The 56,614-nt window shown below is 43.6% G+C and carries 59 protein-coding genes (2 of these 59 running past the window's edge); 44 read left to right on the plus strand and 15 right to left on the minus strand.

Features of this window, described 5'->3' with window-relative positions; genetic code table 11:
• The 5 genes from AC0MXB_RS00690 to AC0MXB_RS00710 form a co-directional block, all read left to right on the plus strand.
• A protein-coding gene (locus AC0MXB_RS00690) for an ABC transporter ATP-binding protein (protein ID WP_474037502.1) crosses the window boundary here: on the plus strand, positions 1-135 show its 3' end. Its footprint begins 1,122 nt before the window's first position; only the last 135 of its 1,257 coding nucleotides appear in the window; its start codon lies beyond the left edge, outside the window; its stop codon occupies positions 133-135.
• Positions 136-196: 61 nt separating this feature from the next.
• Positions 197-532: a hypothetical protein gene (locus AC0MXB_RS00695; protein WP_474037503.1), complete on the plus strand. Its 336-nt coding sequence runs from the start codon at positions 197-199 to the stop codon at positions 530-532.
• A gap of 195 nt (positions 533-727) precedes the next feature.
• Positions 728-1,321, plus strand: a complete 594-nt coding sequence (gene rpsD, locus AC0MXB_RS00700) for a 30S ribosomal protein S4 (protein WP_474037504.1) — start codon at positions 728-730, stop codon at positions 1,319-1,321.
• 32 nt (positions 1,322-1,353) lie between these two features.
• Positions 1,354-2,004: a hypothetical protein gene (locus tag AC0MXB_RS00705; RefSeq protein WP_474037505.1), complete on the plus strand. Its 651-nt coding sequence runs from the start codon at positions 1,354-1,356 to the stop codon at positions 2,002-2,004.
• A 320-nt stretch (positions 2,005-2,324) separates the two neighbouring features.
• Complete coding sequence (locus tag AC0MXB_RS00710; RefSeq protein ID WP_474037506.1) at positions 2,325-3,044, plus strand: response regulator; 720 nt, start codon at positions 2,325-2,327, stop codon at positions 3,042-3,044.
• On the opposite strand, the gene AC0MXB_RS00715 is transcribed toward AC0MXB_RS00710, so the two are convergent.
• Positions 3,041-3,946 (minus strand): DMT family transporter, encoded by a 906-nt coding sequence (locus AC0MXB_RS00715; protein ID WP_474037507.1) that lies wholly within the window; start codon positions 3,944-3,946, stop codon positions 3,041-3,043. The two genes, AC0MXB_RS00710 and AC0MXB_RS00715, sit on opposite strands and share 4 nt — an antisense overlap.
• Positions 3,947-4,075: 129 nt before the next feature.
• On the opposite strand from AC0MXB_RS00715, the gene AC0MXB_RS00720 reads away from it, so the two are divergent.
• The 12 genes from AC0MXB_RS00720 to AC0MXB_RS00775 all read left to right on the plus strand — a co-directional run bounded on the left by AC0MXB_RS00720 (position 4,076) and on the right by AC0MXB_RS00775 (position 17,854).
• Entirely contained in the window at positions 4,076-4,969 is an 894-nt protein-coding gene (locus tag AC0MXB_RS00720) for a LysR family transcriptional regulator (RefSeq protein ID WP_474037508.1), read from the plus strand.
• A gap of 66 nt (positions 4,970-5,035) precedes the next feature.
• Positions 5,036-5,977 (plus strand): AEC family transporter, encoded by a 942-nt coding sequence (locus AC0MXB_RS00725; protein WP_474037509.1) that lies wholly within the window; start codon positions 5,036-5,038, stop codon positions 5,975-5,977.
• A gap of 57 nt (positions 5,978-6,034) precedes the next feature.
• Positions 6,035-6,736, plus strand: coding sequence for an MgtC/SapB family protein (locus AC0MXB_RS00730; RefSeq protein ID WP_474037511.1), 702 nt, complete (start codon positions 6,035-6,037; stop codon positions 6,734-6,736).
• 164 nt (positions 6,737-6,900) lie between these two features.
• Complete coding sequence (locus AC0MXB_RS00735; protein WP_474037512.1) at positions 6,901-8,124, plus strand: LCP family protein; 1,224 nt, start codon at positions 6,901-6,903, stop codon at positions 8,122-8,124.
• A 224-nt stretch (positions 8,125-8,348) separates the two neighbouring features.
• Positions 8,349-8,435 (plus strand): K(+)-transporting ATPase subunit F, encoded by an 87-nt coding sequence (gene kdpF, locus AC0MXB_RS00740; protein ID WP_474038719.1) that lies wholly within the window; start codon positions 8,349-8,351, stop codon positions 8,433-8,435.
• A gap of 1 nt (position 8,436) precedes the next feature.
• Positions 8,437-10,140, plus strand: coding sequence for a potassium-transporting ATPase subunit KdpA (gene kdpA / locus AC0MXB_RS00745; RefSeq protein ID WP_474037513.1), 1,704 nt, complete (start codon positions 8,437-8,439; stop codon positions 10,138-10,140).
• Positions 10,141-10,152: 12 nt separating this feature from the next.
• Entirely contained in the window at positions 10,153-12,183 is a 2,031-nt protein-coding gene (gene kdpB, locus AC0MXB_RS00750; RefSeq protein ID WP_474037515.1) for a potassium-transporting ATPase subunit KdpB, read from the plus strand.
• A 20-nt stretch (positions 12,184-12,203) separates the two neighbouring features.
• Entirely contained in the window at positions 12,204-12,791 is a 588-nt protein-coding gene (gene kdpC / locus AC0MXB_RS00755) for a potassium-transporting ATPase subunit KdpC (protein WP_474037516.1), read from the plus strand.
• Between the two features lie 90 nt (positions 12,792-12,881).
• Positions 12,882-15,545: an ATP-binding protein gene (locus AC0MXB_RS00760; protein ID WP_474037517.1), complete on the plus strand. Its 2,664-nt coding sequence runs from the start codon at positions 12,882-12,884 to the stop codon at positions 15,543-15,545.
• Position 15,546: 1 nt separating this feature from the next.
• Positions 15,547-16,230, plus strand: coding sequence for a response regulator (locus tag AC0MXB_RS00765; protein WP_474037518.1), 684 nt, complete (start codon positions 15,547-15,549; stop codon positions 16,228-16,230).
• 183 nt (positions 16,231-16,413) lie between these two features.
• Positions 16,414-16,635, plus strand: coding sequence for a hypothetical protein (locus tag AC0MXB_RS00770; RefSeq protein WP_474037519.1), 222 nt, complete (start codon positions 16,414-16,416; stop codon positions 16,633-16,635).
• 190 nt (positions 16,636-16,825) lie between these two features.
• Positions 16,826-17,854: a threonine aldolase family protein gene (locus AC0MXB_RS00775; protein ID WP_474037521.1), complete on the plus strand. Its 1,029-nt coding sequence runs from the start codon at positions 16,826-16,828 to the stop codon at positions 17,852-17,854.
• A 3-nt stretch (positions 17,855-17,857) separates the two neighbouring features.
• Here AC0MXB_RS00775 and AC0MXB_RS00780 read toward each other — a convergent pair whose 3' ends face one another.
• Positions 17,858-18,511: a TraR/DksA C4-type zinc finger protein gene (locus AC0MXB_RS00780; RefSeq protein ID WP_474037522.1), complete on the minus strand. Its 654-nt coding sequence runs from the start codon at positions 18,509-18,511 to the stop codon at positions 17,858-17,860.
• Positions 18,512-18,694: 183 nt separating this feature from the next.
• Here AC0MXB_RS00780 and AC0MXB_RS00785 point away from each other — a divergent pair, with 183 nt between their 5' ends.
• The 4 genes from AC0MXB_RS00785 (at position 18,695) to AC0MXB_RS00800 (ending at position 21,914) form a co-directional block, all read left to right on the plus strand.
• The gene (locus AC0MXB_RS00785; protein WP_474037523.1) at positions 18,695-19,048 is read left to right on the plus strand and encodes a CGGC domain-containing protein; all 354 of its coding nucleotides are present in this window, start codon (positions 18,695-18,697) and stop codon (positions 19,046-19,048) included.
• A gap of 131 nt (positions 19,049-19,179) precedes the next feature.
• The gene (locus AC0MXB_RS00790; protein ID WP_474037524.1) at positions 19,180-19,875 is read left to right on the plus strand and encodes a response regulator transcription factor; all 696 of its coding nucleotides are present in this window, start codon (positions 19,180-19,182) and stop codon (positions 19,873-19,875) included.
• Positions 19,835-21,019, plus strand: coding sequence for a sensor histidine kinase (locus tag AC0MXB_RS00795; protein ID WP_474037525.1), 1,185 nt, complete (start codon positions 19,835-19,837; stop codon positions 21,017-21,019). The genes AC0MXB_RS00790 and AC0MXB_RS00795 overlap by 41 nt, the downstream gene beginning before the upstream one ends.
• Before the next feature lie 94 nt (positions 21,020-21,113).
• On the plus strand, positions 21,114-21,914 hold the full coding sequence (locus AC0MXB_RS00800) for a C39 family peptidase (RefSeq protein WP_474037527.1): 801 nt from the start codon (positions 21,114-21,116) through the stop codon (positions 21,912-21,914).
• 38 nt (positions 21,915-21,952) lie between these two features.
• Here the strand turns inward: AC0MXB_RS00800 and AC0MXB_RS00805 are convergent, their stop codons facing one another.
• Positions 21,953-22,807, minus strand: coding sequence for a hypothetical protein (locus AC0MXB_RS00805; RefSeq protein ID WP_474037528.1), 855 nt, complete (start codon positions 22,805-22,807; stop codon positions 21,953-21,955).
• Positions 22,808-23,163: 356 nt separating this feature from the next.
• Here AC0MXB_RS00805 and AC0MXB_RS00810 point away from each other — a divergent pair, with 356 nt between their 5' ends.
• From AC0MXB_RS00810 to namA, 3 genes are all read left to right on the plus strand, one after another.
• Complete coding sequence (locus tag AC0MXB_RS00810) at positions 23,164-23,901, plus strand: thiamine diphosphokinase (protein ID WP_474037530.1); 738 nt, start codon at positions 23,164-23,166, stop codon at positions 23,899-23,901.
• 1 nt (position 23,902) lies between these two features.
• Positions 23,903-24,430, plus strand: a complete 528-nt coding sequence (thiT, locus tag AC0MXB_RS00815; RefSeq protein WP_474037532.1) for an energy-coupled thiamine transporter ThiT — start codon at positions 23,903-23,905, stop codon at positions 24,428-24,430.
• A 93-nt stretch (positions 24,431-24,523) separates the two neighbouring features.
• The gene (gene namA, locus AC0MXB_RS00820) at positions 24,524-25,540 is read left to right on the plus strand and encodes an NADPH dehydrogenase NamA (protein WP_474037534.1); all 1,017 of its coding nucleotides are present in this window, start codon (positions 24,524-24,526) and stop codon (positions 25,538-25,540) included.
• Between the two features lie 73 nt (positions 25,541-25,613).
• Here the strand turns inward: namA and AC0MXB_RS00825 are convergent, their stop codons facing one another.
• Positions 25,614-26,171, minus strand: a complete 558-nt coding sequence (locus tag AC0MXB_RS00825) for a spore coat protein (RefSeq protein WP_474037536.1) — start codon at positions 26,169-26,171, stop codon at positions 25,614-25,616.
• A 118-nt stretch (positions 26,172-26,289) separates the two neighbouring features.
• On the opposite strand from AC0MXB_RS00825, the gene AC0MXB_RS00830 reads away from it, so the two are divergent.
• The 4 genes from AC0MXB_RS00830 (at position 26,290) to AC0MXB_RS00845 (ending at position 28,667) form a co-directional block, all read left to right on the plus strand.
• Positions 26,290-26,763 (plus strand): YbaK/EbsC family protein, encoded by a 474-nt coding sequence (locus AC0MXB_RS00830; RefSeq protein ID WP_474037537.1) that lies wholly within the window; start codon positions 26,290-26,292, stop codon positions 26,761-26,763.
• Positions 26,764-26,787: 24 nt separating this feature from the next.
• Positions 26,788-27,621: a deoxyribonuclease IV gene (locus tag AC0MXB_RS00835; RefSeq protein WP_474037538.1), complete on the plus strand. Its 834-nt coding sequence runs from the start codon at positions 26,788-26,790 to the stop codon at positions 27,619-27,621.
• A 2-nt stretch (positions 27,622-27,623) separates the two neighbouring features.
• Positions 27,624-28,337 carry a DNA alkylation repair protein gene (locus AC0MXB_RS00840; RefSeq protein WP_474037539.1) on the plus strand — a complete coding sequence of 238 codons (714 nt, stop codon included), beginning with the start codon at positions 27,624-27,626 and terminating at the stop codon, positions 28,335-28,337.
• A gap of 81 nt (positions 28,338-28,418) precedes the next feature.
• Complete coding sequence (locus tag AC0MXB_RS00845) at positions 28,419-28,667, plus strand: hypothetical protein (RefSeq protein ID WP_474037541.1); 249 nt, start codon at positions 28,419-28,421, stop codon at positions 28,665-28,667.
• Positions 28,668-28,760: 93 nt separating this feature from the next.
• Here the strand turns inward: AC0MXB_RS00845 and AC0MXB_RS00850 are convergent, their stop codons facing one another.
• Complete coding sequence (locus tag AC0MXB_RS00850; RefSeq protein ID WP_474037542.1) at positions 28,761-30,188, minus strand: ATP-binding protein; 1,428 nt, start codon at positions 30,186-30,188, stop codon at positions 28,761-28,763.
• A gap of 227 nt (positions 30,189-30,415) precedes the next feature.
• On the opposite strand from AC0MXB_RS00850, the gene AC0MXB_RS00855 reads away from it, so the two are divergent.
• From AC0MXB_RS00855 to AC0MXB_RS00880, 6 genes are all read left to right on the plus strand, one after another.
• Positions 30,416-30,913 (plus strand): TRAP transporter small permease, encoded by a 498-nt coding sequence (locus tag AC0MXB_RS00855; protein WP_474037544.1) that lies wholly within the window; start codon positions 30,416-30,418, stop codon positions 30,911-30,913.
• 1 nt (position 30,914) lies between these two features.
• Entirely contained in the window at positions 30,915-32,204 is a 1,290-nt protein-coding gene (locus AC0MXB_RS00860; RefSeq protein ID WP_474037546.1) for a TRAP transporter large permease, read from the plus strand.
• Between the two features lie 91 nt (positions 32,205-32,295).
• Complete coding sequence (locus AC0MXB_RS00865; RefSeq protein ID WP_474037548.1) at positions 32,296-33,300, plus strand: TRAP transporter substrate-binding protein; 1,005 nt, start codon at positions 32,296-32,298, stop codon at positions 33,298-33,300.
• Positions 33,301-34,362: an aldose epimerase family protein gene (locus tag AC0MXB_RS00870; RefSeq protein WP_474037550.1), complete on the plus strand. Its 1,062-nt coding sequence runs from the start codon at positions 33,301-33,303 to the stop codon at positions 34,360-34,362.
• A 178-nt stretch (positions 34,363-34,540) separates the two neighbouring features.
• Positions 34,541-36,649: a methyl-accepting chemotaxis protein gene (locus tag AC0MXB_RS00875; protein ID WP_474037552.1), complete on the plus strand. Its 2,109-nt coding sequence runs from the start codon at positions 34,541-34,543 to the stop codon at positions 36,647-36,649.
• Between the two features lie 102 nt (positions 36,650-36,751).
• Entirely contained in the window at positions 36,752-37,381 is a 630-nt protein-coding gene (locus AC0MXB_RS00880) for a hypothetical protein (protein WP_474037554.1), read from the plus strand.
• 72 nt (positions 37,382-37,453) lie between these two features.
• Here the strand turns inward: AC0MXB_RS00880 and AC0MXB_RS00885 are convergent, their stop codons facing one another.
• From AC0MXB_RS00885 to AC0MXB_RS00900, 4 genes are all read right to left on the minus strand, one after another.
• Positions 37,454-37,990 carry an ECF transporter S component gene (locus AC0MXB_RS00885; RefSeq protein ID WP_474037556.1) on the minus strand — a complete coding sequence of 179 codons (537 nt, stop codon included), beginning with the start codon at positions 37,988-37,990 and terminating at the stop codon, positions 37,454-37,456.
• 129 nt (positions 37,991-38,119) lie between these two features.
• Positions 38,120-38,371 (minus strand): hypothetical protein, encoded by a 252-nt coding sequence (locus tag AC0MXB_RS00890; protein ID WP_474037558.1) that lies wholly within the window; start codon positions 38,369-38,371, stop codon positions 38,120-38,122.
• Positions 38,372-38,506: 135 nt separating this feature from the next.
• The gene (locus AC0MXB_RS00895; protein WP_474038720.1) at positions 38,507-38,965 is read right to left on the minus strand and encodes an acyl-CoA thioesterase; all 459 of its coding nucleotides are present in this window, start codon (positions 38,963-38,965) and stop codon (positions 38,507-38,509) included.
• A 194-nt stretch (positions 38,966-39,159) separates the two neighbouring features.
• Positions 39,160-41,487 carry an anaerobic ribonucleoside triphosphate reductase gene (locus tag AC0MXB_RS00900; protein WP_474038721.1) on the minus strand — a complete coding sequence of 776 codons (2,328 nt, stop codon included), beginning with the start codon at positions 41,485-41,487 and terminating at the stop codon, positions 39,160-39,162.
• Between the two features lie 431 nt (positions 41,488-41,918).
• Between AC0MXB_RS00900 and panD the strand changes: the two genes are divergently transcribed.
• The 3 genes from panD to AC0MXB_RS00915 all read left to right on the plus strand — a co-directional run bounded on the left by panD (position 41,919) and on the right by AC0MXB_RS00915 (position 44,036).
• A complete protein-coding gene (gene panD, locus AC0MXB_RS00905) occupies positions 41,919-42,302 on the plus strand; it encodes an aspartate 1-decarboxylase (protein WP_474037560.1) in 384 nt (127 codons plus the stop codon).
• A gap of 89 nt (positions 42,303-42,391) precedes the next feature.
• A complete protein-coding gene (locus AC0MXB_RS00910; protein WP_474037562.1) occupies positions 42,392-43,372 on the plus strand; it encodes an asparaginase in 981 nt (326 codons plus the stop codon).
• Between the two features lie 151 nt (positions 43,373-43,523).
• A complete protein-coding gene (locus AC0MXB_RS00915) occupies positions 43,524-44,036 on the plus strand; it encodes a hypothetical protein (RefSeq protein ID WP_474037564.1) in 513 nt (170 codons plus the stop codon).
• 25 nt (positions 44,037-44,061) lie between these two features.
• On the opposite strand, the gene nagA is transcribed toward AC0MXB_RS00915, so the two are convergent.
• Genes nagA through AC0MXB_RS00940 form a run of 5 tightly spaced genes read right to left on the minus strand, consistent with a single transcriptional unit; the run spans position 44,062 to position 49,251 of the window.
• Positions 44,062-45,249 (minus strand): N-acetylglucosamine-6-phosphate deacetylase, encoded by a 1,188-nt coding sequence (nagA, locus tag AC0MXB_RS00920; RefSeq protein WP_474037566.1) that lies wholly within the window; start codon positions 45,247-45,249, stop codon positions 44,062-44,064.
• The gene (locus AC0MXB_RS00925) at positions 45,246-45,797 is read right to left on the minus strand and encodes a PTS sugar transporter subunit IIA (protein ID WP_474037568.1); all 552 of its coding nucleotides are present in this window, start codon (positions 45,795-45,797) and stop codon (positions 45,246-45,248) included. Before AC0MXB_RS00925 ends, nagA begins: the two co-directional genes overlap by 4 nt.
• A 25-nt stretch (positions 45,798-45,822) precedes the next feature.
• Entirely contained in the window at positions 45,823-46,725 is a 903-nt protein-coding gene (murQ, locus tag AC0MXB_RS00930; protein WP_474037570.1) for an N-acetylmuramic acid 6-phosphate etherase, read from the minus strand.
• Positions 46,715-47,824, minus strand: a complete 1,110-nt coding sequence (locus AC0MXB_RS00935; protein ID WP_474037572.1) for a DUF871 domain-containing protein — start codon at positions 47,822-47,824, stop codon at positions 46,715-46,717. Before AC0MXB_RS00935 ends, murQ begins: the two co-directional genes overlap by 11 nt.
• Before the next feature lie 11 nt (positions 47,825-47,835).
• Entirely contained in the window at positions 47,836-49,251 is a 1,416-nt protein-coding gene (locus tag AC0MXB_RS00940) for a PTS transporter subunit EIIC (RefSeq protein ID WP_474037573.1), read from the minus strand.
• 111 nt (positions 49,252-49,362) lie between these two features.
• Between AC0MXB_RS00940 and AC0MXB_RS00945 the strand changes: the two genes are divergently transcribed.
• Entirely contained in the window at positions 49,363-50,364 is a 1,002-nt protein-coding gene (locus AC0MXB_RS00945) for a BadF/BadG/BcrA/BcrD ATPase family protein (RefSeq protein WP_474037575.1), read from the plus strand.
• A gap of 229 nt (positions 50,365-50,593) precedes the next feature.
• Positions 50,594-51,238 (plus strand): bifunctional 4-hydroxy-2-oxoglutarate aldolase/2-dehydro-3-deoxy-phosphogluconate aldolase, encoded by a 645-nt coding sequence (locus tag AC0MXB_RS00950; protein WP_474037576.1) that lies wholly within the window; start codon positions 50,594-50,596, stop codon positions 51,236-51,238.
• Between the two features lie 80 nt (positions 51,239-51,318).
• Here AC0MXB_RS00950 and AC0MXB_RS00955 read toward each other — a convergent pair whose 3' ends face one another.
• On the minus strand, positions 51,319-51,645 hold the full coding sequence (locus AC0MXB_RS00955; protein ID WP_474038722.1) for a winged helix-turn-helix transcriptional regulator: 327 nt from the start codon (positions 51,643-51,645) through the stop codon (positions 51,319-51,321).
• Positions 51,646-51,842: 197 nt separating this feature from the next.
• Between AC0MXB_RS00955 and AC0MXB_RS00960 the strand changes: the two genes are divergently transcribed.
• The 5 genes from AC0MXB_RS00960 to AC0MXB_RS00980 all read left to right on the plus strand — a co-directional run.
• Entirely contained in the window at positions 51,843-52,508 is a 666-nt protein-coding gene (locus tag AC0MXB_RS00960; RefSeq protein WP_474037578.1) for an NAD(P)H-dependent oxidoreductase, read from the plus strand.
• 13 nt (positions 52,509-52,521) lie between these two features.
• Complete coding sequence (locus AC0MXB_RS00965) at positions 52,522-53,157, plus strand: flavodoxin family protein (protein WP_474037580.1); 636 nt, start codon at positions 52,522-52,524, stop codon at positions 53,155-53,157.
• Positions 53,158-53,503: 346 nt separating this feature from the next.
• Positions 53,504-55,063, plus strand: coding sequence for an ABC transporter substrate-binding protein (locus AC0MXB_RS00970; RefSeq protein ID WP_474037581.1), 1,560 nt, complete (start codon positions 53,504-53,506; stop codon positions 55,061-55,063).
• 61 nt (positions 55,064-55,124) lie between these two features.
• Complete coding sequence (locus tag AC0MXB_RS00975) at positions 55,125-56,141, plus strand: ABC transporter permease (protein ID WP_474037582.1); 1,017 nt, start codon at positions 55,125-55,127, stop codon at positions 56,139-56,141.
• Between the two features lie 2 nt (positions 56,142-56,143).
• Positions 56,144-56,614, plus strand: partial view of an ABC transporter permease subunit gene (locus tag AC0MXB_RS00980; RefSeq protein WP_474037583.1) — the 5' portion only. It continues 369 nt past the right edge of the window; only the first 471 of its 840 coding nucleotides appear in the window; it begins with the start codon at positions 56,144-56,146; its stop codon lies beyond the right edge, outside the window.

The raw sequence follows: 56,614 nt of genomic DNA on the forward strand, positions 1-56,614 counted from the left end.
ATGGAAGAAAAGGATTATAGCGGCGGCGAAGGCAAGCTGTTGTTTGATAAGCTGTGTGCGCGGTCAACGACTTTGCTATATCATAAGGCGGAATTGATTGCTTCGATTCGTGGGAAAGAAATTAATCACTTTTAGTTGATGATCACAATAGTATGTAAAGGAGGTTCCTATTTAAAAAAGAAGGAGCAGTGTGATTATGAACTATAAACAAGAAAATATTATTGATTGTGTGGGAACGGTAAATATTGTGCTGACCGATCGAGTTGTATTACAGGGGCAGATTATAAAAGACCGTCATCACGATGAACCTGTGAGTATCGATGTAACGGTAGAAAATCAAAATGAATTTATTACAGTAGACTTAACTTGTGATGCCATGATTGTTCGCGATAATGCCGATTTGGAAATTATTACTCCGGCTTTGTATGCAGCGGGAGATCGGGTGCGAGTGAATATTTCTGAAATCGCTTCTATTGGCCCAAGCCACGGTTGTCCTGAGGACGTTGCCAGTGAGCCTGTTTGTGTGGGATAATTTATAAAAAACAGTTGTGAAACTCTCCTGATTCGGTCTAAAAGCTGGAACAGGAGAGTTTTTTTGTAAGTAAAATCAGTTTGTTTTATTGATATTGAAAATCATTATCAACTGTGTTATGCTTATTAAAGTGCATAAATTACTTTGGTTCACTACTTAAAAATAATGAACCTTTGCGAAAGGAATGATTTTATTTTGGCAACTTATAGAGAACCACGCTTTAAGCTTTGCCGTCGTTTTGGCGTAAATATTTTTGGACATCCTAAGGCGCTCAATCGTCTTGAAACAGCAGGCAAGCGAAATAATAAAAAGATTTCGAACTATGGAATGCAGTTATTAGAAAAACAAAAGTTGAAAGCTTATTACGGCGTATTGGAAAAACAGTTTGTTCGATATGTGAAAAAAGCTTTGAATGATCGGGATATTAGTGGACACGCTTTATTAAAAGCATTGGAATGCCGCCTTGATAATCTGGTTTATCGTATTGGCTTTGCCAATTCCATACGCCAAGCTCGCCAGATGGTGAATCATGGTCATATTCGCGTTAATGGTAAAAAAGTTGATATTCCTTCTTATGCGGTTGCAGTTGGTGACGTTATCAGCTTACAGGAAAGGTCTCGTACTAACGAAATGTTTGTCAGCAATTTTCACGATCTCCAATCCTTTAACTTGCCTTATATTGAGAAAAACATGAATGAATTTAGCGGAACATTACTTCGCTTGCCTCAACGGGAAGAATTACCAATTGAAGTGGAAGAAATTCATATTATTGAATTGTATTCGCGCTAAGTATGGATAATTAGCCCTTGCGAGGTGGGAAAATGTGCAAATACAATAGTCCCTATTATTGGGAGGGGACGTTAGCTAGAAAAAAAGATGTATGGCAAAGCCATTTTGATGACAGCGCAGATCCGCGGCAAATGTTATTTGTGAATACGACTTTGGTTGATTATCCGAGGAGTATCTTAGACAATAACTGGGCGTGCTATCCTGACAGCAAATCATTACTAGGTTTTCTGCTATATATGTATTTACCAATGGCTTTTTATTTTATGATACATGAAGAAAATGAAAAGTTATTGATTCCCGTTGCTTCTACTCAGGAATTGTTAGATTCTATTGAAAAACTCTCAAGAGAAGATGCTGCGGCTATGTTTTCTATGGTAGAAGAGTTAGTTAGCTTCTGGTCACTAGATGAGGTCGATTGTCGTAAAGCGCTGCAATGCTTTTGCCAGCGCTTTAATGAAAGTTGGTACGGAGATAAGACAATTTTACATATTGGATTGTTTATGAATACGCAAGAAATTGCGCAGTCTATTTTAGCAGAACAAGAGTTTCCGGAAGTACTGGAAGAAGATATCGGTCTAACCCCTAAACAGCTAACAGAGCTATGTGAAAATTTTTATTCTGATATTTTCCTTCGTAAAACCTTTGTTAAAATTTTAAATAATAAAATTGGCTGCATTATTTAATTTTAAACGAAATAAGAAGAGACTTTACTAGATAAAGCGTAAACAAGCAGAATTTCGGTCAGAAATTTATTCATTGACCGGAATTCTGCTTGTTATTTTTAGAAAAGAATTTTAGCGGCTTCTGAAATCGTGAGTTAAGTGCTAAGTGAATTTATCTTACATATTCTGCGGAGTTTTGTGATTTGAAATATTTATCACAAATTTTCATTGTATAATAATAATTAAGTAGAAGATTCGGTACATAGGATGATGGGAGTCAGATTCAGCCTAAAAGTGTTGTTAGCAGCTCAGATTCTGTGCAGTAAAATAGGGAAGGCTAGGTGATACCTTTGAACGCATTACTCGTCGATGACCATGCATTGATGATGGAGGGAATGAAGCATTTTTTAACCTCTAACGGAATCAAAGTCGTAGGAACAGCCTGTAGTGGTGCTGAGGCCTTATTGCAGTATGAAATGCATCAAATGGAGATCGATATCGTGTTGATGGATATTCAAATGAAAGACTGTGACGGAATAGAGGCTACGAGTATGATTAAGAAGGAGTATCCTCAGGCTAAGATTGTTATGCTAACTGCTTTTGAGGATGAGGATAACCTTTTAGCAGCAGTCCGGGCAGGAGCTGAGGGGTATTTACTAAAAGATATGGAGCCTGAAAGTTTTCTGCAACAATTGTCAAGGCTGGCTGCAGGGGAAATGCCGCTAGCACCGCGCTTAGCCGAGCGGCTGCTTTATAAATTTAGTCATTATCAGGAAGCGTTTCGTGAAGACAGTAATGTATATGAAAAAGAAAAGTCAGCTGATGAGCCGGTAACAGAAAAGCCAGCAAGAGAACTCTCAGAGCGGCAAAGAGAAGTATTGCAGTTGCTTACGCAAGGAATGACTTATCGGCAAATTGGCGATCAACTTGAGCTGAAGGAGGTTACGGTGAAATATCACGTTAGGGAAATTCTCAATAAGCTGCATTTGCCGAACCGAGTTACATTAATTGCCTATACTTTGCGCGAAGGAATGGTGGACGAGGGTTCTCTGCCTTCCTAATTCGTTCGGTTTTTATTGGTGATATATACTCCGGCAATGACGGCGATTCCGCCGAATACAACGAGGGGACTTATGGTTTCTTTTAGCAGCCAGACGCCTGCGGCTAAGGCAAATAAGGGACTCGTATAGTAGAATGAAGCGGTACGGACTGCGCCGATTATTTCAATACCGTGGTACCAGCTATAGTAGGCGTAAACCGAGCAAAAGACTGCGAGGTATAGCAACGCTCCGACTGTTTGCATACTGATATTAGCGACTTGATCGAATACGGATATGGGGTTAAGGGGATTTGGAATACAAACAACTGGTAATAGCATGATGGCGCCAAAAATCGTGATATAAGCGACGGCGGTAAAGGGGGAATATTTTGTCATAATTCTCTTGCCATAGAGAGTAAAGATGGCCCAGACTGTTGCATTTAGTAGCATAAGTACATCGCCTAAAATTGTTTCGGAAGCAAATAATGTCAAGAAGTTTCCTTTGCTGATCACCAGGCTTACACCGAAAAAAGCAACGAGAATTCCGCCAATGGTATTACGATTGATTTGTTCTTGCTGTAAAATCCCGCTGGCTATAGTGGTCCATACTGGACTTGTTGCTAGTAGCAGTGAAGCATTAATTGATGTTGTATAAAGTAGACCTGTGTATTGAATATAAAAATAAGAGGTAATGGCCATAAATCCCATGACAATGAGTTGCGGGATATCTTTTTTGTGAACCCTTGCTTTTTTTAGCAGCAAAATCAAGGCGAATAAAATGGCTGCAACAAGAAATCGCAGGCCCGCTAAATTTAAAGGCGTTAATTCATAGAGTCCTATTTTGGATATAGCAAAGGACGTTCCCCATAAAAAAGCAACGCTAATAAGCGATAAATAGATACCTAGGTTCTTATTTTTTAACATAATCTATCCTCCCAGTAGGTTCGTAGGTAGTGCAAGTTTCTATAAAAGATGATATCATGAAAAAAATATCTTTGTGAAATTGAACCTTTTAATAGTAACAATTCATTTTTATGATAGGTGGCGTACTCTATGGAATTTCGGCAGTTACATGCGTTTTTAACAGTGGCTAAAACTGCTAATTTTTCTCATGCGGCTGAGGTATTGGGATATGCACAGTCGACTATTACTACGCAAATTCAGCTGTTAGAACGAGAATTAGATACTAAGCTGTTTGATCGCTTAGGAAAACAAGTGGTTCTAACAGACCAAGGCAATTGTTTTTACCCCTATGCACAACAGGTAGTTTCTTTATCGGCAGAGGCCAAGGCAGCGCTAGCAAGTTCTCGTGTAGTGAGCGGAAAAATTACGATAGGTGTGCCGGAATCACTTTGTGCGACCCGTTTGCCGAAAGTGTTGCAAGAGTATGGTCAGCGTTATCCGCAAGTAAAAATGGTATTGAAAATGGGATCCTATACAGATTTTACATATATGCTTAAAAATAATTATATTGATGTAGCGCTGTTTTTTCAGCGGGAACAAACTCATCTAAGTTTGATAACTGATACATTGCTGCCTGAGCCGATTGTGGCTGTCGCAGCAAATCATCATTCGTTTGCTTCTCGGAAAGGGCTTAGAGCAGTTGATTTGACTGGTCAAACCATTATATTAGCGGAACCTGGTTGCAGTTACCGGATTATACTGGAAGAGATACTAGATCGAGAACAGATTGAGCCTGAAACCATATTAGAAATCGGCAGTGTGGCGGCGATGGCACAATGTGCTGTTAGTGGTTTAGGAATTGCCTTCTTGCCTCGCGTAGCTGTCGAAAAAGAATTAGCCTCAGGAGCGTTAGTTGATTTACATTGGACTGGAGAAGAATTTGATACGGTCATTCAGGTTGCTTATCATAAGGATAAGTGGCTTTCACCAGCACTTCAAGCTTTTTTAGGGGTTCTAGCCAAGAAAATAGTTGAAACTCTGTAAGATGGCACTGCATCGTTTGAAAAAATATATAGCTGGTTTTAGGGGCTTTTTTAAAGGAGCAGAATTATGGAATCGTTTTATCTTGTATTAACGCAGTTAGAAATGTTTAGCGTTATGGTGACGTTAGGCATTATCGGCGTCAAGACAAAGGCATTAACGGAGCAATATTTGGGCGATTTATCAAAGCTGATTATGCGGCTGATTCTGCCTGTTATGATTTTTCATAAATCAATCAATGGAGCGACGCGTGCTGACATGTTTTCTTGTTTGGTGGAAGTGATTTTGGCAACCGTGTTTATGTACGTACTGCTTTTTTCTAACGGTGCTTTGCTAAAACGGCTGTTTTCATTACAAGGAAATTATGGACGTGTTTTTCAGGCTTCAGCTATGTTTGGCAATGTAGGCTTTATCGGAATTCCTTTAATTCTTGGTATTTTACCGGAACGCGGTATGCTATATATGGCCTTGTTTAGTATTATTGATCAGCTGTTTCTATGGACGATTGGCTTTTATTTGACATTGCCGGAGAAGCGACTCGAGCAAAGTTCTTTCGCAGCGAATCTGAAAAATATAGCAAATCCCGCTATGCTAGGAATCGTGCTGGCCATTTTGTTTATTCTCATGGATTGGAAGTTGCCTGTGACGTTAAATAAAGCACTCGGCGTAGTGGGCGATGCTACAACGCCGTTATCGCTCATTTATATTGGCGGTACTTTTTGTTCTTGTAATGTGCGAAAATTTCTCGTGAAATTTGAATACTATGCTATTGTTGCCACAAAAATGATCGTACTTCCGCTCATTATTTTTTATGCTTTACGTGTCTTTCAAGTGCAGCCTGAAATTATTACTTTTATTACGACTCTTGCGGGCATGCCTTGTATGGCCGCTATTGCTATGTTTGCGCGAGTGAATCAGTCTGATGAAGCAGGGGCCGTAGGCGCTATTATGATTTCGACAATTCTTTGTTTGGTTACTTTACCTTTGGTATCTTATCTAACGAGTTTTTAGGAACAAAACATTTTCCACTTGAGAGTGTGTTTCGTGGTTTAGAAGGAGGGATGTACCATGACTTTATTCGATTTTGTACTGCGCATTGCTCTAGCATTCTTTTTAGGAGCTTTTATTGGTATGGAAAGACAGTGGCGGCAGCGAATGGCTGGGCTTAGAACCAATACGCTTGTAGCCACAGGATCAGCCTTATTTGTGATGCTGTCCGTGATGACCGTCAATGATTCCAGTCCTAGTCGAATTGCGGCGCAAGTGGTATCAGGGATTGGTTTTCTTGGCGCTGGCGTGATTATGCGCGATGGACTCAATATTCGCGGCTTAAATACGGCAGCTACCTTATGGTGTTCGGCAGCCATCGGCACAATGACTGGCGCCGGTTTTTTGTTGGAAGCAGTAGTTGGCGCTGGCTTTATTCTTCTGGCGAATACGCTGCTCAGGCCGTTAGCGCAACGTGTTAACAAAACGCCGCATAGCGAAACCGAGGAAGAACTGGAGTATCGCATTGATGTGACGTGTCGACGAGAATTTGAAGCGCAAGTGAGGATTTTGCTGTTACAGGAGATTAATGAAGAAACTTTAATGCTTCATGCGTTGAAAAGCGAAAATGTAGATGACCAAGTACGTGTCGTCGTAACAGCTCACTTATTAAGTATGGTGGGCCGAACCGATCATGCTGTAGAGAAAATCGTCAGCCATATTTGTTTAGAGGCGGGTGTTACCGCCGTTTCCTGGAAGGTGATTGCCAATGAGCGAGTTTAATTGGTTTGCCTTCTTTCTTTTCCATTGCCAGAAGCCCGAGAGAGTCATATAATAGCAGATATGAGAAGAATAGCAGATATGAGAAGAATAGCAGATATGAGAAGAATAGCAGATATGAGAAGAATAGCAGTTATGAGAAGAATAGCAGTTAGGGAGATGCTTTTATGGCGCAAGATATACCGGAAGGTCGTTTAGCAAAACGAAAATCAAAACGGAAACGAAACTGGTTGTTTGTGATTTCGTTTTTTCTTTTAGCTTTTGTTGTTGGCGTCGGCGCTGCTTATTTTTGGGCTGACGATACAGGTCAATCGGTTATAACGCGAGTGGTGCCAGACTTAGGCACTGGAAAAGTCAATATTTTAGTACTGGGCGTTGATGAACGTGATGATGATGTCGGACGTTCTGATACAGCCTTTGTCGTGACAATTGATAAGGATCAAAAGAAAGTTACCATGCTTTCCATTCCCCGTGATTCAAGAGTCAAAATTCCCGGACACGGCTGGGACAAAATGAATCATGCCTATGCGTTTGGCGGTGTGAAGCTTTCCAAAGCGGCTGTAGAAGGCTTAATAGGCATTCCGATTGATCATACGGTTACGATTAATTTTAATGGCTTTGTTCGTATGATTGATGCCATCGGCGGAGTTACGATTGATGTAGAAAAAGCAATGCACTATTCCGATCCCTATGATGACAACGGTGGGCTCTATATTAACTTACAGCCGGGTGTACAGCATTTGACTGGTAGGACAGCCATTGAATATGTGCGATATCGCGATGAAGAAGGCGATATTGGCAGGGTAGCCAGACAACAAAAGTTTTTAAAAGCGGTTATGCAGGAATTTACCAATCCTCAGATTATTACGCGGCTACCCGAACTTGTGAAGGAATTTTCTAAGGCAGTCCGCACCGATATGTCGTTAGGCGAAATGGTCAAGCTGGCTCCGATCGTGGATCAGGCTGCAAAATCTGGTTTGGAAACGGCTTGGGTAGAAGGAACGCCGCTATGGATACAAGATGTGAGCTACTGGTTACCTGATATTAAAGGGCTTTGGACCAAAATCGCTCAGATACAAGGAATTCCTATGGATGAAAAATATCGTCAGGCTATGGAAAAGGAAGCAGCTGAGTATAGCCAGTCCGTGCCTAAGGAAATCAAAGTGGCCGATACCCCTGCCGTTGTAAAAAGAAGCGTGCAACAACAGACTGCGGCAACAACCAAGAAAGCATCTGACGAAAAGGCTAAAGAGAAAGTCAGCGGGGCTAAGGTAGCATCAAGTAATTTGAATGGTAAAACTTCCGCCAGTCAGTCGCTGGAGACGAGTGAGACAGGAACAGGTGAGACTGGGACGAAGAGCAGCAGTGACGAAAAAACTGCTGGTAAGTAACTTTAATAGCATAACAAAGCCGGATGAACTGCTAGTAAGCAGTTTAAGGGCTGTTTCATTAAGCGAGTTTTTTGCTTAGTGAAACAGCCCTTTTTATGTTTTCTTTATGGGTTTACTGGGAAGTTTTAGCCCTTTTTTATATGGCCGATGCTAAGCTAAATACAAGGAATGAATCACTACAAGGCAGGTCGAGATAAGGAAGCAGAGCTAAAGGAGGCAGTAATATGGGGGATTATTTATTGAGCGGGATTGTGACTATGGGATTGCTTGTTTATCTTGTATACGTCTTACTAAAACCGGAGGAATTTTAATATGAACAGCGATGTGCTTTTGTTTGCGAGCTATATAATTTTACTGCTGTTACTAGCAGTGCCATTCAGTCTTTATATTACAAAAGTATTTACCGACAAGCCCACTTTTCTCGATTGGTTTTGCAGGCCCCTAGAAAGGCTGATTTATAAAGCGGCGGCGATTGATCCGGCGCAGGAAATGAATTGGAAAGAATATGGCAAAGCGTTGCTATGGTTTCATTTACTTAGCTTTTTGGCTATTTTTATCACCGAATTAGTGCAAGAAGTTCTGCCGCTCAATCCGGCGCAGCAAAGTAACTTGTCGTGGGATTTGGCGCTAAATACGGCGGTCAGCTTTATTACGAATACGAACTGGCAAGCCTATGGTGGCGAGTCAACGATGAGCTATTTTACACAGATGACAGCCTTGACGGCACATAATTTCCTTTCTGCTGCTACAGGACTTGCTGTGGCCATGACACTGATTCGCGGCCTGATTCGCAAGACAACGGACAAGATTGGAAACTACTGGGTGGATATGGTTCGTGGTACTTTATGGATTCTGTTGCCTGTATCCATTCTGTTATCGCTGGTGTTTGTCCAACAAGGCGTGATTCAAAACTTTTCATCTTATGTGACGGTAACGACGATCGAAGGCAGTTCGCAAACGATTGCCATGGGTCCTGTAGCATCGCAGGAGGCCATTAAACTGCTCGGGACAAACGGCGGTGGCTTTTTTAATGCTAACTCAGCTCATCCCTTTGAGAACCCCACAGCTCTTACTAATTTTTTGCAAATGCTGGCGATCTTTTTGATTCCCGCCAGCCTTGTCCTTGCTTTTGGCCGAATGGTCGGCGATCTTCGGCAAGGAAAAGCCATTTTAGCGGCGATGCTGCTCTTGTTTCTCTTATTTCTTGGTGTTCTCTATACGAGCGAGTTCTATGGCAATCCTAATATTGCTAATTTGGGTGTGGCCGCGCCAAACAATATGGAGGGTAAAGAAGTTCGCTTTGGTTTAGGCGGATCCGTTCTCTTTACGGCGATTACGACAGCCGCTTCTTGCGGCGCCGTGAATGCTATGCTGGATAGTTTTACGCCGCTTGGCGGTATGATTCCCATGATACAGCTTATGTTGGGCGAAGTGGTTTTTGGCGGTGTCGGCGCTGGGTTTTACGGTATCATGTCCTTTGTGATTCTCACGGTTTTTATCGTGGGGCTTATGGTCGGGCGGACGCCGGAATACCTCGGCAAAAAGATTGAAGCGCCTGAGATGAAGATGGCGGTACTGGCCGTGCTGATTCCTTCCATTTGCATTTTGCTGGGCAGTGCTACTTCGTCAGTCCTGGATGTGGGAGTTGGGGCCATTAATAATAACGGTCCCCATGGACTCAGCGAAATCCTTTATGCCTATGCTTCAGCATCAGCGAACAATGGCAGCGCCTTTGCCGGACTTAACGCCAATAGTCCCTTTTATAATTTGACATTAGCAGCGGCTATGCTGCTAGGACGATTCGGTGTAATCTTCCCCATTCTAGCTATTTCTGGCAGTCTGGCTGCAAAGAAAGTATCGCCTGTAGGGCCTGGTACCTTCCAGACCCATGGCTGGCTTTTTGTACTACTCTTATTTGCCGTCATTTTGATTGTCGGCGCACTCACTTTTTTTCCGGCTTTAGCGCTAGGCCCGATTGTCGAGCATTTATTAATGCTGCAAGGGCAGCTATATTAAGGAGGCATTCCTATGGATAATAAATTAAAAGTCAATCAAGCCATGGTGTTTACTGCCATAGGGCAAGCCTTTGCCAAACTTGACCCGCGGGTGCAGGTGAAAAATCCCGTCATGTTTATCGTAATGGTTGGCTCCCTAATGACGACTGCTATGCTGTTGCGCGATATGTTCGGCGGTGCTCTTAATGATATTCGCTTTGAAGGGCAAATTGCTTTATGGCTTTGGTTTACCGTGCTCTTTGCCAACTTCGCCGAAGCGCTTGCCGAGGGCCGGGGGAAAGCCCAGGCGCAGGCCCTGCGGAAAACCAGGACTGATACGAAGGCCAAACGATTTTGCGGTGACAAGGTCGAACTTATTTCGGCGGCTGCGCTGCAAAAAGGCGATCTTGTGCTTGTCGAACCAGGTGATATTATTCCTAGCGACGGGGAAGTCATCGAAGGCATTGCCTCTGTTGATGAAAGTGCTGTGACTGGCGAATCAGCGCCAGTCATTCGCGAATCAGGCGGCGATAAATCTTCGGTCACAGGCGGAACGAAATTACTCTCAGACTGGCTCAAGATTCGTATTACAGCAAATCCCGGCGAAACCTTTCTCGATCGCATGATTGGTCTGGTGGAAGGGGCGAAGCGCCAGAAAACGCCTAATGAAATTGCCCTGACGATTTTGCTTGTGGGTCTTTCTATCGTATTTTTGATTGCTGTAGCGACGATTGAACCCTTTGCCATCTACTCATCGACGACGATCTCTGTGATTGTATTGATTGCGCTGCTTGTTTGCCTGATTCCGACAACCATTGGCGGATTACTCAGCGCCATCGGTATCGCTGGCATGGATCGACTTTTGCAGCACAACGTGCTGGCCATGTCCGGTCGGGCTGTAGAGGCGGCAGGCGACATTGACGCCTTGCTTCTTGATAAAACCGGAACAATTACCCTGGGAAATCGCATGGCCGCCGAGTTTATTGCCGCGCCAGGCATTGAATCAGAAGAATTGGCTGATGCCGCGCAGCTATCTTCGTTGGCTGATGAAACGCCGGAAGGACGTAGCATTGTCGTTCTGGCCAAGCAGCTTTATAACATTCGCGAGCGGGATATGGAACAGTTGCAGGCTCTATTTATTCCCTTTACAGCACAAACTCGCATGAGCGGTGTGGATTTTGGCGATGCGAAGATTCGTAAAGGGGCCATGGATGCGATTCGTCGCTATGTGGAAGGGCTTGGCGGTCTTTTTCCGGATCAGGTCCAAGCGGATTGCGCCAGAATTGCCAAAGGTGGCGGGACGCCTTTGGTGGTAGCGGAAAAGGCGCGTGTTCTTGGCACGATCTACTTGAAGGATGTTGTAAAAGGCGGCATGAAAGAGCGTTTTACTGAACTGCGGAAAATGGGCATCAAAACAGTAATGATTACAGGTGATAATCCTCTAACTGCAGCAGCGATTGCCGCCGAGGCGGGAGTCGACGATTTTCTGGCAGAGGCTACACCAGAAAATAAATTACAATTAATTCGTGAATATCAGGAAAAAGGAATGCTTGTTGCTATGACGGGCGATGGCACGAATGATGCCCCGGCTCTGGCGCAAGCTGATGTAGGGGTTGCCATGAACAGCGGAACCCAGGCGGCCAAGGAAGCGGGGAATATGGTCGACCTTGACAGCAATCCGACAAAACTTATTGAAGTGGTGGAAATCGGTAAGCAGCTGTTAATGACGCGCGGCGCGCTCACAACGTTCAGCATCGCTAATGACGTAGCAAAATATTTTGCTATTATTCCCGCCATGTTTATGAGCGCCTATCCCGTGCTGGGTATTTTAAATATTATGCAGCTTGCTACGCCGCAGAGCGCGATCTTGAGTGCTGTTATATTCAATGCCTTGATTATTGTGGTATTGATTCCGCTGGCCTTGCGAGGCGTAAAATATGAACCGTTAGGAGCCAGCGCGATACTCAAGAAAAACTTACTACTCTATGGCTTTGGCGGCTTGCTGGTTCCCTTTGTGGGCATAAAAGCGATTGATATGCTGCTTGTCTTATTCGGTCTTGTCTAAAGGAGAAGGAGGTTATTTGTATGGTTAAGCAATTTGCGAACGCTTTGTTGCTGCTGATTGTGCTTACACTTATTACGGGAGTTGGCTATCCCTTGCTGATTACCGGGGTTGCACAGGCTTTATTTCCCACGCAAGCCAATGGTTCTTTCCTTGCTAAAGAGGGTAAGCTGATCGGATCTTCTTTAATTGGTGAAAATTTTACTAAGCCCGAATATTTTCACGGTCGGCCATCGGCCGCCGGGGATGATGGCTATGATGCCGCCAATTCGTCGGCAAGCAATTTAGGGCCTACTAGTGAAAAATTAATCAAAGGAATTGCTGTAAAAGCCGCTGATTTTAGAACAGAGAATCACTTGGCGGACGATGTGAAAATTCCGGCTGATGCGGTTATGGCATCGGCAAGCGGTCTTGATCCTGATATCTCAATAGAAAACGCTTATTTGCAGGCAGCGCGTATTGCCGCGGCAAGAGGAATTTCCGAAGATACGGTGAAAAGTATTATAAATAAACAAATTGAAGCGCCTCATCTTGGCGGATTTAAAGTCAACAAGGTGAATGTATTGAATTTAAATGTAGCGCTTGACGGAGTCTCGTCAAACTATCCATAATAAACAGATGCTAGGCAGTTATCGGATTTTTCGGTAACTGCTCTTCCTATATACATAAAAATTTATTTATATAGGTGAGGGAGGAATTTTGTGGGGAACCATTATGATATACGGCGCGACCCCGAAGCGTTGTTAAAAAAAGCAAGTAAGGAAAAACGCGGCAAGCTTACTGTTTTCTTAGGGGCTGCTGCTGGGGTAGGTAAAACGTATGCGATGCTCGAAAGCGCTCAAGAACGGCTGCGTGAAGGGACTGATATCGTTATTGGCTGGATTGAAACCCATGGCCGCCAAGAAACGGAGGCCATGCTTTCTGGCTTGCCGTGTCTTGAGCCGCAGTCAATAGAATATCGCGGTAAAATACTGCAAGAAATGAATCTTGATGCGATTTTACAGCGGAAGCCTGAGCTTGTTTTAGTCGATGAACTGGCTCATACAAATGTGCCTGGCTCGCGTCATGTACGCCGTTTTCAAGATGTCGAGGAATTGTTAGCTGCAGGCATTCATGTTTATACGACACTAAATATTCAGCATATCGAAAGTTTAAATGATATTGTGGAACATATTACGGAAGTTAAAATCAGAGAGACTGTTCCTGATTCTATTTTAGAAAATGCTGATCAAGTTCAACTCATTGATATTCCGCCGGATGATTTGTTGAAGCGGCTCAAAGAAGGCAAGATTTATTTACCGGGACAGGCCGAAAGAGCGCTCCAAAATTTTTTTCGTCCCGGCAATATTAATGCTCTCCGGGAAATGGCGCTGCGGTTTACGGCGCATCGCGTCGATCAGCAGCTGAGTGAGTATATGCAGGATCATGCGATCGAAGGCCCTTGGCCCGCAGGAGAAAAAGTGCTTGTCTGTGTCAGCGCCAGCCCTTTTTCGGCTCATTTAATCCGTGTGGCTAAACGCATGGCCGCAGCGATGAAATCAGATTGGTACGCGCTGCATATTGAGACAGCTCATAACCCGACACTAGGCGATCAAGATCGCGAGCGTTTGCGTCAAAACCTTCATTTGGCAGAAGAACTAGGCGGCAAAGTGATATCCGTATCGGGACGCGATATGGTGGAAACGATGCTTGCTTTCGCCCATCAGGAAAATATTACTCATATTGTAATTGGCAAGCCTCTGAAAAATCGTTTTTGGGAATGGCTTCGCGGCGGCGCCGTTGTGGATCAGCTCATTCGGCAGAGTGCCGGCATTCAGATCCATGTGATTCAAGGCAAAAAATCGTTAGAATATGTTCCCAAAGTAGAAACCTTGAAAAAGAAGCAAAGCTTTTCTTGGCGATACTATAGCGGCGGTATTCTCATGATGCTCATCAACACTCTATTTTGCTGGTTTATGCCGCAGCTCGATTTAGTGAATGTGGCGATGCTGTACTTACTTCCGGTACTACTAAGCGCCGCTTGGTGGGGGCGAGGTCCATCATATTGTACGGCGGCCTGTACAGTTGTGGTTTTTGATTTTTTGTTTGTGCCGCCTATTTTTAGTTTTAATGTTCTTGATATTCGCTATATCTGGACTTTTATTATTTTCCTTTGTGTTGCTTTTATTGCTGGCGGACAGACGGAAAAACTTCGTAATGAAGCGCGTTTTGCCGAGCAACAGGAACGGCGGATTCGCGTACTCTATGAATTTAGTCGTGAAGTCGCTGCCTTAGTGGATCTAGAGGCGATTATTCGTCGCCTGGCTGTGACAGCCGCTGAAGCCTTGGAGCGAGGCGTTATTGTATTTTTGCCCAATGCGAAGGGACAGCTGGAAATTGTTTCACAGGCTGGGCTGAATGAAACCATAGAAAATATGTCCAGTGAAACAGGCGTGGCTCTGTGGGCCTTTGAGCATGGTCAATTGGCGGGAAGATCCACGGAAACGTTACCGTCAGCTACATTTCTGTATTTGCCCCTAAGGACACGCGGCCGCACGCTCGGCGTTCTAGGCATTCATGTGGTAGAAAAAAATATTACGCCAGAACAGCGGCGTTTGATCGACGCTTGGGGAGCTATGGCCGCTATCGCCATTGAACGGGTACAATTGGCAGCGGAAGAACAGAAAGCGGCGCTGCTAGCCGAATCGGAACGCTTGAGCATGGCTTTATTAAATTCTATTTCGCATGAGCTTAAAACTCCATTAGCTACTATTCTTGGCTCAGTCTCAACGCTGCTTGATCGAACCATTTCTCTCTCCGCTGAAATTCAAGAGGAATTACAAAATAATATTAAATCAGGCGCCATGCGGATGGAACGAATTATTAACAATTTACTCGATACGGCTCGACTAGAAAGCGGTACAATGAAAGTAAAAAAAGATTGGTGCGATATACAGGATATTATCGGTGCTGCTTTGCAAAGACTAGATGAAAATTTGCAAGAGCGACAAATTACAATTCAGCTTGAACCGGATATTCCTTTGTTTCGCGGTGATAGTGTGTTACTAGAACAAGTACTAGTTAATCTAGTGGATAATGCGAATAAATATTCACCGCTCAATGAGCCGATTGAAATTACCGCGGCAGTAGATGATAAAAAATTGCTGGTAGCTGTGTCTGATAGCGGTAAAGGAATTGCTACCGAAGATTTAGAACACGTCTTTGCGAAGTTTTATCGCGGCAAGGCGCAAAAAAGTGTTGCTGGTACGGGCCTTGGCCTTTCTATTTGCAAAGGCATCATCGAAGCCCATGGCGGCGAAATATGGGTTGTAAATCGCTTAGATAAGGGAAGTCGTTTCGTCTTCACCTTGTCGTTGGAGGGATAACATGGGACAGCAGACGAAAGTATTGATTGTAGATGATGAGATTCAGATTCGAAGATTAATTAAAGTTTCTTTAGAAGGTCACTCCTACAGCGTTGTAGAAGCAGCGAATGGGAAAAGCGGCATTGACCAGGTTTTAGCTCACAAACCTGACTTGATTTTGCTGGATTTAGGTCTGCCTGATATGGATGGCAAGGCGGTGATCAAGACAATTCGGGAATGGTCAACAACTCCAATCATCATTTTATCGGCACGTGACCAGGAAACGGAAAAAGTGGAAGCCCTTGATCTTGGGGCCAATGATTATTTAACGAAGCCCTTTGGCGTGGGCGAGCTTATGGCCAGAATTCGTGTTTCCTTGCGGGCGAACTCTGGCTCAGTGAATGAAGAGGTGCTTCACTGCGGCGATTTGAAGATCGATTTAGTGAAACATCAGGTTTTCGTAGCGGAAAACGAGATTAAGCTTACGCCAATTCAGTACGATTTATTGAAAGTCCTGGCGAAGAATGCTGGCAAGGTGTTGACGCATCGGCAGCTATTAAAAGCGGTGTGGGGCGTAGAAAGCGATGACATTCAGTATATTCGCGTCTATATTGGGCAATTGCGACAAAAGATTGAAACAGAGCCGTCTAGGCCGAAATATTTGATTACGGAATCGGGAATTGGCTATCGACTTATGTTTTCATAAGAGGTTCAGGATCTTTAGGATTTTTATGATTTCTTTATGTTTTCAATAGGAAGTTTTATCCCCTTTTTATATGGCGAGTGTTAGTCTTAAGACAAGAAGAGAAGTCGTAAACCAGTCACAAAATAGTCACTAGTTTATCCGACATAACCTTGTAGTTAACACTCGTTTGAGGAGGGGATATTTATGAAAGCAAATGGCAGCAGTTTCATTAGCGAAGCCGTCAAATATCGTGATTTAGGCTATGTATTGGAAGGAATCTATGAATATAAAGATGGCTCAGGTTTTATGGTTTTCGATAATCCTGATGATACGGAAGATCAAAAAACGATAGATTTGCCTACGGAAGCTGACGTGCAATCCATGTCTCAAGAGTTGGATGAGGAGATTCAGAAAATCAATCTTTGAATAATAAATTAGGCAGCGCCGCTCTAGATATTTTCTTAGAGCGGCGCTGTTTTTTGATGGGGATGCATTTTGCGGCGCCATGTATAGTTTTATGCTAGTGATAGGACTTAGCCGATTTTTCGCGAAATAACAGATTGTTGCAGTTCTTTTGGTAGAAAGACGCAAAATAAAACTTGATTGAGGGATACATATGATACGTTTTGAATGTGACTATACGGAAGGCGCCCACGAGCGTATTATGCAGCGTCTAATGACGACAAATCAGGAACAAACGCCGGGCTATGGCGTCGATGAACATTGTGAGAGAGCAAGAGGGTATATTCGTAAGGCTTGCCAGGCCGAAAGCGCTGATGTGCATTTTCTAGTTGGCGGAACACAGACCAATACGACTGTCATTGCATCAATTCTGCGGCCCCATCAAGGGGCGGTAGCAGCCGAGAATGGTCATATTGCCGTACATGAGACAGGGGCCATTGAAGCGACTGGACACAAGGTATTGACGCTGCCAAGTGATGATGGCAAGATTCAAGCGCAGCAAGTAAAAGAGCTTTATGAGGCGCATAAAAATGATGCTTCGTTCGAGCATATGGTGCAGCCTGGGCTTGTTTATATTTCCCACCCCACGGAAAATGGCACGACTTACACGAAGGCGGAGCTACGCGCTTTAAGTAAGGTTTGCCATGAATGCGGCCTACCGCTGTTTCTTGATGGCGCTAGGCTGGGGTATGGTTTAGCGGCTCCAGGCAGTGATTTGACTTTACCGGATATTGCTGCACTTTGTGATGTGTTTTATATTGGCGGTACGAAAGTCGGCGCTCTGTTTGGCGAGGCTGTTGTCATTACGAATGATGTACTCAAGCAGGATTTTCGCTATAGTATAAAACAGCGCGGCGGTATGCTCGCAAAAGGGCGACTGCTGGGAATTCAATTTGAAACGTTGTTTGAAGATGGCCTTTACTGCGAGATTTCCCATCATGCTGTCGCTATGGCCATGCTAATTCGGCAAGCCTGCGAGCGCCAGGGCTTTGCCTTTCGCTATGACTCGATGACGAATCAGCAGTTTCCCATTTTGCCTAATATGCTGTTAGCTAAACTAGCGGATAAATACTCCTATTCTTTTTGGGAAAAGATTGATGAGACTCATAGTGCCGTGCGCTTTTGTACCAGTTGGGCCACAAAACAGTCCGATGTGGACAGTTTAATTCAAGATTTAGGTTGATTTTTACTTTCTGTTTTGTTTTGGCCCGTTGGAATGGTTCCTTTTTCCATCGATGCTAGCCGGGATGGCGTCTGTTGCCTCTACCAGTCCGGCTTTTTCTTCGTTGTCAGGCCATACATCAAATGTTCTTGTTCCTGAGACATCTTGCGGTGTATCGGAACTGCCGAATTTTAATACAGCTTGGAGGGCGTCCTCGCCGTCAAAACCTACGTTTTCATCGGAGTCATGATCTAAAAAAGTACGACCGAAAGGCGGCATGAGCAATTCTTCTTCTAATGGTCGGGGTGTCGTATCAATGACATCGATTTCGTGTTGGCAGCGAATACAGCGTGCGGCAGTTGGCAGGGCCTCTAGTCGCTCTGGTTCAATTTTTTCTTGGCAGCGTTCGCAAATGCCATAAGTTCCTTGCTCTAATCTTGCCAGGGCTGCTTCAATTTCACGGAGTTCTAGCGCTTCATTGTCTCTTAAAGCTAAATCTTTGCTACGTTCGAATAGTTCATCGCCAATGTCGCCAGGATGGTTGTCATATAAGGAAAGCTCGCCAAGTGAATCTGCTAGTGTGTCGCCAAGGCCGGTTTCTTCCAGGCGGCTAGCAGTTTGTAGTAACGCTTCTTGGGATTTTAATAGTCTTTCTTTAATTAAAGCATGGTGATCCATAAAGTATCCTCCCTTTTTCAGTAGATTAAGGTCAAAGTGATCTTCTTTAGTTTTGAACTTTAGCTGACTTTTATGCTTGTATTTGGGCGTCTTAGAGTGTGATGAAAGTCATAGTTTGGCGTCGCCGTTTTTGCTATGATGAATCTAATTAAAACTTTTTTCAAAAAGAAGGGAGAACTTACTATGAAGATTGCAATTATTGTAAGAGAAGAAACGCTGCAGCGGTGTACTGGCAGCGGTTGTATGAAGGCCTTCTTTCAGCGGCAGGATTCTTTTGCCCGCTATAAAGGGATGGAAGAAGTAGAACTTGTCGCTTTTACCCATAACGGCGGCGATATGGAAAAGAAAATTGCTTCCTTAAAGAAAAAAGAGGTTGATGTAGTACATCTTTCTTCTTGTGTGAGAGGCAAAGATCCTAACTATGAAGCGTGGGCTAATAGGCTAGCACAAGATTTTACTGTTGTCGGGTATACTCACGGTCAGGAAGTTGGCGAAACAAAGACTGCTTTGATTTTGGAACGTGGTGAAGTAAGATAAAATAGAAGAAATTAGCAGCTTGGCAGAATTTCTTCATGAGTTTTTCATAATTGCCTGCTATGATAAGAAGAATAAGAGAATTACAAACCTACCAGGAAATGATGCGGGGCAATAAGGAGGAATGATGCAAGTTGGCTTCCTATTCGGTTTTACTTGTTGATGATGATATAAAGCTCGTGCAGCTTTTGCAAACCTATTTTGATCGAGAAGGTTTTACTGTTTATAAGGCGGCTAACGGCCTTGATGCTTTAAATGCCGCCAGAGAAAAAAAGCCTGATATTATGATTCTTGATTTGATGCTGCCAGGTCTTGATGGTTGGGAAGTCTGTCGGAAGATCCGGCGGGAAAGCGATTTACCGATTCTCATGTTGACAGCTAGGGATGAAGAAAGTGATCGGCTAGTTGGATTGGAGATTGGCGCCGATGATTATGTGACGAAGCCCTTTAGTCCGAAAGAAGTCGTAGCTAGGGCAAAGGCCATTTTACGACGTTCTTATAAAGAAGTATCGGGTCGAGAAGCGATTCGACTTGGTCAATTGACCGTGGATCTTGTGGGCTATCAAGTAAAGAAAGGTGATCAGCTTATTGAGGTAACGCCGACAGAGTTTAAATTGCTGGAGCTTTTCGCTGCCAATCCTGGTAAAGTTTTTAGCCGCTTACAAATTGTTGAACAAATCCAGGGTTATAGTTTTGAAGGGTATGAACGGACGATTGACGCTCATATTAAGAATCTTCGCCGCAAGCTGGAGGAAAATCCCCGCGAACCGCAGTGGATTTTGACGGTGTATGGAGTTGGCTACAAATTTGCCAGTGGCAGCTATGAATAAGCTACAGAGCATAACCTACCGCATCACAGGCTTAACTTTTTTCATCGTGGCTGTAACGGTCTTAGTTCTAATTTATCTAGCTAATTATCAGATGACGCAATTGTTTCAGGAGTATTTAGTCGGGCAGCAACTGCAGATGAATCATGGCGGACCGATGCTTCATAGTATGAATGGTCAGTCGGGACAAGCTATCTTAATGGGTCCCTTAGAGGATGTTTTTTTATCATCGGTTCATCAATCGCTTGTTTGGGTGGGGTTGATTATTCTGCTTGTCGCGTTGGCTGTCAGCTATTTATTAGCCCGCAGTATTACGATTCCCTTGCGGAAACTCAGTCAGGCGGCCCAACAGATTGAGCAAGGCCATTTAGGCGAAACGGTTCAAGTTACAGCAAATGACGAGGTGGGTCATTTGGCTGTGATCTTTAATCGCATGTCGGAAACCCTTGCGGCAAACAATCAGTTAAGACGGCAACTGCTCGCTAATATTGCCCACGAACTGCGGACGCCACTGGCAATTATCCAGGGGAATCTGGAGGCCATGGTTGACGGAGTTATTGCACCGAACAAGGAACAATTGAGCTCGCTGCATGAAGAGGCTGTTCGTTTAAATCGCTTGATACGGGATTTGCGCGATTTATCTTTAGCAGAAGTTCGCCAATTGGTTTTGGAGAAAGAATCTATTGATTTGAGTCAGCTACTTACTAGAACTGTTTCGATGCTGCGACCGTTAGCGGAAGAAAAACACCTAAGTATTAATCTGATTTTGGCGGAAAACTTACCGCAGGTTACAGTGGATGTAGACCGGATGTGTCAGGTCTTCTATAATATTTTAGGAAATGCCATTCGGTATTCACCGTCAGACGGAGAAATTGAGGTGGCGGCTTCGCTTCTGGCAGAGAAAACAGCTTCGTGGCTAAAGGTTACGGTAAAAGATCATGGACCAGGCATTTCGCCGGAAGATCTGCCTCATGTATTTGATCACTTTTACCGCGGTGATAAATCGCGAGATCGTAAAAGTGGCGGTTCCGGTATTGGGCTGGCAATTGTAAAGCAGCTTGTGGAAAATCACGGCGGACAAGTGCGAGTGGAAAGTGTAGCCGGTGAAGGTAGTCTATTTCAAGTTTTGCTTCCTTGCGAAAAATAAAACCGCATGTAATTAAGCGGTTTCTTGTTGGCAAGACCGCTACAGGAGTTTGCAAAATTTTAGGCGAATAGTAAATCTAGAAAGGAGTGATTTGATGCGTAATAAAGTATGGGGAACAGTTCTTTTGGCCGTAACTCTAGGCGTTTATGGAGTTTTTGGCGCTGGGGTAGCGGCGGCTTCCGGCGAAATCGCTAATTCGATGGTAGAAAGTTCTGTAATACCTTATCCAAGCGGCTTTGACACAACAAAGGAAGGTGCTTCTGCCTATCAGGGAATCGGGAATGTTAAAAATTCACCTTACTATACAAAGCTTGATTTCTACCATATGAAATCATCAGAAACTCTTACGATTTTAACAAATTATAAGACCTATCAGCAGACAACCGAAATTACTTGCGGTCCTGCGGCTGCGTTAACGGTGCTGTATCACTTTGACAATACCAGTTGGAATGAATTAGAGATTGCCAAAATTATGGGAACCAAGCCGGAAGTCGGCACAGATACGAAAGGCATGGTTACGTTTTTTAAGAAAATCGGCTGGGATGTAAAGTCAAGCCTGACAAGTGCTGGTAAGGATGGTACGACCTTTGCTTCACCAAAAGAATTTAAAGATTTTGTCGTGGAAAATTTAAAAGAAAATACGCCCGTGCTTGTAGAAAATATTGATTGGGGCGGTCATTGGCGCGCAATCATTGGCTATGACACTTTAGGAACCGACACGGTTGCTGATGATGTAGTCATATTGGCTGACTCATATGATACAGCCGATCATTGGCAGGATGGCTACGTTGTTATGCCAGCAGAAAAGTTCTTTTATATGTGGTTTGACGCTCATATGCTGCCCAAAGATCAGCAAAGACAGCAGTGGCTTGTAGCTAAACCTTCCCAATTATGATTTTAATCGGATCTAAATCATTATATAGCAGAGAGACATCAGTGGCTGGGGAAATCCTCCAGCCACTGATCAATGCAATGCTGTAATGCGGCGAAGGATTCTGGTGTTTTACTGAATAAGCCTTTTTGAACAAGATAGTGCTCTAGTTTTTCGATGATGCCGAAACTGCGGTCGGTAAGGAGCCAATCTGGCGTTTTGGCAGGAAAGTCTTGCTTGATAATGCTTTGATATTCTTTTAAGTCATTATTGTCCTGCGTGGAATGAAAAACAGTCAGTACTGGATAGTTTTGGGCGCGATAGGCAGGCAAAATATGAGTTTCGAAGACTTTTTTTCCAGCCGCGATGGTACGATAGGGACTTAGGTGGCTAATAGCTTGTTTGGTATACATATCAACAAAGGTATGAAAGTAGAGACGACCAAAGCTGCCAAGGCCGCGGCCGAATAGTCGTTTATACAGTAGTACTTCACCTGGTTTTTGGGGGCGTATATCTCGATCACGAAATTCCGGCCTTGTTCGCTCAATAAAGCGAAGCTGATTTTCTGTTAACTCTAGCCCGCCCTCTGTGGTCAGATGGATTAAGGTGGCGCAGACGGAGTCGCGGTCTTCTAAGGAACACTCTTGTTTCAGTTGTTTCAGCTTACTATGAGTTAAAGGGATACCCTGTTTTTCAAAATAATTTAGCAGGCGAAAGTCGTTCCAAAATGGGTTGGCGAGGTAAAGGGAAGTAAGACGCCTGTGCAAGGGTGTAATCACAGGTAAAGCGGTCTCGGCGTTTGTTTCGACCGCCGAAACTACTTGTTTAGGCAGTGCTAAGGCGTCTTCCATAAAGAGAAGGCCGAGTCCATTACCAGGGGCAGGGAGTAAGGCTAGTGCTGTAGCTGGATGCTTCATGAGAAATAGCCTCCTTTGGTGATGTGTTTTATATGGGCGGTATTAAAAAAAGTGCCGACAGAATGTTTCTGTCGGCACTTCATTGTGCAATTATTTCTTTTTTATTATAAAATGCTTTTTCTCATGATGCAATATTTTTCTAGAATAACTGAATATAACAAGATTAAAACCAACCTATTTCTTTTAGCGAAATTGTTTTAGTTAGTTTAAGTTAAAATTGATTTAAATGGATTACCAAAGAAAAACAGGGGATTATCGGTTGTCGTCGAATAAAATCGTGATTGCGATGCTCTCTACTCACTATTTCTAGAAGTAAGAATAGTAGATTGGATTAGGGATGACCAGGAGGAAACGTATTGAGCGTTTTAGATTTACCGCAGGTCCGGTGTACATTTAGTAGAACGTTGCCTAAGTATCAACTGCTTATTGTAGCTGGCGGGAGAAAGCCTGACAAGAATTGGTTGAAGCAAGTTGCGCCAAGGTTTTCGGTATGGGCTGTTGATAGCGGTGTTGATAGTTGTAGAAATAGCGGCGTCCAGCCAGAACGGTTGATTGGTGATGGCGATAGTGCGACAGAAGCAGGCTGGTGTTGGGCGACGAAGCTCGCTATACCAATCGAAGTTCATCCGCCGGAAAAAGATTTAACAGATTTGCAATTAGCCCTGCAGCGGGCGAAGCAGCTCAATAGTGGCTACGCAGTTTTGTTGACAGGCGGATGGGGCGGCCGCTTTGATCATGCCTTTAGCAATGTATATTCGTTGCAGGGGTTTAAAGAACAAGGGCTTTGCACGCTAGGAATCGCTGATGAGCAGGAAGTTTTGCTGCTGCTTGCTGGAGGAGAAACGGTATCTTTGGAGTTTGCTGAGAACCCATCCGTAATATCACTGCTGCCGTTAGCACCTATTTGCAAGGACGTTTCGATTGCTGGGGTTCATTGGCCGTTAACAGAGGTTCTCTTAAAAAATTCTCTGCCTTATGCGATTAGTAATCGCAGTCAAGCTAGGGACGACACGGAAAACCTAGTTGAGGTCAGTCTTGGCGAAGGCGCCTTAGGCGTCTATTTGAATTGGGAACGGAAAGAAGGAAAATATTAATATGCGAAAACCAATCATTACGGTCCGAATGATCGTTCATGTGGGGTTGATGGTGGCTCTGACTGTTATTTTACATGTGTTCCGTCTGTATCATATGCCCCAAGGCGGCAGCATTACGTTAGGTGGCATGTTGCCACTGCTGTTTCTTGCTTATGCCTACGGGCCGATAGGTGGTTACCTAGGCGGATTTGTTTACGGCCTGATTAATTTGCTACAAGATCCCTATATACTCCATCCCATACAGGTTCTCTTTGATTATCCCTTACCCTATATGGCGCTAGGATTAGCAGGATATTTTAAAACGAAACCTTTGCTGGGAGCGGTAGTTGGTTGCAGCGGACGGTTGTTTTGTCATTTTATTTCAGGTGCTGTTTTCTTTGCTAGCTACGCACCGCCAGACATGTCACCTTACTGGTATTCTTTTGTGTTTAATGCCACTTACCTTGTACCAGAGCTCCTTATTTGCTTGTTATTCTTAATCGTTTTGCCGACGAAACGGCTCATTCATCAAATGACAGTGGGAAAATAAAATTTTATGGGGAATTTTTGCTAGAATAGCAGGATAGAATATTTTTGTAGCGAAGTGAAAGCTATAGAAAATGATTATCGAGGGGGCTTTCTTATGCTTTTTCATTCATTTCAGCTAAAAAAAATGACTCTGGCAAACCGCATTGTGATGGCTCCTATGTGCCAATATTCAGCTTTGGCTGATGGTAAGGCGACAGATTGGCACTTTGTCCATTATACATCCCGGGCAGTTGGCGGAGCGGGATTGATTATCATAGAAGCGACGGGAGTGGAGCCAGGCGGTCGAATTTCTTCACAGGACTTAGGTCTATGGGATGATGAGCAAGTGACGAATTTGCGCCGGATTGTAACGGAAGTTCACAAATATAACAGTAAAATTGCTATTCAATTAAACCATGCGGGACGGAAAAGTCAAGTGGAGTCACTTCTGCCTGTAGCGCCGTCCGCAGTGCCCTTTGGGCCAGAAGATCGGATGCCACAGGCTTTGTCTAAAATGGAAATTCAGGTAATTACAATGAATTTTGCTCAAGCGGCGCGCCGGGCTGTGGCGGCGGGGTTTGATGCTATTGAAATTCACGGAGCTCACGGCTATCTTCTTAATCAGTTTCTTTCGCCATTAGCCAATCAACGAAACGATGAATATGGCGGATCGCCGGAAAATCGAGCTCGGTTTTTAGGCGAAGTCATTGAGGCTGTCCGTCGGGTGATTCCAGCTGAAATGCCGCTCATTGTGCGTGTATCAGCTCACGATTATGATACTGCAGGAAATACTCCAGAAGATATTGCTGTTATGCTGAATTTGGTGAAAGAAAAGGGAATTGATCTTATTGATGTGAGCTCTGGTGCTGTGACGCCCCTTGCGCCTAAAGCCTATCCTGGCTATCAAATCGGCTTTGCTATGACAATCAAAGAACTTACGGGACTTCCTGTTATTGGCGGTGGTCTTATTACCGAGGCGGTTCAAGCCGAACAGATCATTAAAGGGGGGATTGATCTGCTGTTTTTGGGACGGGAATTGCTTCGAAATCCCTACTGGCCGCTTGCTACCGCCCATGAACTGAGAGAAGACATTATTTGGCCAAAGCCTTATGAACGGAGTCGTTACCGCTAAGTGAGCATAAGAAGAAGCACTGCTAGAATAAATTTTAGCAGTGCTTCTTTTACTGAGATTATAACCATTTATATTACTGAACCTGGTACATATTGTGGCTATTCATATACTGAAATAAGCCTTCGCCATGTTCTTGTTCTTCTTTTTGAATATGATTTAAAGTCTGACGAATTTGGGGATTAGTAAACTCAAAGATTGCTGTATTGTAAGCGCCGGAAACATATTTTTCAGTCATAAGCATATCAGAGCAAAGCGTTGCATCTTCTTTAGAGGCAGTAGTTGCGGTAGAAGTATTTTGTGATGTTGTGCTTGCCTTGGACGAAGTCGTCGAAGCTTGACTGTTTGATGTTCCAGACTGACTGGATGAAGTAGCTTGGCCGGATGATGCGGACGAGCTTTGATTCTGGGCGGAGTTACTTGCTGATGTTTGATTCATAGCGGGAGTCTGACCTTGTAAGAGGGAGTTAATAGTCTGTAAATGGGTTTGTTCTTTTTGAGCGAAAGACTGAAATAACTGCTGAAGCTGCGGGTCGGTTGCCTGATTGGCGTAAGCTTGATATTTTTTGATACAGACTTCTTCATGCGATTTTTGATCTTGCAGCAACTGTTTTTCTTTTTGACTCAATGGCATAGAATGGCCTCCTTTGATTTTTTCTTATTATTCCCGCCGGAAAGGAGATCATGCAGATTGTACCCTCTTTAGTGCAATGCTATAATGATAAACAAAACAAGCTTTTCAGGAGGTTTCTATGTCAATTGATCGGGTAAAAAATTATTTTAAACAATTTGGCATGACGGAACGCGTATTAGAGCTGGCTGAATCAAGTGCGACAGTCGAATTAGCAGCGCAGGCCTTGCATTGTGAGCCAGAGCGGATTGCCAAAACCCTGTCGTTTCGATCCGGCGAGAGTGTATTGCTTGTAGTTGCCGCTGGTGATGCTAAAATTGATAATCGTAAATATAAAGAATTCTTTGGAGAAAAAGCGAAAATGCTAGGTTTTGACGAAGTGGAACCATTAGTTGGTCACGCCGTCGGCGGTGTCTGCCCCTTTGGTATAAATACAGGCATTCCAGTATATATGGATGTATCTTTGAAGCGCTTTACCACTGTATTTCCTGCTTGTGGCAGTGCCAATAGCGCCATTGAGCTAACAATTCCTGAACTAGAAAACTATGCAAAGTGCCAGGAATGGGTTGATGTGTGTAAAGGCTGGCAAGAATAGAAAAGTCAGGGAAGGAAAAAGATTATGCTAAATATAGGTTGTCATTTGTCAGCCGCTAAGGGATATTTTCATATGGGAAAAGAAGCTGTCGCCCTAGGCGGCAATACTTTTCAATTTTTTACCCGCAATCCCCGGGGCGGCAAGGCAAAAGAGATTAATGAAGCGGATGTTACCAAATTTCTAACTTTGGCTAAGAAGCAAGAATTTACGACCTTGTTGGCTCATGCGCCGTATACGCTCAATGCTTGTTCGGCCGATGAAAAAGTAAGGGATTTTGCCTTTCGGACCATGACGGATGATTTAAACCGCATGGAGTATACGCCCCATAATTATTATAATTTTCATCCCGGCAGTCATGTAGGACAAGGCATAGAAGCAGGTATTTCGCTGATTGCTGCGTTATTAAATAGGACAATGACAGAGACTATGACTACGACAGTGTTACTTGAAACGATGGCGGGAAAAGGCTCTGAAGTTGGCAGTACTTTTCAGGAATTACAAGCGATTATTGAATTGACGAAGCTATCTGGAAAACTAGGTGTTTGCCTTGATACCTGCCATGTCTATGATGCTGGTTATGATATTGTGAATAATCTTGATGGTGTACTCAGCGAATTCGATGCGGTGATTGGACTAGAAAAATTGAAAGCAATTCACCTAAATGACAGTAAAAATCCTTTTGCCAGTCATAAAGATCGCCATGAAAAAATCGGTGAAGGAGCATTAGGTCTGCCTGCCATTCAACGTATTATTAATCATCCTAAACTGAAGCATTTGCCATTTTTCCTGGAAACGCCTAATGATAATGAAGGGTATGCCGCTGAAATCGCTTTGTTGCGTTCGCTGTACGAGGTATAACGATGACGGAAAATTTACGGGAAAAACTTTTGTGCTTGGCGGAGAAGGACTACCAGAACTTTTCAGCTTCTTTGCTGCCTAACCTTGCAGCAGAAACGATTCTGGGAGTACGGTTGCCTAAGCTCCGACAGTTAGCCAAAGAAATTGCTCGCGGCGATTGGCGCTCCTTTTTGGCGCAAGCGCCGAGTGATTACTTTGAAGAAGTAATGGTACAGGGAATGGTGATCGGTTATGCTCCCATGGAGTTGCCGGAAAGATTTGCTTATGTGACTGCTTTTGTACCGAAAATTCATAGCTGGTCTGTCTGTGATAGTTTCTGCGGCGGATTAAAATTTACTCACGACCATAAAGCGGCTGTCTGGACTTTTCTACAGCCTTACTTTTTTTCACAGCAAGAATATGAGGTGCGTTTTGCTGTCGTTATGATCTTAGAGTTTTATATTGAAGAAGCCTATTTGCCGCAGATTTTTTCGCTATTTGATCAAATCAGCCATGAGGGCTATTATGTAAAAATGGCGGTAGCTTGGGCGTTATCACTTTGTTATATTCATTTACCTGATGCAACAAATGAATATCTTCAAGCCAATCAGTTAGATGATTTTACCTATAATAAAGCACTGCAGAAAATTACTGAATCTTATCGTATTTCCCCGGAAACGAAAGCTGCGATTCGCGCCATGAAGCGACCTAGCGCTAAGTCCAAAAAACAACGCTGAGGACTAGCGCTAAAGGCGGAATTTGCGCTACGCTGCAGCATGAATCAATGAACTTGTTTAATAGTGAGAGGATTACTTTCTATGAATAACGTACGAAAAGTTGCTATTTTTCTGTTCTTGATTGGTCTTGATAAAGGCCGCAAAATTATGGATTTGATGGATAGCGGTGAATTGAAACAAGTCCTTAGGGAAATGAAAACTGTCCAAGCAGTTTCTGAGACTGAGGGCGAATTTGTAAGAAATTTGTTTTTGGAATTAGGCTATGAAGCAAAAACCTCGCCTGTGGATACGATGTTTTTTATTCGGCAGGTTCTTCATGAGGACCATTAGTAACAACTAAACTATAAACAGTTTTAACAACCTAGGAAAAAGCGTAAAAGGGACTTGCAACTTTCGTTGCAGGTCCCTTTTACATAGCAAAGTTTAAGTCGGCGGTGGAAATTTTACGGCAATCATCGTTCCTTTACGACTTGTCGTGATTTCTAGTTTAGCGTGATGGCGGTCGGCAATTCGATAGCAGACAGATAAACCAAGGCCTGTTCCATTGTCCTTGGTGGTCACAAAGGGGGTTCCTAACTTTTCCATAATGTCTGGGGGAATACCAAGGCCGAAATCGCGAACAGATAAGCGGATACCGTCTGTTTCGGCCGTTGTTTTTATTAGAATAGGAGCGCCTGGCGGTGAGGCTTCTAAGGCATTGCGGACAAGATTTAGGAGAACTTGGCGAATGGCCTTTTTATCAAGTAAAAGCGCCGGAAGCGATTCTAGTTCCAACTGAATCGTATGTTCTGAAAGATTGGCTTCGGCTTGCAGCAACGGCAGGATTGCTTCGATATTTTCATTTAGATTGGTTATTTCAAGAGTAATTGCCTTGTTTTTAGCGAGCGATAAAAATTCGGTAATGATGGCATTGGCTCGATCTAATTCTTCGATCATTGTTGCAAATTGTTCTTTATGCTGGGGATAGGTATTTCGACTTGAAAAGTATTGTAAATAGCCCTTAATCGTCGTTAGCGGATTACGCAGTTCATGACCAATGCTTGCCGCCATCTCGCCGATGATATTTAGCCGATCTAAACGGATTAATTCTTTTTGTAACTGCTTTTCTTCCGTTAAGTCTCTGGCTACAACTAAGACTGTTTCTGTTTTGTAATCGCTGCCGCCTTCAGGAATGATTGATACAGCATAGTGGCTTTGCCCTTTCGATAAATTGAGTGAAGTTTCATACTGGATGGTTTGGTTTGTCTTAAAGACAGTTTGAGCATGCTGCTGAAAGGCTGTAAATGTATCAGTAGGAATGCCTAAAACAGACCAAGCGTTTTCCGTAAGCTCAATCAGTGTCTTACCGGTTTCTTGTTCAAATAAAGGATTCACATATAAAAAGTCTAGGTTTTTATTTAATCGAATAATTAGAAAGGGGAGATTTTCCACTAAAGCTTGATAGTTAGTTTTTTGTTGTAATAGATCTTGATTGACTTTCAGCAAGTCTTGGGAATGATTTCGATCACGATCGCGTATCAGATAAATTTTTTCGATTAAATACGAGTTGGCAATAGAAATTAGTGGGAAAGCAGCTTGAATCACATAGTCAATGATCCTGAAACTCGGAATAGCTCGGATATCAATAATAAAAATATAAGCAGCGATTAAAGAACAAAGCGTGGCGGCTACCCCCGCGCGAAATCCACCGAAAAGAGCGGCTAAAAAAGCGGCAGGATAAAAAGTTACGTAAGGCAGAGTGGCGCCTAATTGCGCTAAGAATGTTTTTCGAATCAGCAGAGAAAGGCCGACAACAAGCAAAATGAAGGGGATTTGCGTCCAATTGCGGTGCGGCCAAGACGGTAGGATCATAGGAAGATCGCTCATTTCTAGAAATATCAAATTATTTAATGATACAGATTTCGATTTAGTTTGAGGTATTTCCTTGTTTATGGCAAAACAAAGTCGGCAATAATTTATACAAAAAATTCAAACGAGTCAGCAGGAATTTCTTAAAAAAAATATAATTATCAAAATATATAATTAATTAAGTGAATTAACTTGCAGGGAGAAAGCTAACCAAGAAGGAGGTTTCCTTTATGAAAAGCGAGGAAGTAGAGGAGTTTCATGGCCCCATTGGTTATTTAGCAAGGACTGCTGAATTCGTTATGGTTGTTCTTACTATAACAATGGTTGCCCTAGTGTCCTATCAAGTGTTTCAACGTTATGTTTTAAAGTATACGCCGCCTTGGTCGGAAGAATTAGCTGTGTATCTAATGATTTGGTTTGGCATGATAGGAATTGCCGTCGGCGTCCGTCGCAATTCTCACATGGCTCTGCATTATTTTGCCGATTTATTTCCGCAGGTGTTGCAGCACCCTTTAGCTATCTTAAAATACATATTGATTTTAACGTATACAGGCATTTTATTTAATGAAGGACTTTCCATGGTGGAACTCACTTTGCAGCAAACCTCGCCAGCGCTTCATATTCCTGTTGCTTACGTTTACGCGGCATTACCTGTGAGCTTTGCTTTAATTCTGATCTTTTCTCTGGAAAGACTCGTGCGATTGTTGCGGCAAGGCGGGGGGGAGTAAAGTGGATTTAGGAGTTGTAGTACTACTTGGATCATTTATTCTGTTAATGGTGCTTCGCATACCGATTGCTTTTAGTTTAGGAATTTCTTCGCTGATAACTTGTTTTTATTCCGATATTCCGCTTACACCGCTGGCGCAAAGAATGGTAGCCTCACTGGATTCGTTTCCGCTCATGACAATCCCCTTTTTTATCTTGGCGGGTCATATTATGTCACAAGGCGGGATTGCTCGACGCATTGTAGATTTTGCCAATGTTCTTGTAGGGCGCATGCGCGGCGGTTTAGCTATGGTTAATATTGTAGCAAGCATGTTTTTCGGCGGAACTACTGGATCTTCTGTAGCGGATGTAGCTTCTGTCGGCCCTGTATTAATTCCGATGATGGAACGAAAAGGCTATGGGAAGGATTTTGCTGTATCTGTTACCGTCTGTTCTTCGACGACAGGTATTATTTTGCCGCCAAGCCATAATGCGATCATTTTTGCCGTAGCGGCTGGCGGAACGGTATCAATTGGCGCCATGTTTTTGGCGGGTTATATTCCAGGATTGCTTATTGCGTTAGGTTTGATGGCGGTCAGCTATTTTCTTGCTGTAAAGCGCAATTATGCCAAAGAACCAGCGCGTAGTTTAAAAGAAACGTGGCTGGCTTTAAAAGACGGTTTTCTTAGTTTGACTGTAGCGATTATTATTGTTGGCGGCATTGTTTCAGGAATATTTACCGCGACAGAATCTGGGGCCATTGCTTGTGTCTATGCGCTATTGCTTACGGTATTTTATTACAAAGAATTGAAATGGTCAGCTCTGCCAGAGATTTTGGAAAAGGTCGCTGTTACTTGTGGTATGGTATTTTTTCTGGTGGCTACTTCATCGGCCTTTGGCTGGATTATGGCTTATGAACATATTCCGCAAACGATTGCTAGCGGGATTGCTTCGGTTACGCGTGACCCTGCTTATGTTATTTTAATTATTAATCTCTTTGTATTGATTATTGGCTTTTTTATGGATATGGCGGCATCTATCTTGATTCTAACGCCTATTTTCCTGCCCATAGCTATAAGTATTGGTATGGACCCAGTTCATTTTGGCATTATGCTGTTGTTAAACTTATCAATTGGTTTAGTTCACCCGCCAGTCGGTACAGCTCTTTTTGTGGGGTGTGCTATTGCGAAATGTACATTGGAAAGCACAGTTAAGGCTATTTTATTATTTATTCCGGTTTTAATTATTGTTTTGCTGCTCGTAACCTATGTTCCGGCCGTGACTATGACTTTGCCGAAACTGTTTATGCCTTGAGGCGAGCTGGCGAAGCAGTCCAACTTAATTCAATATAAAGGAGGGAATAGACGTCACTGATGGTTTGGGGCTACTTACAAAAGGAGGGTGCATGATGAAACACTTAAAATGGATGACAGCAGGGATCCTGGGAGTTTTTGCAGCGACGGCATTGCTTGTTGGCTGTGGCTCCTCTTCACAAGCGCCAGTACAAAAGAAAGAGATTGTTTTCAAAGCAGCTGACAATCAGCCCGATGATTATCCTACCGTACTCGGTTTGAAAAAAATGGCCCAGCTTCTGGACGAAAGAACGCAGGGGCGAATTAAAATGCAAGTTTATTCCGGTGGTCAATTAGGGGGCGAAAAAGAAACGATTGAAATGACCCAAATGGGGACCATCGCCATCAGTCGTGTTAATTCAGCGCCGCTAGCTAGTTTTTCACCGAATATGGGCGTTCTTTCCATGCCCTTTTTATTCCGTGATGCAACACATTTCTGGAAGGTATTAGATGGCGATATTGGCAAGAACATGTTGAAGGAAATGGAAAAGAGCAATCTTATCGGCTTGGCTTACTATGATTCTGGAGCGCGGAGTTTTTATACCAAGAATAAACCAATCAATTCACCAGCTGATGCGCAAGGTCAAAAGATTCGCGTTCAACAAAGTAAGATTTTTGTGGATATGGTCAATGCTTTAGGCGCTTCAGCAACTGCTATGGGCTATGGTGAAGTTTATAGTGGGTTACAAACAGGCATTATTGACGGTGCAGAAAATAATCCGCCGAGCCTTTGGTCAGCAAAACATTATGAAGTCTGTAAGTACTTTTCACTTGATGAACATGCTATGGTTCCAGAAGTTGTCATTATGAGTAAAAAGGTATGGGATACACTTTTACCAGAAGATCAGAAAATTGTGATGCAGGCAGCCATTGATTCGGGTGTTTTCCAAAAGCAAGTATGGGCTGATTACACGACAAAATCGATTAATGAGTTGAAAAATAAAGGCGTTATCATATCAACCCCCGATAAAGCGCCTTTCCGCAAAGCAGTAGAACCAATGTATAATAATTATCCTGAATATAAAGACGTGATTGCTCAAATTCAGGCGGTACAGTAAATGGAACTCCAGGAAGCGGCTTATAAGGCATGTATTGCCGACAAGGATGTTGCTTTATTTACGTTAACGAATCAGCTGGGATTTGAAGCGCAAATTACAAATTATGGCGGTCGTCTGGTTTCATTAACAACACCAGATCGCCGGGGAAAGCTTGCTGATATTGTTCTCGGCTATGATTCATTAGACGATGTCTTTGCCGGACAGCCTTCTATGGGGGCGACAATTGGCCGCTTTGCAAATCGGATTGGTGCAGGTATGTTTTCCTTGCGAGGGAAAAGCTATCAGCTGTCACTAAACGACGGAAAAAATCATTTGCATGGCGGGGTGGCCGGATCACGTTTTGTTGTTTTCACGGCAAACCAACTAGCGGCAAATTGCTTGAGTCTAACTTATTCCTTTAAAGATGGCGAAGAAGGCTATCCCGGAACTTGTGATTTTAAAGTCCAGTATCGCTTGACCGATCAAGGGGAACTGCGCCTTGACTATGAGGCCGTCACCGATCAGCCTACGATTGTTAATTTTACGAATCATACTTTTTGGAATCTAGCTGGCGAAGGGAACCCTTCTATTTTAGGGCATCAACTTCTTATTAATGGTGATTTTTTTACACCGGTAGGCAAAGATTTGATACCCACCGGCGAAATTCGTTCTGTTGCTGATACGCCCTTTGATTTTAGGGAGCTTAGGACCATTGGCGAACGAATTGACTGGCAAGACGAACAGTTAGCCTATGGCAAGGGGTATGATTTAAATTGGGTGCTGAATAAACCAGAGCCAGACGCCTTGACGTTGGCAGCGACGGTCTATGAGCCAAAGTGTGGCAGGTTGATGAAAATTTTCACAACTGAACCGGGCTTGCAATTTTATTCTGGCAATTATTTAACGGGAACAGCGCCGCGTGACACGGGGAAAGGCGGCAAGGCTTATCTTTGTCGTAGTGCGCTGGCCCTAGAGACACAGCATTTTCCCGACTCACCTAATAAGGGACATTTCCCCAGTACCATTCTTTTGCCAGAACAAAAGTTTACCTCTACGACGGTATATCAATTTAGCTCTGATTAGAAAATACGTGATAAAAAGATCCTCCTGATGATAAATTTCGTCAGGAGGATCTTTTTAATATTTTCAGATTTTTTTTGTAATGCGGCAGGGACTTTATACCTAAATGTCGAAAAATGTTAAAATAGAATAAAATTTGAAAAGGACGGATTTTTTATTCAATTGAGAGGGGATGATTCGCATGAAAGGCTTGTTTAAACCTATTTTGTATATCTTAGATAAGAGCGCTTTTTCACGCAAATTTTTGCTTGTAGGACTTATTTTTCTGATTCCCCTGCTATTGGCGTTATATATGATCGTAAATCAGGTTCATGAACAAATTAATTTTTTAGCCAAGGAGCGCGTGGGAGTCGCTTATAGTCAATCCATTCGCGAACTGATTGATGATATACAGCAACATCGCGGCATGACTAATGCGTATTTAAGTGGTGACAAGTCTTTTGGTAATAAATTAATAGAAAAGCGCGAAAAGATTTCTGGAGATTTTCAAAAGATTACGCAGCTTCAAGTGAAAATGCCGCTTTCAGCCCAAGCCGAAAAACAGCTGAATGCTAGTCTGAGTGAATGGGGTGAACTACAGAGCGGGGCGGGACGGTTTACCGCTTCTGATAGTTTTCGCCGCCACACCTTATTAATTGGGCAACTTCTGCTTCTCAACCGTTCCATTGGTGTTGAATCGAATTTAGCCATAGATCCTAAGCTGGACACAAACTATTTGATTAGTAATTTGAATGAGGTATTGCTTCCTACGATTGAGTTGATGGGACAAGCGCGCGGTAAAGGAGCCGGGATTTTTGCCAAAAAGGCGATAACAGAGCAAGATCGACTTGATATCATGCTGCTTGCTAAAGAATTAGAAAGAAATTCACAAACTTTTGGGTTCGGTTTCCAGGTCGTTTATCAGCAAAGCCTGGTTTTTTCACAAAGCCTATCTGCTGGGAGTGAAGCTGTTTCCGGGCAAATGAATAGTCTTTTAACCATTTTAGATAAGGATATTTTGCGAGCTTCAGCTATTTCGCAAGATTCTCAGACTTACTTTAAAATAACGACAGATATGATTCAAGGCGCCTACGTTTTTTATGATCAAGGGATGAAGCTGTTAGATGAAACTTTGCAGCAGCGGTTGTCACGGCAGGAAAATATAGAAAGAGTGATTGTAGTTTTCCTGATCATTCTATTAGGCCTGCTGTTCTATGTTTTTTATGCGCTCCATTTATCTATTTCAGAAAATGTAAAAAAACTGAAAATTGCTACGGAAGCAGTGGCAAAAGGCGATTTGTGCGCTTCGATTACAATTGCTTCTCATGATGAAATGGCGGCTATTGGCGCTGATTTTAATAAGATGACAAATTCTTTATGTAGCTTAGTCAGTTTGCTACATTCTAACATTGACGATCTGGCTACTTCCTCGGAGGAAATGACGTCTAGTTCCGATCAGTCAGCTCAGGCCGCTGAACATATTGCCCAGAATATTATTAGGGTAGCCGATGGCGCGAAAGCACAGCTTGAGTGTATTAAGGCGAGTGAACAAATGGTCCAACAAATTACTCATAGCATGGAGGAAATTTCAAATCATATTTCATCGGTTGTGTCGACAGCAGAAAAAACGGTTGATACAGCGCAGATTGGCGGCAACGTTATTCAAAAGACCATAGAAAAAATGGATCATATCTTTCAGACGGTTAATCAATCGTCTGAGCTTGTTGAAGCTTTAAACAGCCGTTCTGAACAGATTGAAACGATTATTCATACCATTGCTGAAATTGCTAGCCAAACGAATCTGTTGGCTTTAAATGCTTCAATTGAAGCAGCAAGGGCTGGGGAGCATGGTCGCGGGTTTGCTGTTGTAGCCAGCGAAGTGGGGAAACTAGCTGATCAGTCGCAGGCGGCGGCGAAACAGATTGGAATGCTTATTGAGCAAATACAGGAAAATACTCGCTCCGTCGTGACGTTTATGCGTAATGGTACCGAAGAGGTATCGAACGGCGTAACGATTGTGCAAGAGGCTGGGAGTGCTTTTCAAGATATTGTAGCAAAGGTTGAGCAGGTCTATCATAAAATTGGCGATATATCGCGTCCCATGGAGCGAGTCGTGCAGGATAGCCGGATGATTGTAGATGCCGTCTATCAATCCGATGCCTTAGGTCAGGATATCGCTGAAAAGACAGAGAGTATCTCCGCTGCCGCCCAGGAACAGTCGGCATCTATGGAGCAAATTGCTGTAGCAAGCCAAACTTTGGCTAAATTAGCTGAGACGACACGGGAGACGGTAAGTAAATTTACAGTCTAATTCAAAAGAATTTCAAAGAAGTACCCCTTATAGTGTAGTTAAGGGAACGGACAGAATGTGTTTCGTTCTCCCACTAGCTTATACTATACAGGAGGCTTTACCGTGAAAAAAATATTAAGCGCAACGATTCTTTCTTTAGCCTTGGCAAGTACTGCTTTTGCGGCAGTACCAGATTCCAATTTAGCAAGTGGCCGGATATCGCTCGGATATTCCTATGAAAATCTGCAGACCGATATGAACGGGTTAGGAAATTTAGGCGCTTTTAAGGGCAATGCGTATCAAGCTGCTTACGGTTTAACTGATAAGGTTAGTTTGACCGGGGAATATCTCCGCTCGAATAGCCGCGACTTTAATGTTTACTCTAACGGCGCTTATAGCAGTTCTCTTACTGGACTTCATTTCAGTTCTACGGCACTAGGCGTACAGTATCAATTGACAAAGCAGCTTGCTTTGGCTGCAGGCAGCTTTAAATCAGAGATCGCCTCTAATTATGGCTCGGCAGCAACAAATGAAGTGTTTGGCGGTATTGCCTACGAACAACCGATTACAGCACAGTTAACTGGCTATGCATCTTATAAAAAATCCGAGAATATTGGTGATTTAAAGGCTGGTATTGTTTATGCTATGGACAGTCAGACGTCGCTAGAGGCAGGCTATCATGATTATCAGAATAAAGTAGCTGGCCATGTTAACACCAAGGGAATCAGTTTTGGCGTTAACCATAAATTTTAAAGCGATTTTTACAAAACGAAGGGCTGTTGCTTTCATGCAACAGCCCTTCGAATTTCTTGCATAGCGAATTGTTTATAGCTTTAAGGCTTTTTTTAGTTTTGGTGCTAAGAGTAAAGCAGCTAAAATGCCAACGCCAGAGGTAATTAAGGAACTTGGCGCATTGCCAAAGGCGATAGTGAGACTGCCTGTAACTTGCCACCAAGCTAGAATATAGCCGCCTAGGGTCCAGATTGCGGCGATAATACAACCCAGAAAAGCACGCAACAGACTTTGTTGTTGGTTATGAAACTGGTTGTGCGACGATTCCGGCCAAACTCCTCGGGCAATCCAGCCAGCTAAAAAACCAGCACCGCCTTTAATAATAAACGACCAGATTGTATATGGTGAGAAACCAAGCAACAGATCAAAAAAAGCGGAGCCGATTGCTCCAGCAAAACCAGAATAAACGCCGCCAAATAAAATGGCGATTGTGAATAGGCAGGCTGAGCCGAGATGAACCATACCGCCTGTCGGCAAAGGAATTTTGATCGTCGTGGCAATGACGCATAAAGCCGATAAAATACCAATAAAAATAAGATCTCTTGTAGTCATACTGCGTGATACTTTCATAGCGGGGAAGCCTCCTGAATGAAAAAAGTTAATCTAAGAGTATTCATTGGTATTTATTGTACTCTCTTTCCCACGTGATTGCCAGACTCTCTTTGTAAAAAATATTGCTTTTGTATAAATCGTATTTGTTTATGGATCGACATGGATACTGTTGTTTAATGAGGCAATACTATTGGCTAAAGTGATTAATTGTGCTAGATTCATGGCTGGATTTCTTGCCAATTCTTCAATCAGTTCTTCGAAAACGAACATGGTAAATAAGACCACGCCGTTACCGGCAGCAAGTGTTCCTTTAGCGGACGTTGATGCAATTTCGTGGGCTTTTTTTTCTAGGGCTTCGACGGGAATGGATGGCTGGCAGGTGGACAGGCAAGTAGACATAGATGCTGGCCTCCTTTATGTTTTGTAGAAAGTCGCTGATTCTTGTTTTACTATATGCAGCTCACTCAAAGGAACAGACATAAAAAACGCTGGAAGAAAAAATTCCAGGCGTTTTAAAGTCGTTTATATTTGGTTTTATTCATCAGCGGGGGTACATTCCATTTTGCAAACTATATTAGGGTTTTTTTTAGCTTTACGGAACTCATAGCGTCGTTTGCCTTCCTCAAAAGCGGCTTTTTCTTCTGGTGTATCGAGAATTAATTCCGCAACTTGGCTAGGACGGCCTTTTTTATCAATGGCCACCATCGTGAAGAAGGCCGAGAGAGCTTTTTGCCGACCTTCATGCTCTAAGTCTTCTACTTCTACGTTCACTGCGACTTCCATAGAAGAGCGGCCCGCATAGACAACTTGGGCGGTACATATTACTAAATCGCCGATAAAAATAGGAAGATGAAATTCTAGTTCATCAACTCGGGCGGTAACGACATTGGTTCGGGCGAAACGCCTAGCGGCGGCATAGGCTGTGGAGTCCATTAATTTAATAATTTCACCGCCATGAATATTACCAGCTACATTGGCTTGGCTTGGCATCATAACTTCGCTAATGACTAATTTAGAGTCGGCGGAAGATTTTTTCACAAGGTTCCATCTCCTAGAAGTAGATTTATATAAGAAAAAATAAACTATTAAATAATTATTCTCTTATTAGGGTGGTTTTCCTGCATCCTTTTGTAAAGATTTCTTTAAAAAAGAAAACCTGCAAACCAGTTGGATTGCAGGTTTTTTGCTTAGCGAGAACCGAGATGCTTAACGCGGTCTTCTACTTCGGCTCGTTTCGCATTATTGAAACGGTCAAGTGTTCCGACAAGGTATCCGGTAATGCGGCGAATTCGTTCAAATGATACGCCGTTTTCATGGCGATGGCATTTAGGGCACTCATCATTAATAATACCATTATAGCCGCAGACGGGATCACGGTCTACCGGATGATTGATGGAGCCATAGCCAACGCCGCTTTCTTTCATGCAGCGGATTACTGATTCAAAAGCTTCCAAATTTTTCGTCGGATCGCCATCTAATTCTACATAAGTAATATGGCCGCCATTTGTAAGATTGTGGTACGGTGCTTCTAACTGGATCTTTTCATAGGCGCTGATGGGATAATAGACAGGAACATGAAATCCATTTGTATAATAGGGACGATCGGTTACGCCAGGAATAGAGCCAAACTTTTTCTGGTCGATATCAACAAAACGTCCAGAAAGTCCTTCCGCTGGGGTTGCGATCAGCGAGAAATTAAGCTTGTATTTTTGAGCAGCTTCGTCCATTTTCTGACGCATGTGGCCAATAATGTCGAGACCAAGTTGCTGAGCTTGCTTAGATTCGCCGTGATGCTTTCCGATTAGGGCTTTTAAACATTCTGCTAAACCGATGAAGCCAAGCGACAGAGTGCCGTGGCGGAGAATATCGCGAAGCGTGTCATCAGGCGCTAACTTCTCAGAGTCGATCCAGACGCCGTCACCCATCAGGAAGGGGAAGTTACGGACTTTTTTACGGCACTGGATTTCAAAGCGATCAAGGAGCTGCGTAGTACACATATGAATCAGTTCATCAAGACGAGCGTAAAAATCCTGAATATTTCCTTGGCTTAAAATACCAAGACGCGGCAGATTAATCGAAGTGAAGCTTAAATTGCCGCGACCGAATACGATTTCACGGCTGGGGTCATAAACGTTGCCAATCGTACGAGTACGGCAGCCCATATAGGCAATTTCTGTTTCGGGATGCCCTTCTTTATAGTACTGGAAGTTAAAGGGAGCATCAATGAAGGAAAAGTTAGGAAAGAGGCGTTTCGCGCTGACGCGACAGGCGAGCTTAAATAAATCGTAATTGGGGTCGCCAGGATTATAGTTAACGCCTTCTTTAATTTTGAAGATTTGAATCGGGAAGATCGGTGTTTCGCCATAGCCAAGACCAGCTTCCGTCGCCAGCATGATATTTTTCATAACCATGCGGCCTTCTGGGGAGGTATCTGTTCCATAATTGATCGAACTAAAAGGAACTTGAGCGCCAGCGCGGCTATGCATGGTGTTTAAATTGTGAATCAGCGCCTCCATGGCTTGATAGGTGCTGCGATCTGTTTCCTGAATCGCTTTTTTCATAGCAAACTCTTGGGCTTGGCTGAGCTTGTCACGATCAATGATATTTTGCAATAGCCGAGCTTCTTCGGCTAAATAATTATTTTGATTTGCCAGTTCCGGACGGAGCTGGAGATTTATCCACAAGTCTTTATGAGTTTGCGTGATCGCTTCGGCGTCAGATATAGTAAGATCGGCCGAGATCTCTAGCGCTTTTAAGAGATTTTCTAAGTATTTTCTGGCGAAAGTTTTGCGAATTCCGTCAGCTAAACCATAGTCAAAGTTAGGAATGCTTTGTCCGCCATGCTGGTCGTTTTGATTCGACTGAATGGCAATACAGGCAAGGGCTGAATAGCTAGCAATATCATTTGGTTCGCGTAAGTAACCATGGCCAGTGGAAAAACCGCCTTTGAATAGTCTTTGAATGTCGATTTGACAGCAAGTTGTTGTTAACGTATAAAAGTCAAAATCATGAATGTGAATATCGCCGCTGCGGTGGGCCTTGGAATGTTCCGGCTTTAAAATATACATTTCATTGTAAATTTTTGTTCCTTCGGAGCCATATTTGAGCATAGCGCCCATGGCCGTATCGCCGTCGATATTGGCATTGTCGCGCTTTAGATTGCTTTCTTTCGAATCAGTATGGGTAATTTCTTCATAGGTTTTCATTAAGCGCGTATTCATTTCACGGGCGCGGGTCCGTTCGGCCCGATATAAAATATAAGCTTTGGCTACTTTCGATAGATCTGCGTCAATTAATACTTGTTCGACTACGTCTTGAATTTCTTCGACTAAGGGAGGCGTTTTTTTGGTTGCTGATTGCTGTTCCACCTGTTCTGTTACTTTGATGGCTAAAGCCAGCGCTTCCTTCGAATCAGCGGCATTGACTGCTTGCATCGCTTTTACAATAGCATTTGTAATTTTTTCTAAGTTAAAAGGGACTTCTCGTCCGTCGCGTTTTACAATACTTGTTATCATCATTCATGTGGCTGCGGTTTTACCCAGCCCTTTCCCCCCTGCTTGTATAAAAATTTGCTAGAATTATGATAATACTATATCTTGTGTTTGTCAATGTGTGGAAAGCTATATATGGTGATGCTGTATTGCGCTAAAGTCGCGATAAGCGGGATTTTTGCTCATGAAAAGAGTTGCTTCTTGTCAGTTGAAAAAGTTTGTGGTACGATCAAATAGGTTTTTAGCGAAGCATAAGGCAAAGTTTTGGTGATATCCGGTAGGAATCATACAATGCTTTTACAGGCTTTATATTATTGCGAAAACACAAGACCGCTTAGATCGTTGCAGACTGAGACGGGAGGTGAATGAGATTGTATCTTCTATGCCTTCCTTTTCCTAAAAGGGAAGGCTTTTTTGCGTCATAAATAAAAAGTTTAATTCGAGGAGGAGCATACATGTTGCTTACTATGATGAAAGGCAAGATTCATAGTGCTACGGTAACCGAAGCCAATTTGCACTATATGGGAAGTATTACGATTGATGAGACTTTATTAGAAGCGGCCGGAATTTTGGTCAATGAAAAAGTACAGATTGTGAACAATCATAACGGGGCGAGGTTAGAAACCTATGTCATTTGCGGTCCCAGAGATTCTGGCGTTATTTGTTTGAACGGTGCAGCGGCTCGCTTAGTTCAGCCTGGTGACAAAGTCATTATTATTGCTTATGGCCTAGCGGAGGAAAAGGAAGCTAAAGCTTTACAGCCGCGGGTGGTCATGGTGGACGCGCAGAATCGGATCACGCAAGTACGCGGCTTGGAGCAGCCGGGCGAAACCGCTTAAAATCTTGCCAAATTTTCTCGTACCGCTATAATAGAGAAGAAGATTGCTTTTAGCTAGTAGAACAAGGCTTTGAGGGAGAGGACTTAGATATGAAACAAAAAGTAATTGTAGTAGCAACAGGCGGTACGATTGCTATGCGTTATGACCCTGTTAGACAGGGGGTTTTTCCCGCTGTGACCGGAGCAGAACTGATGGAAGCTGTGCCGCCGCTGCGTGCAGTTGGTCCAGTGGAGGTCGTGGAATTTTCTAATATACCAAGTCCCCATATGACACCAGCAAAAATGATGGAGTTAGCGACTAAAGTCGATGAACTTGCGTTACAAGACGATGTGGCTGGTATTGTTATTACTCATGGTACGGATACACTGGAAGAAACGGCTTATTTGCTGGAACTTGTACTAAAAACAGATAAGCCTGTTTGTTTTACAGCAGCGATGCGAAGCTCCGCGGAAGTGAGTCCTGACGGTCCCAAAAATATTTTATGTGCCGTAAAGGCAGCGTTTTCGAAACAGGCTTTCGATGCGGGTGTTCTTGTAGTAATGAATGAAGAAATTCACTGTGCTCGTGAGGTGACAAAAACCCATTCAGCGAACCCTAAGACCTTTGCATCGCCCTTTTGGGGTCCTATAGGCTATGTGGATGAAGATCGTGTTATTTTTCGCCGCCAGTCGGTGAAGGAATTAAAAATTCAGCCAAAATCGCTGGAGGAATCCGTTTATTTAGTGAAGTTAGCAGCTGGGTCAGATGATTTCTTTTTCCATTGCCTTATCGAAAAACAGGCTAAGGGAATCGTAGTCGAAGGGCTGGGGCGCGGTAATGTTCCCCCGGCAGTGGTTCCGGGAATTCAGGCGGCGATTGCTGCGGGTATTCCTGTTGTTTTAACAAGTCGGGTAGAAGGCGGACGCGTCCTTGGTGTTTACGGCTATGAAGGCGGCGCTAAGCCGCTGACAGAGCTAGGCGTTATTTTAGGCGGTGATTTAAGCGGCCAGAAAGCCAGACTGAAGTTGATGTTGGCTTTGGGGGTTACGCAGGAACCGCAAAAAATTGCTGCATATTTTGATGCTATATAAGATAGTGCAAGAATAATAAGCAGTTCTTAATTCCCATCTTTGGGAGTTTAGAACTGCTTTTTGTCGAAGTGGCAGGAAAAAGCGAAGAAAGGGAGAATTTTGCAAAAGAGATATTTTTCTTATGGAAGACAAAGATAGCTGAGGTGGCAAAATGAAGCGTATTATACTTGTACTAATGATGATTTTGACGGCCTATACGACGGTTTTTGCAGCCGGCGGGGCGCAGGCTGAACTTGATAAGCGGGATGCTAAAAAAACGGATAAACCAGTAGTGGTAGAACCAGCTACCCACTTTGCTAATATTGATGTGCAGGGAGAAACAAAATTTTATTTTGATACAAATACCATTCGCTATACGAAAGATCCCTATCGTGACGAATTACTTATTGATGTTTGGATTAAAACGCCTTTAAAACAAGGCTTTACCTTAAATCGCTATCTTCTTAGGATGCAGGAGCGAGAATATATGCTGACAAGCGGTCTTATTTATGCAAATGAAACGAAATTGCTGAGTCAGGAAAAGTATGCTTATCAACCAGAGCGGTGGAGTCCGGTTATACCGGGTTCGCCACAGTCGATTTGGTATCAGTCAATTATTAACTATGCGAGTCAAAACGATAAGCAGTTAAAGAAGGACTTTGAGAAAAAGCGCGGTGAACTATAAAGAAACACGCCCTATGATGAGACATTCATAGGGCGTGTTTCTTTTCGTAGATTTTTTGACCTTGGACCCAAACTTCTTTGAGCTGCAAGGTTTTATCGAGTCGTAAGAAGGTCGCTTCTTTACCACATTCGAGGCTGCCGAGACGATGGTCTAGCTTGAAGCGTTTCGCTGGATTGAGCGAGGCGAAACGGACTGCTTCGCTTAAGGAGTGTCCCAAAGTATTGACAAGGGTACGGACTCCTTGTAGTAGCGGATAAGCGCTACCAGCAATGGTTCCATCAGCCAGACGAGCCATACCGCCAGAGACAAAGGTTCTCTGGCCGCCTAGTTCGTATTCGCCGTCCGGCATAGCGACGGCGCGAGTTCCATCGGAAATAAGCGTAATCTTCTCTGGCGACTTTAATCGCAAGGCTGTTTCGATAACTGCCGGATGGACATGAACGCCATCGGCGATGATTTCCATTTCAATATCAGGATGAAGCAGAGTTGCCGTAATCGGTCCTGGCTGGCGATGGTGAATTCCCGGCATGGCATTAAAAGAATGAGTAAGACGGGAGAAGCCCCAGCAAGCAGCTTGTTGCATTTGATTGTAGTCGGCGCTGGTATGTCCTGCCGCGGCGATAATCTGATGGCGGCGACACAGCAACGCGAATTCTTTGCTGCCAGGCCGTTCTGGCGCTGCTGTGATCAGGCGGACTAGGTTGGGAAAGGTTTGCAAGATATTCGTGAGAAGCTTGCAATCCTCTGTAGCTGAAGGCGGCGTTATGTATTCAGGAATATGAGATCCCTTATAAGCGGTACTAAGTAAGGGGCCTTCTAAATGAACGCCAATCAGTTCGGCTGAGGCAGTTTCAGAAACGTTATTTGAATGTGAGGCAGCCTGGACTGTATGTAAAGCCTGATATAATTGCTCTAAGGGACTGGAGATCGTTGTAGCTAAAAAAGCGGTTGTTCCTACTGTAAGTAAAGCGTGGCGCAGTCCGTCAAGACTCTCTTTGGTGCCGTCCATGACATCAAAGCCGCCAGCGCCATGAACGTGCGTATCAATTAGACCGGGAATGATAAAATCGCCGTCAAAACAATGCAGCTTCGCATCGGATGGTGCTGATATTTTTTCTTCTATGGCCATAATTTGACTAGTATGAATCAGTAAAGAGCCATCGAACTCACGGTCTGGTAAAACGAGACGGCAGTCCGAAATTAGGTGTTTCACGATAAAGCCTCCTCCGGGGTGGTGGCGAGGAATACGGCTGTAAACAGAGGGGTTTGACCGGCTGTGGCAACTTCTTCGCTAGTCCGTTCGGTTATTTTCCATTGCGAGCTATTGGTGATTACCAGCGGGGTCACGAGCTTTTTACCTGTTTGTTTTAAACAAGTAAGATCAAGCTCAATTAAGGGGGTTCCTTGCGCTACTTCATCTCCCTGCGCTACGAGGGGGCGAAAGCCTTGGCCATTTAAGGCTACTGTATCGATTCCGATGTGGAGCAAGCACTCCAGACCGGAAGGTGTGCGTAGACCGATAGCATGACCGCTGGGAAAGAGACTTACCACGGTTGCCGCAAAGGGAGCTAATAGCGTTTGTGATTTTGGTTCGATTGCTAAACCATCGCCTAACATTTTTTCGGCAAAAACTGGGTCAGGAACCGTATCTAACGCAGTAATAGCGCCGCTAAGTGGAGCGTAAACGATGATTGACCTTTCTTGTTGTTCTTTTTCAGTGGAGTTATCGGATTTAAAGGAAGAAAAAAGTTTTCCAAACATAGACGTTCCTCACTTTAGTATTTTTTCAGACTTTATTAGCTTCGAGCGATGCGGCGATAAAGCCTTTGTTTTTTTTGAGTAATTGGATTGCCGGTTCGCGATCGAGACCGGTAAGCACCATAAGAATGGCTAATTTAGCAGAGCCATGAGCCGCTTGTAAAGCCTTCTCAGCTTCAGACAGTGAGATATTGGCAGCTAAGGCTACAATTCGTTTGGCCCGTTCCTGCAGCTTATGATTGGTTGCCTGAAGGTCTACCATCAAATTACTGTATACCTTTCCTAGCGAAATCATGGTGGCGGTTGTAAGCATATTTAAGACAAGTTTTTGTGCTGTGCCTGCTTTCATACGGGTAGATCCCATGATGACTTCTGGTCCTGTTAAGACAGTTAGGCTGAGATCGGCGGCATAACCAATCTCTGAGCCTGGAGAGCAAGCGAGCGAAATGGTTTTGCAGCCTTGACTCTTGGCATATTTTAGACCGCCAAGGACATAAGGAGTGCGACCACTAGCCGCAATCCCTACGAGAATGTCTGGGGGCGCAAATTGTTTTTTGGTTAAATCTTCCGCCGCTAAGGTGAGGGAGTCTTCGGCGCCTTCTACGGCTTGTAGGATTGCGCTGGGGCCACCAGCGATGAGTGCTACGACTTGACCTGGTGGTGTGCCATAGGTAGGTGGGCACTCTGAGGCGTCGAGGACGCCAAGTCGGCCGCTGGTGCCAGCGCCAATATAAAAAAGGCGTCCGCCTGCTCTGAGTGCGGCAGTAATCCAGTCCACAGCTTGAGCAATTTGCGGCAGAATGGCCGTGACGGCAGTCGGAACGGTTTGATCCTCCTGGTTAATCAAGGTAACGATTTCTAGTGTGGAAAGCGAATCAATCTGGATAGTTCGTTGATTGCGGGCTTCGGTAAGTAGATTTTCAAGCTTCATGGCATGATTCCTCCTGCTTTTGGTTCATTGCCTCGAACTGAAAAGCTCCGCCGGGTTTTAGGTAGGAGAGGAGAAATTGTTCTTCAGGAATAATTTGAGCGACAACATTGACGCGAGAATCTGCTGGTAAAGGCGAGCGTACAATCTGCAATTCGCCTTTATAACGAAGATAAGAATCGTTATCGATCGTTACAGAGCCAGTAAGACGTTGGCGTGGCTCGGTTGGGGGAATCGGACCTGATGCCAGGGAGCGCGCTTCTTGTGAACGGACAACGTTTTCGCCGGGATCGAAGCGGTTTTGATGCAATGAAAAAAGAATTTGGCGTTCGAGCGGTGAAAGGGTTGGCGCCGTAGTAATGCGGAAGGAAATGCTGTCAGCAGGGAGCGCGGCTACGGTGGTAAGTTCTGCTTCTGTTGCCAGTGGATCGCCAAAGAGTAAACCCGACACAAGTCCTGTTGCTAAGAATTCTTTAGCGGCGATTACTGGTTCTAGATTCCGATGTTTTTCTAAAGTTGGCAGACCGGCAGCGAGCGGTGGTCTGGGATGCGTTTTAGAAGGGATGAACGCAAAAACTAAAACGCCATAACGGCGCAAAAGCTTGGAACGCTCCATAAATAAATCCATAGCAAGACCTGTTTCTGGTCGCGGATAATAATTATGGCAGGCTCGTACTTTCGAGAAATCTGTTTTGGCAGCGGTTAGCTTGATGAGAAAGTCTTCTGTGATGGTACTGGCATTTAGTTCAATTTCTAATTGATGTTTTCTGGTAAAAGCCGCGATTTGCTCTGGGGTAAAGCCATAGTCAAGGCGCAGTGTCGTAAGGCCAAGGTCAGTGAGCGCAGACAAATCTTCACAAGAAGCGCCAAACTCGGTTAAGACGCCTGATGAAATGTCAGCTGTGATCTGATAGCCTAGCGAAGCAGCTTTTTGGATAAAGGCTTCTATCTCCTTTTGACTGCAGCCTGCTTTGGCTTCGGGAATATGCAAAGACGTAAAGAGGCGGCTATAGCTGCAGCGTTTCGCTTGTTCCAGATAATTGTATAAGCGATCTGGTGGTTCATTTAGGCCTAGATAGGCGGAAATTCCTTTTTCCCACATAAGAGACTCCTTTAAATTGTTTTTACTTTTTCCTCATCGAATCCAGCTAGATACGTAAAAAGAAAGCCAAAAAAGTAGGCAAGTACTAAGCCGATTAAATAATACATCATGCTCTGGGGCTCGATGAGAAAAGTAAGCGGCAGGCCGGAAAGCCCGAGAGCAATCGATTGTACCTGCATAGCCGCTTGGAAGGCGCCACCGCAGCCCGCACCGAGACAAGCGGTGAAAAAGGGACGACCAAGCGGTAGGGTAACGCCGAAAATCAACGGTTCGCCAATACCGAGAACGCCTACAGGTAAAGCACCTTGAATGATTGTTTTCAATTTATCATTCTTAGTTTTTATATAAATGGCGCAAGCGGCACCGACCTGGCCAGCGCCAGCCATAGCGAGAATCGGCATGAGTGGATTCGCTTTCTGAACATTGAGAAACTCCATATGAATTGGTAGGAGTCCTTGGTGTAAGCCAGTCATGACTACAGGTAAAAAGGTTCCAGCTAAGGCAAAACCAGCAAAAGGGCCGCCTGACTGTAGAATTATTTTAAAAAATGCTATGATGCCATCAGAAAGCAGGCCCCCAATAGGCTGCAAGACATAAAAGACGGCAAAACTCGTAATGAGAAGTGATAAGAGCGGTGTTACTACAATATCTAGGGCGTGCGGAATATAGGGACGCAGCTTCTTTTCGGTAAACGCCATGAAGGCAGCAGCTAATAGTACGCCGATTAAACCGCCGCGACCAGGAACAAGAGCTTCACCATATACGGTGAGGGTGGCAATCGCTGGATTCATAATCAAAATACCGGCAAGGCCGCCTAGAGCGGGAGTTCCGCCGAATTCCTTAGCGGTATTGATTCCGACAAAAATACCTAAATAGGAAAAGAGACCCCAACCGATTACGTTCAACATAGAAATAACAGAACTTTTCGGATCACAGCCTGCTTGGATAGCAATATTTGTAAGGCCAGCTACCATACCGGAAGCGACGATCGCAGGAATCAACGGCACAAAAATGCTGGCGATTTTTCGCAGAAATAGCTTAAAGGGAGTCTTATTTTTTGCAGTGATTTTTTCTTTTAAAGCTTGCGCCGTTAATGGCGGCTGTGATTTATCACTAGGCAGAGCTTCCATAGCGTGAGAAGTCTCACTTACTTCTGGCGGACTTTCCCTCTGAGCTGAATCAAGGATGGCTGTGGTGGCTGCCGCCACTTTATTGACAAAGCCTGGTCCCAAAATAATTTGCAACTGCTCCTCAGCGACGACTACGCCGAGTACCCCAGGTAGCGCTTTTATAGCGACAGCGTCACTTTTACTTTTATCATGCAGCGTGAGGCGTAGACGGGTCATGCAATGGGCAGCATTTGCTATATTCTCGGCACCGCCGGTCAAGGTTAGGATTTGCTGCGCTAATTCTTTTTCTTTGGTCATTGTTTCACTCTCCTGAGAGATCCTTTATAATTTATAATAGAAGAAAAAGTAGAGTAATTACGATTCAACATAGTAGCAGAACTTTGCAATAAATAGAAGCAGGAGGGCTATATGGAAGCGAAAACAGTTCTCGCCGTGGATGGTGGTGGTACGAAACTAAGGGCGGTTTTGTCCGATCATGACGGCAAAATTTTAGCCTATGCCGAAGGCGACTCGGGGAATTATCATAGTATCGGCGCTGCTCAGGCGGCCGAGAATGTGAAAGGGCTGCTCAGACGCTTATTAGTCAGCGGCGCAACAAAGCGAATCAGCTATAGCGCTTTAGCCTTAGCTGGTGTGGATACGCCCGAAGACTATGCAATCATGGAGCCGCTGGTTGCTGCTAGTCTGGCAGAGTTTCAGATGCCGCCAAGTTCTTTTGTTTTAGATAATGATGCGATACTTGCCCTTAAAGGGGCCAGCGGCAAACAACATGGTGTTTTACTCATTGCTGGTACGGGATCGATTGCCTGCGGCATTCATCAAGATGGACGAACTGTACGAGCGGGTGGCTGGGGCTATCGTGTGGGGGATGAAGGCAGTGGTTTTGCTATGGGTACAGCGGGGCTTGTCCATATTTTGCGTGCTGCTGACGGCCGTGAGCCCTGCTCAGCCATAAGCAACACTTTGTTGCAGCAATTAGGGTTAGTTGACGAAACTCATTTAGCCGCTTGGATTTACAGTGATCATTATTCCGTAGCGAAGGTAGCATCTTTGGCTCCTAGTATTTTGGATTTAGCTTATAAAAATGAGAAAAAAGCTTTAGCGATTGTTCAATCTGCAGCTAGGGAGTTACAACTGTTGGTTCAATCTGTTGTGACCAGATTGGAATTAGAGAGAGTAAGCTTTTCTTTGCTGTTAAAGGGTGGACTTATGGACAATCCTTTTTTTCAACAAATGGTACAGAAAGCCATTCTAGAACAATATCCGCAGGCGAAGCCGCGCGCCATACAGGAAGAACCGCTCGCTTTTATTTTAGCTTACGCCTTTGAACAGGCTTTTGGTTGTGTAAAAGCCGATCGGCGCCAGTTGGTCAGAAAATTAGACCAGAATATAAAAACATTTCGTTGTTAGTGTAACGCACTTTTTCCAAGATCACAATACAGCCTTTACAGGATTTTACGACATTTCCTTTAGCAGGGAGGAAATGTTGACAGGCTTGGGAATTTTGCGCTAGCATTTATAGTAAAAGCAATTATAAAATTTGTTTGATACAAGGCAGTTCGTACAGGAATAGGCAATGGATTGTTTGCAAACAACTTTATCAGAGAATAATACAAGAATATTAAGGATGGTGAAAGAGATGCGTAGTGCTGATACATTTCAAATCATTAAAGATACAGGCATTGTCGTCGTTTTGCGCGGTCTTACGGAAACGGAAACGGTTCATACCGTGGAAGCTCTCTATAACGGAGGAATCCGGGCTATTGAAGTCACCTTCAATACGCCAGGGGCGGCTTCGATTATTGAAAAAATTAATAAAGAGTTTAAAGACCGTATCATTGTTGGCGCCGGTACCGTATTAAGTACGGAACAGGCCGCTATGGCTTTGGCTAGCGGCGCGGAATTTGTCTTAGCGCCAAACGTGGATCTGGATGTGATCCGCTTGGTCAAGCAGTATGGCAAGCTGATGGTTCCCGGCGCTTTTACGCCGACAGAAGTCCTAACGTGCTATAAGGCAGGCGCTGATATGGTTAAGGTATTTCCTGTTTCTTCGGTGGGGCCAAACTATATTAAAGATTTAAAAGGTCCTTATGATCATATGGATCTGATGCCTGTAGGCGGCGTTACGATCAAAAATGCGAAAGCTTTTATGGAAGCCGGGTCAGTAGCTGTTGGTGTTGGGAGCAGTTTGTCGCCGAAAAATTTGATTACTGCGGGAAAATACGACGAAATTACGCAAATTGCCAAAGAATTTATGATGGAAGTTGCGGCAGGTCGAAAATAGTCATACAGATTTAATAGAAGAAAAGCGCTAGGTTCTTAAAAAAGAGAGCCTGGCGCTTTTGGACAATCTTCCGAAGAAAATTAGGATTCTTTTGTCTGTAATTCTTCTAACGTGGGGCTGACGGCAGCTACATAGTTTTTGCCCCAGTCGCAGAGACTTGTTAAAAGCGGCAACAGGGTTTTGCCTGCATCGGTAAGCGAGTATTCTACTTTAGGCGGTACCTGTGTATAAACAAGGCGATTAACAAGACCGTCATGCTCTAATTCGCGAAGTTGCTGTGTTAGCATTTTCTGGGTAATTTGTGGTAAGGTTTTTCTAAGTTCGCTAAAGCGCAGGGAATCTTCGCCAAGATACCACATGATGAGAGACTTCCATTTGCCGCCAATCAAGGCTAGCGTCAATTCCATGGCACATTGATATTCTGTATCTTTAAATTTAATCACAGTTTTTCCTTCCTTTCTTAGTATCCGAAAAGTAACTATAATACGAAAAAGTGCGTACTTGTCATAAATGGTTAAATCAACTACTATTATAGCAAAGAAAACTATCTAGTACAGCTTATTTGTAGCTTACGATAAAAATGTTTGAAAGGATGTTGGTCTGTATGATGACAAAAGAAGAGATTCTAGCACCCCATCAGTTTCGCCATGCTTGTAAGGAATTTGATGCCGCGAAAAAAATTCCAGAAGAAGAATTTGCTGTTGTATTAGAAACGGGGAGATTGTCGCCAAGCTCCTTTGGTTTTGAGCCTTGGAAGTTTGTGGTTGTGCAAAACCAAGTGCTACGTGAAAAAATCAAAGCTTTTTCCTGGGGGGCCCAGGGACAGTTGCCAACAGCAAGTCACTATGTGTTGATTTTAGCCAGAAAGGCCCCGGATTTATTGGCAGGGTCTTCTTATACAAACTACATGATGACTGATATTCATCATTTATCGGAAGAAATGCTGAAACGGCGTGATGAAGTGTACCCGCGCTTTCAGCAGGAAGATTTTGAGCTATTAGAAAATGATCGATTATTATTTGAATGGGCCTGTCGGCAAAGCTATATTGCCATGGCTAATATGATGACTGTTGCCGCACAAATGAAAATTGATTCTTGTCCGATTGAAGGTTTTCAAAAAGATAAACTAGAGGCGCTACTTGCGGCAGAGGGTGTTTTGGATCAAGAACATTTTGGTCTTTCTTGTATGGTGGCCTTTGGGTATCGTAAAAAAGAGCCTCGCGTGAAGACTCGTCGCACAGCTGATGAGGTTATTACTTGGATTCGTTAAAGGAGCGGTATAAATGAAAGTTGTAGCATTTAATGGCAGTTCGAAAAAAGATGGCAATACGGCTCAGAGTCTGGCGCTTGTTGGTGAAGCTCTGACAGCGCAAGGCATTGACTTTGAACTCGTACATGTAGGAAATCAAGCAATTCGCGGCTGTATGGCTTGCGGCGTTTGTGCGCAAAAGCAAAATGAACGTTGTGTCATGGCTGGGGATAGCGTGAATGAGTGGATTCAATTAATGAAACAGGCTGATGGAATATTGCTAGGATCGCCAGTTCATTATGCAGGCATTGCCGGTACGATGAAGTCTTTTTTAGACCGGGCTTTTTATGTAGCCGGAGTCAATGGATCTATGTTGCGCCATAAAGTAGGTGCTGCTGTTGTGGCCGTGAGACGTTCTGGCGGCGTAGTAACCTTTGACGGATTAAATCACTATCTGAATTATTCTGAAATGCTTGTGCCTGGATCAAATTACTGGACGGTTGTTCATGGCACAGAGCCGGGAGAAGTACACCAAGACGGCGAGGGAAAGCAAATTTTGCGGGTTTTAGGCAAAAATATAGCTTGGCTGCTGCAAATTTTAGCAGCTGGGCGTGAAACGGTCGGCGACATTGCGCCAGAAGAAAAAGAGTTTACTCATTTTATTCGATAAACTAAGGCTATATATTTCTTTTAAAATCCTGTCATAATTTTTGCGTTATGACAGGATTTTTTTTCGTAAATTTTATTTTAAAATTATTAAAATGACAAGAGGTTATTTCAAAATAGTGAAGAATATAGGGATATATAAAGAAGATATTCAATATACTTACAAAAAGATTAAAAATAAAACTTAATGGTGTGCTAAGGCAATGGAGCCTTCTATACAATTTGGGTATAGAAGGCTTTTGTGTTTATGGGCTTATAAATTTGCCAGGCTGAGTTGAGAGTCGGAGAGTCTAAGAGGCAGATTTATTTGATAAATTTCCTATGTAACTATTTATTAGAGGAGGAGAAATATGAAAAAACTGATTTTATTAGTTCTGTTGTCCTGCTTTCTAGCTGGCTGTGGCGGCCAACAGGCAAACCAGGGAAAGATTCCTAAAGATACACTAGTCGTCGGCATGGCGTCAGATTTGGCTACATTAGATCCTGCTGTATCGATGGATAATGCTTCCTGGAAAATTACCTATCCCAGCTATGACCGTTTAGTGCAGTATAAAACGGTTGACGGCAAGAGCAGTACCGAAGTAGAACCTATGGCGGCTGAATCGTGGACAGTCAGTCCTGATGGTAAGGAATGGGTCTTTAAACTGAGAAAAGATATGAAATTTCACGATGGTACGCCCGTAAACGCCCAAGCAGTCAAATTTAGTTTTGATAGAGTTATGAAAATTCATAAAGGTCCGGCTGATTATTTTCCTACATTAAAATCGGTCGATGTTGTGGATGATTATACTGTTAAATTTATTATGGAAAAACCTTTTCCGCCGTTCCTCTATACACTGGCCACTAACGCCGCCAGTATTATCAACCCAGCTGTTATGAAACAGGAAAAAGACGGTGATATGGCGTCAAACTATTTGGCGAACCACACCATGGGAAGCGGCGCCTATGATTTAACGGAGTGGAATAACCAACAAAATATTAAGCTGCAGGCAGTGAAAGATTATTGGGGCGGTACGCCAGCCTTGCAAACAATACTCGTTCAAGTCATTAAAGACGTCTCGACGCAGCGTTTGCAGCTAGAAAACGGCGATATTGATATTGCTGAAAATATCCCGGCAGAGCAGTTGGAGTCGCTAAAAGCGAACAACAATATTCAAGTCGGCGAATATCATAGCTTAAATGCGAACTTGATTTATCTGAACAATAAAAAAGCGCCTTTAGATAATGTGAAGGTTAGACAGGCGTTGAATTATGCTGTTGACTATAATGGCCTAATTCAAGGGGCGATCAAAGGCAAAGGCATTCAATTGAAGAGTCCAGTGCCGGAAGGTCTGTGGGGCCATGATGCTTCGCTGACAGGATATAGTACAAATCTTGATAAGGCAAAACAACTTCTGGCAGAGGCTGGATTTGCTCAGGGACTTACGTTAAAACTGCTTTATTCTGACTATAAGCCGTATTGGGAAAGCGAGGCTTTACTGATTCAAGATAATTTCAGTAAAATTGGCGTCAAATTGGAACTGGAAAAAGTGGCTTGGCCAACTTTGCGTGAAAAAGTTGATCGGGCTGACTTTGATCTCTGTTTAGGCGTATGGAGTCCTGACTATGCTGATCCGCAGTTCTTTATGACCTATCTGTATGATTCAAGAATGCATGGCCTTTCAGGGAATCGTTCCTTTTACAAAAACGATAAAGTTGACAATTTGCTAAGACAGGCTGAAAAAATCAGCGATCAGCCAGAACGCATAAAACTTTATGGTGAAGCGCAAAAGCTTGTTTTAGATGATGCACCCTATATCTTGGCGTTCCAAAGCGATGTCATGACAGCGATGCGTAAAGATGTGCAAGGTTTTGTATTTAATCCAATGCTTGAAAGCATGTATAATTTTGCCACAATGAAAAAACAGTAAAACCTTTGCTGGTTAGGGGCTTATTATTGCCTCTAACCGCTCTTTTGGAGGAATCTTACGCATGTTTCTATTGCGATACTTTATAAACCGCATTCCTCGCCTGATTGTTGTCTTTTTGGGCGTATCTATGGTTACCTTTGCCATATCTCACGTCATTCCTGGTGATCCAGCGCGAATGCTGGCAGGGCAGAAGGCCAGTCAGGAAACGGTCACTAAGATGCGGTCCGAACTTGGTTTGGATCAGCCTATTTATGTGCAATATGGCCACTATGTAGCTGATTTAGTGAGAGGCGATATGGGAAAATCGATTCGCACGCAGCAAAGCGTCGCCTCGGAATTGAGAAAGTTTTTTCCGGCGACCCTGGAATTAACTTTAGTCAGTATGATTCTCACGTTGGTTTTCGGTATTTTACTTGGCGTTATGGCAGCTGTTAACAGAGACCGTTTTGGTGATCATTTGAGCCGTATTATATCGCTCATCGGCGTTTCTATGCCTTTATTCTGGTCAGGGCTGCTTGTACTAATTATTTTTTATAAATGGTTAGGATTATTTCCGGCATCAGGTCGTTTGGATACCTTTTTAAGTCCGCCGCCGCCTGTCACGGGATTATATCTCATTGATGGGTTGTTAGCCGGAAATATTCCTGTTGTCGCCAGCGCAATCGAACATTTAGTTTTACCAGCAAGTTGTCTTGCCTATGTTCAGCTTGCGGTAATTGCCAGACAGATTCGTTCTAGTATGATACAGGTACTTTCGCTTGACTATATTCGTACGGCCACAGCCTTTGGTCTCTCCAAACGAAAAATTATATATCAGTATGCCCTAAAGAATGCCTTATTGCCTACCGTTACGGTGGCTGGCTTAATTTTTGGCGAACTGCTCGGCGGCGCTATTATTACCGAAACGATTTTTTCCTGGCCCGGTATGGGGAAATATGTAGTCGACTCGATTGCTTTTCTCGACTTTCCGGCCATTATGGGTTTTACAATGATCGTTGCTTTAGGGTATGTATTGATTAACTTGCTGATTGATCTGGTGTATCGCTGGCTGGATCCGCAAATCCGGGAGGTCGAGTAAGTTTGGAAGCCGCAGTAAAAACTTTTGTAATTTTACGTCGTAATCCTCTGACCTTTATCGGGTGCTTCATCGTATTTATTATGGCCTTTATGGGGATCGCAGCACCGCTCTTAGCGCCTTATGATCCTGTAGCAATCGATATTATCCATAAATTACAGCCGCCTAGTCTGAGCCATTTTTTTGGCACGGATGAAGTGGGGCGCGATATTTTTAGCCGTGTAATTTTTGGCTGTCGCGTTTCCATTCAGGTAGGTCTTTATATTGTCATCATTGCCTCGGTGTTTGGTACGATTGTCGGCAGTATTTCTGGTTATCAGGGCGGTAAAACCGATCAAGTCATCATGACGGTAACCGATATTATTTTGTCGTTTCCCTCGCTGGTTTTGGCTATGGCTTTGGCTGCTGCGCTGGGACCTAGCTTATTTAATACCATGCTAGCTGTAGCGATCGTGAAAATTCCCCTGTATGTGCGC

Source organism: Pelorhabdus sp. sgz311001, assembly GCF_055901755.1.

Excerpts from the sequence above, each read along its gene's own strand:
- AC0MXB_RS00720 (WP_474037508.1), top strand. The coding sequence starts at position 4,076 with ATGGAATTTCGGCAGTTACATGCGTTTTTAACAGTGGCTAAAACTGCT.
- AC0MXB_RS00900 (WP_474038721.1), bottom strand. The coding sequence starts at position 41,487 with ATGATAACAAGTATTGTAAAACGCGACGGACGAGAAGTCCCTTTTAAC.
- AC0MXB_RS00940 (WP_474037573.1), bottom strand. The coding sequence starts at position 49,251 with ATGACCAAAGAAAAAGAATTAGCGCAGCAAATCCTAACCTTGACCGGC.
- AC0MXB_RS00785 (WP_474037523.1), top strand. The coding sequence starts at position 18,695 with ATGAAGATTGCAATTATTGTAAGAGAAGAAACGCTGCAGCGGTGTACT.
- AC0MXB_RS00825 (WP_474037536.1), bottom strand. The coding sequence starts at position 26,171 with ATGCCATTGAGTCAAAAAGAAAAACAGTTGCTGCAAGATCAAAAATCG.
- murQ (WP_474037570.1), bottom strand. The coding sequence starts at position 46,725 with ATGAAGCTTGAAAATCTACTTACCGAAGCCCGCAATCAACGAACTATC.
- AC0MXB_RS00705 (WP_474037505.1), top strand. The coding sequence starts at position 1,354 with ATGTGCAAATACAATAGTCCCTATTATTGGGAGGGGACGTTAGCTAGA.
- AC0MXB_RS00855 (WP_474037544.1), top strand. The coding sequence starts at position 30,416 with ATGAAAAGCGAGGAAGTAGAGGAGTTTCATGGCCCCATTGGTTATTTA.
- kdpB (WP_474037515.1), top strand. The coding sequence starts at position 10,153 with ATGGATAATAAATTAAAAGTCAATCAAGCCATGGTGTTTACTGCCATA.
- AC0MXB_RS00765 (WP_474037518.1), top strand. The coding sequence starts at position 15,547 with ATGGGACAGCAGACGAAAGTATTGATTGTAGATGATGAGATTCAGATT.
- AC0MXB_RS00780 (WP_474037522.1), bottom strand. The coding sequence starts at position 18,511 with ATGGATCACCATGCTTTAATTAAAGAAAGACTATTAAAATCCCAAGAA.
- AC0MXB_RS00960 (WP_474037578.1), top strand. The coding sequence starts at position 51,843 with ATGATGACAAAAGAAGAGATTCTAGCACCCCATCAGTTTCGCCATGCT.
- AC0MXB_RS00935 (WP_474037572.1), bottom strand. The coding sequence starts at position 47,824 with ATGTGGGAAAAAGGAATTTCCGCCTATCTAGGCCTAAATGAACCACCA.
- AC0MXB_RS00890 (WP_474037558.1), bottom strand. The coding sequence starts at position 38,371 with ATGTCTACTTGCCTGTCCACCTGCCAGCCATCCATTCCCGTCGAAGCC.
- AC0MXB_RS00830 (WP_474037537.1), top strand. The coding sequence starts at position 26,290 with ATGTCAATTGATCGGGTAAAAAATTATTTTAAACAATTTGGCATGACG.
- AC0MXB_RS00835 (WP_474037538.1), top strand. The coding sequence starts at position 26,788 with ATGCTAAATATAGGTTGTCATTTGTCAGCCGCTAAGGGATATTTTCAT.
- AC0MXB_RS00950 (WP_474037576.1), top strand. The coding sequence starts at position 50,594 with ATGCGTAGTGCTGATACATTTCAAATCATTAAAGATACAGGCATTGTC.
- AC0MXB_RS00875 (WP_474037552.1), top strand. The coding sequence starts at position 34,541 with ATGAAAGGCTTGTTTAAACCTATTTTGTATATCTTAGATAAGAGCGCT.
- AC0MXB_RS00870 (WP_474037550.1), top strand. The coding sequence starts at position 33,301 with ATGGAACTCCAGGAAGCGGCTTATAAGGCATGTATTGCCGACAAGGAT.
- AC0MXB_RS00850 (WP_474037542.1), bottom strand. The coding sequence starts at position 30,188 with ATGATCCTACCGTCTTGGCCGCACCGCAATTGGACGCAAATCCCCTTC.
- AC0MXB_RS00845 (WP_474037541.1), top strand. The coding sequence starts at position 28,419 with ATGAATAACGTACGAAAAGTTGCTATTTTTCTGTTCTTGATTGGTCTT.
- kdpC (WP_474037516.1), top strand. The coding sequence starts at position 12,204 with ATGGTTAAGCAATTTGCGAACGCTTTGTTGCTGCTGATTGTGCTTACA.
- AC0MXB_RS00910 (WP_474037562.1), top strand. The coding sequence starts at position 42,392 with ATGAAACAAAAAGTAATTGTAGTAGCAACAGGCGGTACGATTGCTATG.
- AC0MXB_RS00805 (WP_474037528.1), bottom strand. The coding sequence starts at position 22,807 with ATGAAGCATCCAGCTACAGCACTAGCCTTACTCCCTGCCCCTGGTAAT.
- AC0MXB_RS00885 (WP_474037556.1), bottom strand. The coding sequence starts at position 37,990 with ATGAAAGTATCACGCAGTATGACTACAAGAGATCTTATTTTTATTGGT.
- AC0MXB_RS00730 (WP_474037511.1), top strand. The coding sequence starts at position 6,035 with ATGACTTTATTCGATTTTGTACTGCGCATTGCTCTAGCATTCTTTTTA.
- AC0MXB_RS00955 (WP_474038722.1), bottom strand. The coding sequence starts at position 51,645 with ATGGAATTGACGCTAGCCTTGATTGGCGGCAAATGGAAGTCTCTCATC.
- AC0MXB_RS00965 (WP_474037580.1), top strand. The coding sequence starts at position 52,522 with ATGAAAGTTGTAGCATTTAATGGCAGTTCGAAAAAAGATGGCAATACG.
- AC0MXB_RS00945 (WP_474037575.1), top strand. The coding sequence starts at position 49,363 with ATGGAAGCGAAAACAGTTCTCGCCGTGGATGGTGGTGGTACGAAACTA.
- AC0MXB_RS00865 (WP_474037548.1), top strand. The coding sequence starts at position 32,296 with ATGATGAAACACTTAAAATGGATGACAGCAGGGATCCTGGGAGTTTTT.
- AC0MXB_RS00775 (WP_474037521.1), top strand. The coding sequence starts at position 16,826 with ATGATACGTTTTGAATGTGACTATACGGAAGGCGCCCACGAGCGTATT.
- kdpA (WP_474037513.1), top strand. The coding sequence starts at position 8,437 with ATGAACAGCGATGTGCTTTTGTTTGCGAGCTATATAATTTTACTGCTG.
- AC0MXB_RS00715 (WP_474037507.1), bottom strand. The coding sequence starts at position 3,946 with ATGTTAAAAAATAAGAACCTAGGTATCTATTTATCGCTTATTAGCGTT.
- AC0MXB_RS00695 (WP_474037503.1), top strand. The coding sequence starts at position 197 with ATGAACTATAAACAAGAAAATATTATTGATTGTGTGGGAACGGTAAAT.
- AC0MXB_RS00840 (WP_474037539.1), top strand. The coding sequence starts at position 27,624 with ATGACGGAAAATTTACGGGAAAAACTTTTGTGCTTGGCGGAGAAGGAC.
- namA (WP_474037534.1), top strand. The coding sequence starts at position 24,524 with ATGCTTTTTCATTCATTTCAGCTAAAAAAAATGACTCTGGCAAACCGC.
- kdpF (WP_474038719.1), top strand. The coding sequence starts at position 8,349 with ATGGGGGATTATTTATTGAGCGGGATTGTGACTATGGGATTGCTTGTT.
- thiT (WP_474037532.1), top strand. The coding sequence starts at position 23,903 with ATGCGAAAACCAATCATTACGGTCCGAATGATCGTTCATGTGGGGTTG.
- AC0MXB_RS00795 (WP_474037525.1), top strand. The coding sequence starts at position 19,835 with ATGGAGTTGGCTACAAATTTGCCAGTGGCAGCTATGAATAAGCTACAG.
- AC0MXB_RS00800 (WP_474037527.1), top strand. The coding sequence starts at position 21,114 with ATGCGTAATAAAGTATGGGGAACAGTTCTTTTGGCCGTAACTCTAGGC.
- panD (WP_474037560.1), top strand. The coding sequence starts at position 41,919 with ATGTTGCTTACTATGATGAAAGGCAAGATTCATAGTGCTACGGTAACC.
- AC0MXB_RS00975 (WP_474037582.1), top strand. The coding sequence starts at position 55,125 with ATGTTTCTATTGCGATACTTTATAAACCGCATTCCTCGCCTGATTGTT.
- AC0MXB_RS00915 (WP_474037564.1), top strand. The coding sequence starts at position 43,524 with ATGAAGCGTATTATACTTGTACTAATGATGATTTTGACGGCCTATACG.
- AC0MXB_RS00770 (WP_474037519.1), top strand. The coding sequence starts at position 16,414 with ATGAAAGCAAATGGCAGCAGTTTCATTAGCGAAGCCGTCAAATATCGT.
- AC0MXB_RS00895 (WP_474038720.1), bottom strand. The coding sequence starts at position 38,965 with ATGATGCCAAGCCAAGCCAATGTAGCTGGTAATATTCATGGCGGTGAA.
- AC0MXB_RS00970 (WP_474037581.1), top strand. The coding sequence starts at position 53,504 with ATGAAAAAACTGATTTTATTAGTTCTGTTGTCCTGCTTTCTAGCTGGC.
- AC0MXB_RS00725 (WP_474037509.1), top strand. The coding sequence starts at position 5,036 with ATGGAATCGTTTTATCTTGTATTAACGCAGTTAGAAATGTTTAGCGTT.
- AC0MXB_RS00735 (WP_474037512.1), top strand. The coding sequence starts at position 6,901 with ATGGCGCAAGATATACCGGAAGGTCGTTTAGCAAAACGAAAATCAAAA.
- AC0MXB_RS00925 (WP_474037568.1), bottom strand. The coding sequence starts at position 45,797 with ATGTTTGGAAAACTTTTTTCTTCCTTTAAATCCGATAACTCCACTGAA.